A 54,162-nucleotide genomic window follows, 5' to 3' on the forward strand; every position below is an offset into this window, starting at 1 on the left:
CCCTACCTCGACGCCATCGCCGACGAACTCAACGACCGACCGAGAGCCACCCTGGGCTACCTCACACCCCGGGAAGTCTTCACCCGACTACTCACCGACAATGTTGCTTCCACCGGTTGACAACAAGGTCAGTTGCTCCGCGTTTACGGCGCTCTTCACGCAATCCGGGCAGATATTTCAGGTGACACCGGGTGCAAGGTCGGTGCGCCTCTTCACCACCGGCTTGCGGACACAGGGAGGGTTGCTGCCCTTCGGTCTTCTAGCTGCTGGTCAGTGTGCTGCTTGAAACCGTGTGTGGGGCTCATCTAGCGTTCAGGATTCACTCGCGTGCCTGATAGTTTCCGAGTGGTGTAGTTCCCCGTGTCTCATCTCTCGCTACCGCAGGGCTTCTTCTTGCATCGTTCTGGGATTTTTAGCCGGGTCCCCGTGATGCTGAGTTGAAGGAGTTGCCAGGGTTGTGCGCAACGAAGTGACCGCTGTTGTTGATGTCATCCGGCCTGATGCAGGAGCCTGGGCTGATGTGCCTCTTCGTGGACGGGCACGATGGGCAGGAGTCGTCCCGTGGCTCATTGTGGTCCTTACAGTCGCTGGCAGCTTCATTGCCGACCGGGCCTGGGAGACGCTCGATGATGACGCGTGGACTGGCGCCTACCGGGCGGTCGACTTGTTTGGTCTGCTGAGCCTGAGTGTCGCCGGGATCTTTGTCCTTATCGGATGGGCATTGCATCGACGTGCCATCATCGCCGCGCCGCTGGTGTTGTGCCTTGCTGCTGTCCCCCACACCATCGAGGGGTACGACTCCGCAGTCGTATTTTGGGCAGGGGTAGCACTGTTGGGAGTCTGGGCAGCTCGAGCGCTTCTTGCCTCAGCGCGGCATCTTCGACTGATCGGTGAGATTGCAGGGTTTGCGCGGACGAATCGTCCTCTCCTCCTAGGGGCACTTGCTCTCGAGTCGGTCCGCGGAGCACGCAAAAGTCGAGTCCGGCGGGCGGTGATCACCTCTGGTGGCGCCGTCCTGGCATGGCTGGCCACGACCATAGTCTTCTTCTTTGAGTTGGGTTACACCTATGCGGAACTGGACTACGTCTCAGTATCCGACGTCATTGGTACAGGCGCGGCCGCCCTCACCATCGCCGCCATCATTTTCTGGGGTGAGGTCCTTTGGGCGAATCACAGCAGCAGAGCTGTCGGCGGTGATCTCGTGTGGGACGTACCTGCCAACACAGGTCCCATCACAGCCTTTCCCGCTTCCTCCTGGTTCATCCACCCTGGAGGACTGGGCAAATCCGAAGACGTGGCCGGATGCATTTGCAGGGAAGAACACCTGCGCACTGAGCCGGAGGACGAAGACCTACCTCTTCAGGAGCAGGAAGTCCTGTACTCCAGCTACTGCCCCTTGCACGGAATCGATCGGGTCAACAATCTCTCTCCGGAGGAGTTCCGAACGCTCCTAGACCGGCGTTGGTTGTGGGACTTTAGATCCCCCAGGCCCACGAAGATCAGTGATGAACCTTCGCGTGCCCTCGTCTTAGGTTTCGCCGGGCGAGCGTTCCCTGGAATCCCACTTGTCACAGAAGGACGACTAGCCGACACCATCACGCCAAATGCCGAGGCTGCCGAAGAACGGTTCGACACCGGAGGTAAAAACCACTCTCACCCGGCCGAGGGGTATCTGCAATGGTGGTCCTTCGGTCTTCGCCCACACCATGGCGTACTCGATTACATCGATCTGGAGCCCGCCGGCTACAAAGGGTGCGCCATCAGATACCGCCACGACCGCGCGTGGTATTCAGAAGAAGCTTCACCGCCTGACTCATACGAGCCGCAAAAGCATTGATTGCGCGTGGGTTCGATTCAATGGCGGCCAGTGGAGGATCCTGCTGCGGGACGGACGTCCTTCTACTCGTTGTGGTTGGTGAGTAGGAGGATGAAGGGATGATGTTTTCTCCGTGCAGTGATCTTGCGGCCGCACAGTGGATCGTGGCGAGTGATGAGCGCTGGTGGGATCTGGTGACGTTAGGTCCGACGGGTTTCCCCGCGTACGCGAGACTACGGTTCATCCCCGATCCGGCTTATGCCGGTCAGTCTGAACGCGAGGGTGCATGCCAGAACGGCGCCCTGCCGGATGACGCCCTCTCCGAGTCCGAGCAAGTCCGCATCGCGGTGGAGGTGTTGCTGCAGTCCGCCAACTCACTTACGGAGGGGTACCTGCTGATGTGGGATGGATGGGGCGAGGATCAGTTTCCCACCCCCGTACCGCGTACACCCCGTGTGGTTACCCCAGGTCGTGAGTACTACCTCTGCAAGGTGTCGCTCCCAGACTTAGTCTCCGGAGCGGTCGAAGACTCGTGGTCAGCCGAAACTGGGCACCCTATGCCGAGCCCCGCCTTCATCTGGCCCTCGGACCGGGCTTGGTGCATCACCGCAGATGTTGACCCCCACTGGGCCGGCATCGGAGCTGACCATGCGGCAATCGATACGCTCCTGACCGAATCGCGTCTCGACGTCGTCCAGGTCGAGGCGAATGAAAAGCTGCCCTTCTACCAGTAGAGCTGACCGACAGGAGATCGCTGGCCGTCCCGCTCGACGATCGGCTACCGGGCGGGCTCCCAGGCAACGCGAAACGGCCTGGTCACAGCGATTCGGGCGATACTTGACTCTGACACTGTGGAAGGCGACAGAACTGAGACATGTTATCCATCGGAGCTTTCGCGCAGATCGGGCAGGTGACTCATCGGATGCTGCGGCATTGGGACACCGCAGGTCTACTCGTGCCAGCCCACGTGGACGAGTTCAGCGGCTACCGGTCCTACGATCCATCTCAACTCGAGCGCCTGCATCAAATCGTTGCCTTGCGCCAGCTCGGCTTCGGCCTTGGCGACATTTCGTCGATTCTTGACCAGGGCGCGGGGTCCGATCGCATAGCAGCTCTGTTGCAGGTTCGCCGCGCAGAGGTGGAGCAGGAACACCGGATCGCTGCTGGCCGACTCGTCGATGTGCAACGGCGGCTCCATCTCATCGAGAAAGAGAACCACATGTCCCAGATCGAGATCATTGAGAAGCCCCTGCCCGCTGTCCGCCTCGCCGCCCGCCAAGCGGTCGTAGCAAGCCAACCTGAGGTCGCACGTGTCGTGGGTCCTTCCTTCGACGCCGTTTCCCAGGTCATCGGCGATGAGCGTGGAACACTGGAGACGCCAGTCGCGCTGTACGAGATGGTTGAGGACGGCCTGCACATCATCGCCGGCTACGCCTACACAGAACCAGCCAGCGACGGCATCGAGATCATCGAACTGCCCGCTGTTGAAAAAGCCGTCTGCGGCGTCCATCTCGGTTCCATGGAGCACATTGCAGAAAGCTGGCAAGCGCTCCACGCCGAGATCTTCGCCCGAGGACTCGTCCCCTCAGGCCCCTGCCGGGAACTATACGTCCGAGCGGTTTCAGAGGATCAATCCGACTGGGTGACCGAGTTGCAACAGCCTGTTCGTCGCAGCTGAAACATCTAGATGGGCGACGCTACTGTCCGGTGCAGGATTCCCTACCGGTACGTCCGGCCAGCGCCGGAAACGCTGCATTCGGTACACCCGGCGCATCATCGATGCATGCGTGAGGGGTGTTCTGCTGCTCATGCCAGGGTGGTTTGAATGAGTCGATGATGGCTAACGAGTCTGAGTTTGTGGATGAGTTCGGTTTTGAGTTAGTTGCCGAGGATGCGGGTGCTTTGGAATCGGCGGGCGGTGGTGTGGGTGATGAGGATGCTTGCGGCGAGTGTTGCAAGGAGTGCGGCGCCGAGGACGGGGAGGACCCATTGGTCGAGGAATACGACTGAGGGAACGGCGAACAGTGTGGGGGCGATGGCGAGCAGGCGTATGGGTCCGCCGTTCATGCCTGCGCGGGACTCGAGGGCACGCGGGTATAGGAGTGCCCCGAAGAGGGTGATCGTTGCCGACCAGATGCCCATGGACAGCGGCAGGACGATAAGGGCCATGAGATACGGCATTGTCATGGTCACTGCTGTTTGGGTGAGCAGTGCGATGAGGGTGACCGCGGCTGCGAAGCTCAGGGTGGCTGCAGCCCAGGAGGCGCTCGTTAGGAGCAGTCCGGCGCCGAGGTAGGCCTGGAACAGGTTCCTGCGTGGGATGGGACTGGCAAGGAGTACTTCTATGCCACCGCCGCTCACGTCGTCTGCGACCACACCGGGAAGGGTGAGGGTCGCGACGATGCCGACTAAAGCGCCGAGCAGAGCGGGGGCCATGACGAGCATGTAGGAGCTCATCAGATGCGCCTTGCCGTCGGAACCCAGTACTGCGGCCAGATCAGTGGTGTGGGAGCCTATGATCGCGCTCATCTCGGGCATCGTTTCCGTGCCACTTGGTGCCAGGAGGACGAGGAGGCCGTAGCCGGCACCGATGAGGACGGAGATCCACAGGGCCATGGTTCCCTGCTGTATCCATGCTCGTTTGGCGAAGGCCCGTATCCGGCAGCCAGCCGGTGTGAGGGTGGCATTCATGCGGCTGGTTCCAGGTGGTTGAGGATGATCTGCTCGGTGACTTCGCTATCGTCATGGCTGAGGTCGATGAGGTCTGTGCCTTGCACCAGCAGGAACCTGTCGGCGAGTTTCAGTGCTTCGGGGACACTGTGGGTGGAATACAGGACCGTACGCGTCTTACCCCACTCGCGCAGGAGTTCTCGTGTTTGCGCCGCGTACACCGGGTCCAACCCGGTTAACGGTTCATCGAGGACGACGAAGTCGGGATCGGTCATGGCCAGGCGAGCCATTTCGACGCGTTGACGTTGACCGCGGCTCAGCGACCTGACCCGTTGACCGAGCAACGCGGTGAGATCGAATCGGTCGATGAGGTCGTTGTGATCGATCAAGGTGGCCTGGGGGATGCTTTCCCATACCTCACGCCAGAAGGCGAGGTTCTGCTTCACCGTAAGTGCACTGGCCAGCGCAAGCTCATGACCGAGGTAGCCGACCCGGGAGCGAACTGCCGCTCCATCGCTGACGTCCCTGTTGAACACAGAGCACCGTCCCGACACGGCAGGGATTACCCCGCACAGTGTCCGCATCAGTGTGGTCTTACCCGCCCCGTTTCGTCCGAGCAGCGCAGTAATTCCCGGACCAAGGCGTACGTTGATCGGACCCACCACTGCCCAGTCGTACCCGACCACCAGGTCCTTGGCTTCTGCGACGATTTCCGTCGACCTGCGGTTAGGCGTTGTCACTGGGCACCGCGTTTTCCGGTCGAGGAATCAATACGGTTGTCAGGACGCGCTGTGTTCGGCCCTGGCCCTGCTCATGAGTCATCAGCTCGCGTAACGCCACCATGACAGTGTCGAAGAACGCGTCGACCTCGGCCGTCGTCGCCCAGAAATCGGCCTGTGCGAAACTCACCCGGTCCTCGACAAGATCAAGCTCGCCCTGATCTACATAGGTACTGAAGTCTCGGATCATCCCGGAGGTGAACATCGTGAAGGTCGTGACAAGTTCCTCCGGTGACAACGCCCGCAGCTCCTCCGCCGAGGGGTTAGCCAGTCCTTCAACGACCCGGTAAGTCTTCTCGGTCACCCCCCGAATCTGCTGCTCATCACTGACTTCAATCACCCCGTGCGTGACCAAATGCCCCACATGTCGGTACAGGGTTGCAATCGGAACATCCGACAACCGCTCGTGAAGCTGTTGGGTCGTCAACCCATCACCCGTCAGAAGCGCCTGTACCACCCGGAGTCGAACCGGATGCAGAAGAGCAGCAGAAGTAACCATAACCGAACGGTATCAGTATCAATACTGATACGAACAACTAGACTGGTGATCGCTTACCCGGAAAACTCGGCACCGGCGCAGTCACCTGCGGGACCACCCTAACTATTCGTCAGCATGCTGTCTTTCGGATGGGTGCGGGTTGCACACCCGTGCAGCACATGGTGACGGCGCCGTCCATACTTGCCTCGTGACGGCCAACCTCGCTACGGCGCGGCAGCTACGTCCTCTCACGGGCATTGCCGCGCTTCGATCCGAATGGCACACTCGCGCACACGATCGCGCCGAAATCGTCAGTACCTGCTGCCCGAGAACAGTGCTTCTGATCCTTCACTGGCAACTCTCGAGGGGGCGCCCCTCGCCTAGGGTCGCTTCAGGTAGGCACGGCACCCTGACGCACCCGTGGTGAGTAGCCGTTATCGCAGCGGGATGGCACGGTCCTGGAACCACTGGATGAGTTCGCGCAGCGCCCGAATGGTCTCGGTAGGATCGTCGTCGTCATCGTCTTCGACTTCGGTGAAGGTGGTGCGGTAGCCGGGAATGCCATCGGACGTCGGTTCGGTGACCGTGTGGTAGGCCATGGTCCAGTCGGGAAACTGCCGATCGCTGATCGGTTCGTGCAACAGGACCCGTACATTGCTGTGGCGGGGATCCTGAGTGATGACGGACATCCGATCGAGGACAACACCCGTCGGACCTTCAAGGACCTGCAGGAAACGCCCGTCGCGATACAGCAACATGCCGGTCACCTTCAGGCGCGCATTATTCCGACGGCTGGCCGCCAACAACCCGGCCAGACCCGTGTCGTCGAAGGCCTGGGTCGACCTACTCGAATACACCAGCGACACCATCTCCGCCGACTCCACCGACTCCACCGACATCCGCTCCTTCTCAATGATCATTGCTCCCACGGCCGGCGATTCGCGCTGAACGACCAGGCAACCCCCGCAAACTGCTCCGACTGATCCGCTCCCGGACGTACCACGAACCATGGGTGCGTTGGGACATGAGCGCCATTTGGCCGGCGCTCATCGGATAGTTTGACCTGACCCCGACCGGCACTGTGCACTAGTAAGTGTACTTATCCTTATGGGTCAAGCAGCCGGCTCTGGATGAGTGCCCTGACGGTGTCCGGCCCTCCGCTCACCAAGGGGCCGGACACCATCACGGCCCGGACGGCGAGATCGACAGTTCCTTCACCCGGGCCGACAAAGCTCACGTCCTGCTCCCGGGCCCAAGCGAGCAGCCGTTCGGCAAGGCCTCTTCTAACCGGCGAGTTTCTCCGCCTTGAGACGAGTTTTCCCGCCTCAGGATCGGTCATTGCCGCTGCTGCTTCAATCGTGAAGTAGGGGGCGGCCAGCCCCTCCCGGAACAGGCCGGCCCTCACACCGTTCACCTTGTTGCTTTCCCGCAATCCCCTTGGGCCTACGATGTTGTGGTGAGGAGTTCCAGTAACCCGGAGGTCTTGATGTCCAGGCCGGGGTGTGTGCCGCGGTGGAGTTGCTGGGAGAGGTCGATGATGTCCTGGGCGATGATGACGACTTTGCGGTTGGCGTTCTGGCTGTAGGTGCTGATCCGATGGAACGCCTCTGTCGCGGTGACACCGTGTCGTCCCATGAGGATGCCCTTGGCCTGTTCGATGACCGCCCGGCCGACGGCGGACGCCGCGACGGCTTCGTTCGCGAGTTTGTGTCGATCCGCGTGGATGGAGCGTGTCAGGTCGACGACGAGACCCCACACCCCGATCGGGGTGTCCCCGTCAAGGATGAGGTCGGCGGTCATCAGGATCTTATGCTCCCGACCGTCGACGGAGCGCAACGACGCGTAGGCCGACGATGGACCCTTGGTCGTGGAGACACGGTCCCAGAACGCCTGGATCCTGTCTCTGTCCGCGGGATCGATGTGCGCCAGTCCGAGGTCGAGGGTCGGCACGACTTCTCCCCGCTCGTACCCGTGGATGCGGAAAAGCTCGTCGGACCAGTGGAAGGACGGGGAACCGAAATAGTACTCGACTGCGCCGGTAGGACAGTCGATGAAGTAGTCGACGCCAGCTGCGTCGCCGGCCTCGGGCGCGAGCGAGTCGTTGGACATGGTCATGGCAATGGAACCCATTCGACGTGATTGCCCGGCGCTAGTGTCTTAACCCGGACCTGAGGAACATAAGAATAACGATTGCCTCCGACGCCCCTCCCTCCGGCGCCTCTTCCGCCGGCACCACGGCTGGAGGGCTCCTGGATACCACCGTTGCGCGCACCCACGCCCCCACGCCCCTCCGGGAGGGAATCACACCTGCGCCGGCCGAGGAGCGTCTGTGGACACCACACAGAGGTGACCCGTGCGGCTCACGTTCTCACGAAGGTTGGCAGAGGGCGTCGAGGTTGTCCTGTGTGAGATGGCCGGCGTCGTTCTGCCGGCGCTGGGCCTCGATCCACCAGTACAGCACGTGGGCCTTCTCGCCGTGGTTTCCCGAGGCGCCTATGAGCTGTGCCGGGATGAGTCGACTATCAGTTGCCTGCCAGGTTCAGGTGGGCCCGCCAGGACGGTTTGAACTGGAGTCACCGCAGCGAGGAATATCGGCTCGTTGCTCGCTACGACCTGATGGGTTCAAGCCGGCGGTCGTTGGTTCTGACCAGAGCCCGATCCTCCGGACCAAGGACGGCGGCCTAATGGCCGCCCCCAAGCGCCTATTCGGCTTTCTTTCGTCGTCCCGTGAAGTGAGGATCGAAGTGTCGATAGGCTCGGCTCATGGTCCGCTCCACCAAGAATCTGTCTGTCCCCTCCCTCCGGCGTCTGGCGGTGCGTGGTGCAGCAGCGTTCCTGGCTGCTCAGGGAGCAGTCATCGCGGCCCTTGTCACAGCCGATGCTCTGAAGAAGAAGGACCGGTCCCAGCGCACCGGGTTCCCCCGCCCCGGTACGTTCCTTTCCGAGGTCGGCGACACGGCGACGACGACGTACACCTACGGTGAGGATCTCTTCCGGGACATGCTCGATGCCATCCGGAAGGCCGAGAATCGGATCTTCCTCGAGACGTACCTGTGGAAGGACGACGAGATAGGTTGTGCGTTCCGCGACGCGCTCAACGAAGCAGCCGGCCGAGGCGTGGATGTCTACGTTATTTACGATCACTTCGGGAACCTGGTGGTGCCCTCGTTCTTTTATACTTTCCACCCCGACGTCAACGTTTTCCGTTTCCCTGCCCTGGGCCCGAAACTCCAGTACGGTCCGGTCGCCGCGACGGGTCTGACGCACCGCAAGATCCTCCTGGTCGACAACGACACAGCGTTCATCGGCGGCTACAACATTGGGTCCCTGTATGCGACGCAGTGGCGGGACACGCATGTGCGGCTCGTCGGACCAGCCGCCTTCGAGCTCGGCCACGCATTCGGCCAGGTGTGGAACCACCTCGCCGTCAAACGCCCCGAACTATCTCCGCAGAACCCGGTCCATTGGAACTCGCGCATCGTCGCGATCAACAACATTCCCGCCGATCTGGTCTACCCGATCCGCAGCGTCTACCTCGATGCGATCAGCCGTGCCCGGCACCACATCTACCTGACGACCGCGTACTTCATCCCCGACCAGAGGATCCTTGCCGGCCTCGTCGAAGCAGCCCGACGCGGAGTCGACGTGCAGATCATCGTCCCGCAAGACTCCAACCACATCCTCGCGGACTGGCTTTCCAGAGGCTTCTACTCCTCGCTCCTTGATGCCGGCATCACCGTGCTGCAGTACCGCAACGCGATGATCCACGCCAAGACCGCCACGATCGACGGTCAATGGTCCATCGTCGGAACCGCGAACATCGACCGCCTCAGCCTGCGCTTCAACTACGAAACCAACCTCGAGATCCAGGACGAAGGCTTCGCCGTCAACATGGAAAAAATCTTCGCCATCGACCGGGACAACTCCACGAAGATCGAATCCGACCAGTGGAGCAAACGTCACCCCGCCGCCCGCTTCGCCGAAACCGTCCTCATACCCCTGCGACCCCTCCTCTAAGCCTTCCTAGCTCGTGAGTCTTCCTGACGTGCCCCCCTCGCAGGGCAGGTCGGAGCCGCGGCCGCCGGCGGAAAACCCTACCCACACCGACGGGTGACGGGTGACGGATAGCTTCGCTGGACCCTGGTAGAGGCGTCCGTGGTAAGCATGGCTTATGGCCACCACAACAAGGCGTTTCCTCTCTCCACCGGATGATTTGCCGATCGTCGATCTCCTCAGACGCGTATCCATCTTCCTGACGGCTCTGGAGAAAGACCACGCCGAACAGGTGGACCTGAATGTGACAGCCGCACGCGCTCTGGCCCTGATCGTCGAGGCCGACGCCGGCGTCGAGGCCTTCAGCCCACGAGTACTGGCCGATGTGCTGGAAATATCGACGGCCAGCATGACAGTCATCACCGACCGGCTGGAGGACGCCGGCCTGGTCGAGCGCCGCCCCAATGTCGCTGACCGCAGGAAGATCTGCCTGCACCCCACACATGCCGGCACTGCCCTGCACCACCGGCTCCGACAGGACCTCGAAGCATCCGTGGAGACGGGCCTGAACGCGCTGAGCACGGCCCAGCACCACGCCTTCCGCACAGGGCTCGCCACCCTCGCCCAGCTCTAACCCTCCCGACGCAGCCGCCCTGCCTCTGAACGCGGAAACCACGTTCCGGAAGGTCCAGCAACAATCGAGGACAAGCCAAACAAATATCTAGTTTTCCTAGCTTTACAGGAATCTAGCTAATCCGTATGCTGGCTTCAGGGTCAAGAAACGGCCCTGCAGGCTTGAGTAGGTTAGGTCCACGATGTCCCTGGCTCCCCTGATTCCCCCGGCTCCCCTGAACTTCACGGCTTCCCACGCCTCAACGGTTCCCCTGAGCCCTCCAGCTTCCGTAAGCCCTCTGAGTAAGTCCTCCCCTGCGGGCTCGGTCCCGGCGGTCCCCCTTCCGTCAGCTTCCCTCCCGGTGGAGTCTGTCCCCCAGGTCCCGGGTGCTTCTCTGGAGACCATGGATTCCGCTGATCTGGTCGGCTTGGCCTCGGGCGGATTGCACCACATCCGGGAACGGGCCATGAAGGCGGAGGATCTGCCGGGCGAGATCCCGTTCGATCTGCAAAGAGCGACCAGCCGCCAGCTGCGGCGCTGGAGTAACGCCCTGTACCGGGCCCTGGATAAGGACTTCCCCCCGTACGGGACCGCCGATGACTTCGATCGCGTCAACGCCGAGATTCAGCGACGTGAAACTCACGCCCAGAACACGCCCGGCCTGTCACTGTCTCGGGACAAGGTGCGCGACAACACGATGAACCGGCGGTTTGAATTCTTCAGGGACGGGATGCTCGCCGGATATGTGAGCTACACGATGCGAGGCGGCGCGTTGCGTCTGCATCGCACCGTCATCCACGAGTTTTTCGAAGGAGCCGGCATCGAGGGCCCCCTGGCACGTCAGGTCATCCTCGCCGCGCACAAGCGCCGTCTGGCCCCCATCCCCTACTGCCCTGTCCTGCAGGCCTTCCTGCAGGACAACCCGCAGTACCGCCAACTGGTCCACGCTCTCTGATCCCCCCAGCCGCGGCCGGGGGCGGGAGGTTCCCCCCGAACTGTTGGCGGACCTCGCCGACACGACCACCGAATAGACCGACGCATGACCACCAAAGAGAGAACGAGGAGAACATCATGGGACTCGATGACAAGATCAGCAACGCCGCGCAGAAGCTCGGTGGGCAGGGCAAGGAAGCCACGGGGCACGCAACCGGCGACGAAAGCCTGAAAGCCGAAGGCCAGTCCGATCAGACCGCGAGCGACCTCAAGCAGGCCGGCGAAAAACTCAAGGACGCCTTCAAGGGTCACTAGCACCTGGTACGTGAGGGAGGGGGTGCGCCCAAAATTGGGCGCACCCTCTCCCTTTGCTGTCTGCATCATGGCACCGACGTAGACAAGAGACAGACGAGCCACAGACAAGCTAGGAATACTCCTTGTGCTACGGACATTGGTCCGTGCGAATAGCGGTTATACTTACTCTCGGCAACTAACACATCGGGCCTTGCCTTGCTTGACCTTAAACGAGAAGAAAATAATCTGCGCGGCCAATGTAGTGCTGCCAGACTCGGTCGAGTGTGTGCCGCTGGGGGCACCACTTGGGTCAAGGACAACATGACAGATGATGGACCGTACATTTTGAAGGACCACCCACGTCAGGACGACGCCGGGACGTCACCTGGCGTGTCCGTAGAGGCGCCGGCACCGGATACCGGGGCCAGGCAGCGAGCGTCCGGAGCGGCAGCCGCGCACGAGCACTACCGTGCTCAGGCCGTTCACCGCCTGGCGCTGCTGGACTCCGGCGACGAAGAACGATTCGACCGACTGACCCGTACCGCTCGGAACTACTTCGGTGTTAGCTCGGCGTCCATATCGTTGATCGCCGACGACCAGCAGTACCTCAAGTCTTTCATCGGCCCACTGCACCGGCACCTGGACCGCAGTATCGCTTTGTGCAACGTGACCATCCAGCAGGATGAACCCCTGATCATCACCGACACACTGTCCGACCCTCGCTTCTCGACCAACCCACTGGTGGTGGCCGCACCCTTCATCCGGTTCTACGCCGGCATCCCCCTACGCGGCCCGGGCGGATGGTTCGTCGGCAGCTTCTGCATCATGGACCAAGCCGCCCGGGACTTCTCTCGCCACGACCAACACAAACTCCACGCACTGGCCAACCAAGCAGAAGCCGAACTCAACGCGGGACTGCTCCCCTGATTCCACGCATCACCGTAACCAGCAGACGACCGGGGACCTGGCCCAGGCCGCCCATGAGGAAAAAGGAATCACGGTCAATGCTTTGTCGCGAACAGGGAACATCGGCCTGCTCGTCGCCTCCCACGCCTCCGTCGCGTTCGCCGAGGCCGAGAAGAACCGCCAGCTACGGGAAGCGGTGAACTCCCGGGACGTCATCGGCCAGGCCAAGGGCATCCTCATGGAACGGCACAAGATCACCGGCGAACAGGCGTTCATCGTGCTGTCCATGGCCAGCCAGCGCAACCACCTGAAACTCCGGAACGTCGCCGACCACCTCATCAGCAGCGGCGAACTCCCTCAGTGGAAGAAGGCACGCTAGGGTCCGGTGTCTGCGCCGTCCATATCCGGTCCACGGCCATGAATGTCAGTGGTGATGATCTGCGCTTGTTGTGTGGTCTTGTCATCGATGAGCCACCACACATCATCCGGGGTATACCCGCGGTCCCCGTCCTGGCTGTCCCGGTGCGCCCGAAGGGTCCGGGTGATGATCGCGGCGCGAACCCATCCCTGCACCGTCCTGTCCCCCGCACTGGTGTGTTCAGCCCATAACGGATCCAGCGTGCTTGTCGGGAGCCGGACAATGATGCCGTAAGGGCCTCGGAAGTCACCCATCGGTCCTTCGAATTGTGCGGTCAGATAACCCTGGCCGGCGACGACGCTCGTCACCCGTAGACCACTCACGTTCGGACACTTCACAAATTCCTGCCGGGCAGCGACCACATATTCCGAGCGATCGTGCTGCTCTTGCTGCGCTTCATCTCCTTCCGATGACAACCCAACTGTCGCGCTTTCCATTCACTCAGTATGCGCCCCGTCACATAACCTGTGCCCGGGCAAACACCAGTTGACGGGCACCTCCCCTACCCCTATCTGACCTCCCTGACAGGCCCTTTCACCCCGTTACCTTCTTCATAGCCGCCACTGTCCGATAAACGGTGTGTGGCCCGGCGGCTGTACTGCCCGGGGAAGAGGAGGGCGCCGATGCGTGAACGAGCATCCAGTCCACGCATCGGTAGCCCCGTTCACGCCCTAGGGCGAAGACCTGGCCGGATTGTTGGACAGGGAAAGACGCGTGATCAGGGGCGCACTGGTCCCCTCGTGAGCGCGGATCCAGCGGATTCTGATTGAATCGTAATCAGCGACACGGGGCGTCTGGGGACTGCGCAGTTGGCCGCATTACTACGCTGTGGGTTTGACCGCAGGTGGCGCCGCATCAGGCGTGGACCTCTGCCGGTCGATTCTCGTTCCTGCCGCTGACCATCAGCGCCGCGGAACAATCACTCGTACGTCAACTGGGAGAACAACCATGACCACCGCACCTACGCCCCGCACGGGCGAACGCACCAATGTCCAGAAAGCAGCCGTCGCCGTCGGCGCGGTCTTCCTGCTCGTCGGGATCCTCGGCTTCATCCCCGGCATCACCTCCGACTACGACACCATGATGTTCGCCGGACACGAATCGGAAGCCAAACTCCTCGGCCTGTTCCAGGTGTCGATCCTGCACAACATCGTCCACCTGCTCTTCGGCGCAGCCGGGATCGGACTGGCCCGCACCATCAGCGGTGCCCGCTCCTACCTGCTCTACGGGGGTGTCATCTACCTCGTCCTGTGGGTCTACGGCCTGGCCATCGGTCACGACTCCCCCGCGAACTTCGTCCCCCTCAACAACGCCGACAACTGGCTCCACCTGCTCCTGGGCATCGGCATGATCGCCCTGGCGCTGCTACTCACCCGCGGCCGCAAGAACACCGCAACGAGCCGCGCCTAAGCGCAGCGGGCCAGCCCGCACCAATGACAGAGGCGGGGCCCGGACACAGAACTCGGGTCCCGCCTCTCGCTAACGTTCTACCGAAACCCGCCGTAATGGCAAGCCGCTCTGATCTTCCGCAGACGAACATGCTCGACCGCCGGTCCTGAATCACCCGTGAACCACTGTGCATCGCCGTCCTGATTTGGATCGAGCGGACCTGTCACCGCCGCCTGCAAACGGCTGGGACGTTGACGTCCATCGAGTTCGAGACGATCCGGAACACGCCGGCCGCGCTGGCGGCGTGACTACAATCTGCCACCTAGAAGTTTCGCAGACCGGAAAGCGAGCAGATACGTCTGAAGTGATGGCCAGCAGTCACGGAATCGACCATATCGAGCACTCATGCAACTGACTGACCACCCGCGTTCAACCAGCTGGTGGCGTGAGGTGAAGGAGCAACCTACGGACGCTGGACTTCATCCCTCAGGACGAATAGACCATAAACGTAACGTCTTCTCTACAGGCCTTTGGAAGGGACTCCGTCAGCTCAGACCTTTCGCTATACCCACCACCGAGCGATATGTCCTCCCCGAGCGGGATCGTATCGAACCCGATGTCCACTTCTCCGACGTCGTTCATGTGCGGGCCAGCAGGGAACTCGATGTTGTAAATGGTCCCGTCTCGTGCGTGACCTTGTAGGCATTCATCCTCGCTAACGAGCAAGACACCCTCAAAAAGCGCTTCGGGCCCCGATCGGCCGTCACGCTGCTCGTCGGACACAAGAAGCTCGAGTGCGGTCGACTCGTACGCGCCGCCTACGATCTCAGGGGTGCAAGCCGTCAGAGGCTGGCCGCCGATCAGGAGAACGGCTATCACCACATACCGACTCTTCATACCGGCACCTCCTCGACAGTTGCTCGATGTCCAGTGCATCACTCGGCAGGGAAGCAGCACCCATCGCCGACGTAACGATCTGGGGGCACCGCTGTCACCTATGACGGCGGCGCCCATCGACGTCGTCGCCGCAGCTCTGGGTTCGGGTTGCGGTGCGGCGCGCCCGTGGCGGACAGAGCCTGCCGCTGCGCGCTGCCCTGGGGGGTGGGAGTCAGATCTAGGAGGTGGCGCCGACCCGGTCAAGGCCGGGCGAGCCGGCGTTGACCGCTTGACCCTTCTGCGGTTAACCCACGAGACTCGTCAGTAGGCTTAGTATCTGGTCAAGGAGCGGCTGGGTAGTGAGCAAGGCCTATGCGGTGTACTGCCCCTGCGAGTCAGGGGCGGTATGTCGCGCAGGGTCGGCCGAGCACACCAGTATGGACCCGATGGCCCCGTCAGCGGGGCCCGCCCCTGATCCAGCAGCGGTAGGGGCCGATCTTCAGTAAGGGAGTTCTCCTATGAAGGCAGTAGTTTTCAAAGCACCGTACGAGCTGTCCGTCGAGACCGTCGATGACCCCACGATCCAGGGGCCCCTGGATGCGATTATCCGGATCACGACAGCGAACATCTGCGGGTCGGACCTGCACCCCTATGAGGGGCGCAGTGAACTCGACGCCGGCATGGTGCTCGGGCACGAGAACATGGGCGTCGTGGAAGCTGTCGGTGCGGGCGTCGAGCGGACCAGCGTCGGCGACCGCGTGTCCGTTCCCTTCAACCTCGCCTGCGGTACCTGCCGGAACTGCAACAACGGATACACCTCGGCCTGCCTGCGCGCGAACCCGTCCGGGCAGCCCGGCGCCGGGTACGGGTACCCGATGATGGGCCCGTACTGGGGCGGCCAGGCCGAACCGCTGCGGGTGCCCTGGGCCGACTTCAACCTCCTGAAACTCCCCGCGGGCCTCATCGCTACTACTTCTCCTGAAAGGAACACAGTCCCTCATGGCTGACCTGACCGCCCTTGCGCTGATCTGCACGCTGACCCCATCCCCTGATCCATCCAGTAGCGAGCTGATGGCTCAACACATCCTCGACGAGCTCAAGGGCCACGCCGTCGACACATCGTCACTGCGGGTCGTGGACTACGACGTCAAACGCGGTGTGCAGACCGACATGGGCAACGGGGACCAGTGGCCGACCATCCGGGAGCGGATCCTCGCCGCCGACATCCTGGTCCTGTCCACCCCGATCTGGATGGGCCACCCCTGCAGCGTCGCCCAACAGGTCATGGAACGCCTCGACGCCGAACTGTCCGAGACCGACGGCGCAGGCCGACCCATCATGTACGGGAAAGTCGCCGCCGTCGCCGTCGTCGGCAACGAGGACGGCGCCCACAAGACCATCGCGGACCTGATGCAGGGACTCAACGACGTCGGGTTCACCCTCCCCGCCCAGGGAGGAACGTACTGGGTCGGCGAAGCCATGCAGACCATCGATTTCAAAGACCTCGACCAGGTCCCCGACCCCGTCGCATCCACCAACGCCGGCCTCGCCCGCAACGCCGCCCACCTCGCCACCTACCTCAAAACCGCGAACTACCCCGCCGAGTAGTTGATGGTGATGAGCGATGCGGCATGACGCGTCGTCAGATGCACCATTGATCCTGATTCCTGTCCCGCAGATCCTCGTCCGGCTTGTCCGGCGGCGAGGTTCGAACTCACCGCATAAACCCGCCCACCCGACGAGGCCTGCCGGTCCGACGTTCCTGGCGTCGGTCGTACCGTATTCGTCCAACAGATTTTCGCTTAGAACACCTAGAAGGAGTACCCATCATGAAGGCACTTGTCTGGCACGGGGAAGGCGACATCCGCCTCGACACCGTCGATGATCCGACCATCCTCGACCCGAACGACGCCATCGTGCGTATCACGCGCAGCGCGATCTGCGGGACCGACCTCCACTTCATCCGGGGCACCATGTCCGGCATGAGGGAGGGCACCATCCTCGGCCATGAAGCCGTCGGTGAGGTGACCGCCGTCGGCGCGGCGGTACGCCGGTTCGCCCCAGGCGACCGCGTGGTCGTGTCCTCGACGATGTCCTGTGGCGTCTGCTGGCAGTGCCGGGCCGGGCACACCGCACAGTGCGACACCGCCAACCCGAACGGCCCCCAGGCCGGCACCTGCTTCTTCGGCGGCCCGGAGACCACCGGGCCGGTGAACGGCCTGCAGGCCGAGTACGCGCGTATCCCCTACGCCTCGAACACCCTGACCGCCCTGCCGGACACTGTCAGCGACGAGCAGGCCATCCTGCTCTCGGACATCTTCCCCACCGCGTGGTTCGGCGCGGAGCTCGCCGGCATCCGGCGCGGCGACACCGTGGCGGTGTACGGGGCGGGCGTCGTCGGCCAGTTCGCGATCGCCTCCGCCTTCCGCCAGGGCGCCTCGCGCGTGTTCGCCGTCGACGGCGTCCAGACCCGCCTCGTGCAGGCCCTCGACCAGAACGCCGACGTCATCGACTTCAACCGCGAGGACCCGGTGCAGGCCCTTTTGGACGCGACCCAGGGCATCGGCGTGGACGCCGTCATCGACGCCGTCGGGGTGGATGCCCAGCGGCCATCGTCCGGACCGGCCGCCGCCGAGGGCGAGCAGCAGGCCGGACAGTTCGCCCGGGAGGTCGCCGAGGTGGCCCCTGACACGAACGTCCAGGGCGAGAACTGGGTGCCGGGCAACGCTCCGTCGCAGGTCTCCCGGTGGAGCGTGGAAACGGTCCGAAAGTACGGGCGCATCGGCATCATCGGGGTCTACAGCCCGCAGATGATGTCCTACCCGATCGGTCAGGCCATGAACAAGAACCTGACGATCCGCATGGGTAACTGCGATCACCGCTCGGTCACGCCTCCCCTGCTGGACCTCGTGGCCTCCGGCGTCTTCGACCCCACCCGGTTCATCACCCAGCACGAGCCCATCACGGACGTCGTCGACGCCTACCTCTCCTTCGACCGGCGCGAGGAGGGCTGGCTCAAGACCGTCCTGACCACCAGCTAGCAGGGACGGATGAGGACCTTGGGCTGGCGCGCCACCCAAGGTCCTCATCCGACGTCGTCGTCCCGCGCCACCGATCATGATCGTCACACGACACAGGCACCACCGAACCTCGCAGAAAGGCCACGCCAGAAACATCCCCGCCGGAGAGCCTACGAGCCGTCCTCACGACCGGTGTTCCTCCACGATCCCATCACCGCCAATGCTCGAGTAGCGGTATACCGTGGCCCGGCTGGCTCCGAGGATCTTCCCGATGTCAGCAGGCGCGAGCCCTTGGGCTTTGAGGACACAAGCACGCCTGACCTTCGTATGGTCGGTCGTGACTTCCCGGCGTCCGGCCTTCCGCCCGTGTACGGCGGCCGCGGCCATACCCGCCCTGGTCCACTCAGCCGGCTGGTCGCGCTCGAGCTGAGCGAACGCCGACAGCCCTACTGCCGGACAGACGCCGACGACCGCTGAGCTGCTCTACTGCACAGCGTGCTTCGACATATCGGACGAAATCCTGGGCGTGCAGATCAGTCGAAGCCCAAGCACGGTGACATGGGAGCGGCTGGGATGGATCGAAGACCACCGTGGCTCGACCGCAGGGGAGATAGGTGTGCGCAGTCAAAGCCGACTTCAGACTGCTCTGACGACGCCGCACCATTATCTATTGACATTCGATCGATCGAATATCAATACTGAGACATGGAGACTTCGGGGAAATCTGTTGGACCTACGATGGTGCTCATGACGCGGGCAGTACTCGCCCTGCTCTTCATCGCCGTCGTCGCAGGCCAGATCGTCGTCGTGTTCACTGCCCGGTCTCTGGCGGCGGACTATCCTGAGTTCTCCGATCTTCAGGCTCCCCTGGTCAGTGCTGCGATCCTGTTCGGGATCTGTGTTCAAGTCGTTCTCGTGATCACCGGGATTCTCGTCGGCCGCATCCGGGACGGCCGCATCTTCGCCGCGGCAGCACTGAGGCTCGTTGACCTTATGGCAGTCACTCTCGCCATTGCGACGCTCATCGTGGTGGGGACACTGTTCTTCGTCCCCGGGCCGCCAGCACTCGGACTCCTCGTGATCGGCGGAGCACTCATCGGAACTGCGCTCACCATGGTTCTGCTTACCCTGCGCTCCCTATTGCGCAAGACGGCATCCATGCGAACCGAACTCGACGGGGTCATCTGATGCCGATCCGCGTCACGATCGACGCTCTCCTGATCGAGCGCGGACTGTCCGTGGGTGAATTCGCGGACAGGGTAGGGATCACCCCCGCGAACGTCGCCGTCCTGAAGAACGGACGAGCCAAAGCCGTCCGCTTCTCCACCCTCGAGGCGATCTGCCGCATCCTCGACTGCCAACCCGGCGACATCCTGACCTGGGACGACGAATAAGCCCCAGACCCGATCACCGCCTTCGCACGGCAGATTTCCCCCGACGGGGGTGCGATCGTCGCGTTCACGAGTGATCACGCAACGGGCAACCTCATCACCCTCTCGGGAGACTCGGCACCTCCGACGACATCGCCGCTGTCACCTCCTTCCTTCTCTCCAAGGAAGGACGCTGGGTCTCCGGCCAGCTACTGAACACCGACGGCGGCTTCTTCGCCAGGCACTAACGCCCGCACGCTGATCGATGTATGCCCGTTCCTTCTGTGGCTAAGTGATGCCCGGCCATCACATCGCTCTTGTACTTCACCATTGACACAAGGACCATGCTCCGCTTGTATTGCACTAACAGTACAAGTAGCGTCAGGAGAACATCGTGGGATTGATCTCGATAGTGATTGTGGTCGTGCTGGTGGGTTTCCTGGCGGTCGGGGTGTGGTGGGCTGTCCGGCGAGCAGTAGTCGGCACTCATGACAGCGACATCAGCGAACAGGAACTCTCTGCCACTACCAGAAACCAGGTGTCCTCGGTGTTCAGGGGGGAGGCTCGCGCGGCCGTCGCGGCTTTGATCCTTGGGGGTTCAGGCGCTGCTGTGATGTGCCTGATCGGGTCCTGGTGGGACCGGGGGTACGGGGTCACGTACGCTCTCGCTGGTGGGGTCGGAGCCTTGCTCGGCCTGCTGGTTTACTCGTTTTATCCCAGACCTGCATGGCTGTCAGGGAACGGCGATCGTATTGTCGCTGAGCTCTCTCCACGCGGCCCTACGTCCTTCGCCCGGCAATGGGTCTTCGGTCTACCGCTCAGCGCCGCGATCATGCTCATTTTCGGGCTGGCACTCACGGGCAGCTACTCCGCGACCGACGAGAACGGCCTGCACCGCGTCTTCGAGCGCCGCGCCCTTTCGGGCTGGGCACTGGAGAATGAACAGGTAGTGGATGTGCAGTACAACCTGTCAACCAACGGGCCGTTCCCCGGCTGGTACTACGCAATCCCCGTGATCATCTGCACGCTCTTCCTCATCGCTACTGTCTATTGGGCGTTGCATCGCGCCGCCGCTGAGCCGCGGCCAAGCTCAACTGACCTCTTCAGCGCAGACACGCTCCTCCGCTCGCACCGCACGATGTTCATCATGTCCGCCTCCAGCGCCGCCCTCGCATCCCAAATCGCCGGTCTTGCTGCGATTACTGGGACCGTCCTGGCCGCAGCACACCGCGATCCTGTCCCTACAGTGGATTTGAACACGGTCGCCGGTACGATCCCCGTGGAACCAGGACATACCCTCGGAGTGATCCTGCTTCTGCTCTCCCTGATTGTCGCTATTGCTGCAGTCGCTCTCCTGATCAGAGCCTGTTCGACCATCGCCTCCTTATGGTCGGCGGGAGGGCAGATGCGGACTGAGCAGTCTCAACCCGTGCGATGATCAGCATCGACCCCTCGTCACCGCTCTCACCGGTCGAGCAGATACGTTCACAGCTCGCGGCGCAGATACGCACAGGTCAGCTCCCCGCGGACACCCGGCTCCCTCCCGTACGGCAGCTCGCAACCGATCTGCGAGTCTCCGCCGGGTCCGTGGCGAAAGCGTACAAAGAACTCGAAGGCGCAGGACTGATCCGTACAGCACGAGCGGCAGGAACACGCGTGAATCCCGGCCATGCAACCACCAAGCCTCTCCTCCGCGCAGCAGAAACTCTCGCGCTTCAAGCAGCCGAAGAGGGTCTAGGCCTCACAGAAGCACAGGGGCTACTGGCACATGCATGGACGCAGATGCAGTCCGCATCCAGATAAGCGCCCCGGCCTTGATATAGCTCTGGTGGGAAGTGTTCAGCCGGAGAACCCGCTACCGAGTGCCGATCGATCCCAGCCCGCTGCCAGCCCTCCCGGCGATCCGGCCAAAGGCTCCTTGTGCGGCAGGATGTTTCTGCCCGTCAGGTGTTTTCGGTTCGTTGCCGTGGGGCGAAGAGGCCCAGGCTGTAGGTCAGCAAGATGAGCGCCATGATCAGACCTGATCCGACGGCCGCTCCAAGAGCGCTGGCTTGAGTGCCGATGAGTAGGCCCAGACCACCGATCAGGATGAGGACGCCGCCTAGTGTGTAGAACATGCGCTCCTTGAAGGCCCAGGCGAAGGGCAGGAAGTGCGAGCCTACGACGAAGGCGATCAGTGCCGGCCGCAGTTCGAGTCTGCCTATCGTTTCGAGCAACCGGCTGCCGGCCGCAATTAGCGCGAGCTCTCCAACGACGCACGCAACGTACACGCCGATGTGTGATCGTCGAGGAGGGACGAAGGGACCCAGGAAACGTGGGGCGGCGAACAGGAACCAGAGGGTCGCGCTGACGGCCGCGATGACCAGGAGGCGCGCCCCAACCGATCCTGGGTCGGAGAACCCGGGCGTGTAGGAGAAGACGAAGACACAGGCGCCGACCAGCCCGATAAGCGTGCCCATTCGCCGTGGGTCCGCGAACCTGGGGGGTGTGCCGGTCAGATCTTGATGACGCGTGCTGGTATCGCTCACTGATGGAGCCTCCCAGACCCCGACCCCGCTGGCTAGCCCCACCCTGAAACTCGCGAAGCGAAGTGCGCCGCAGTTGATCTTTGGGAAGCCGCGCCAGCTATCACCGCAACACACGACAGTGGGTTTTTTGCGCACTGCCATCGAGCACGGCAACCAGCCCGGCAAAAAGGAGCCGCCTTGTGTTGTGTCCGTCGTTTTGGGTGTCGTCAAACGGCGTCTACCCCGCAGTGAGGACACCACGGAGACCTCACCGGGCAGAAACCACATAGCTTTGGCGCGGCGAGTGACTATGGCGCGGGCTGTTGGCGGCTGCGTGACTACAGATTGTCACCCAACGGTGCAGCCGACCCGACCTTCAGCAACCCCCCAACCCTGTCACTGGACCCACAAAAACAGCGCCACAGGTCAGGCGTGATCTTTGCTGTCGTCCTTGCCGGTGGTTGGAGCGTTGCGTTGTTCGAGGATCAGTTCGGCTCCTCGACGGGCCTCGATGCTGATGATGTAGGTGTGTCCGAGGACTGCCGATGTCATCGCTGCATCGACCCAAAGCCCGCTTGGTGGAGTGACGTTCTTCGAAGAGAGGGCCCGAGCGAAGATCCGTCGTGCGTCCTGCACCGATAATCCGCGCGCTTGGGAGACAGTCTCGAAAATAGCTACCTGGAGGTCAACCGCCTCGGTGTGCTCCACCGAATCCTCGGACCGCTCATGATCGCCGCCCATCGGAAACCTCCCTCATGTGGTGATGCTGATTGCGGCATACGACCGATGTCGCCTGTCGTAATTCTCGAAGGCGGAGGCCGCGCCCCTCCCCTGACGCCTGTTCCTACCGGGCAGACGCTCGTTCCGCAGCGGTCGGCTCTCCCGGCAACTCGGTCCCCCGGATGGAAGCACCGGCTGTCTCGCGTGCGAAGGGCAGCGCGATCATTCCGATGAGGCAGGCGGCCATCATGTAGAACGCGGGGACGAGCAGGTTGCCGGTCGCGGCGATCAGCGCGTCATTCACCAGCGGCGCGGTCCCACCGAAGATCGCGGTCGCCAGGTTGTAGGTGATGGCGAATCCGGCGAAACGCACCTGGGTGGGGAACATCGCGGGGAACGTCGCGGAGATCGTCGCGAGTTGCAGGACGTACAGGGCGCCGAGGACGGCGAATCCGATCAGCGCGCCGACGAAACCGGTCCCCATCAGCAGATACATGGGGATTGCCGCGACGAAGAGGCCACCCATCGATGTGAACCACATGGGTTTGCGCCCCACGCGGTCGGAGAGACCCCCGGCGAAGGGAATCAGGCACATCATCACGAGCTGCCCCACCAGGATCAGGGTGAGTGAGCCGTCCGCCGTGAGGCCGATCCGGGTCTCGAGGTAGGTGGGCATGTAGCTGAGCAGGGTGTAGTTCGCGACGTTCAAAGCGATGACGAGCCCGGCCATCGCGAGCATCGGGCGCCAGTACAGGGTCGCCAGATCCTTGATCCGGGATCCTGCTCCGGATTGCGCCTCGGCGTCGTCCTCGAATTCACGGAAAACCGGGGTGTCCTCCAGTTTTGATCGCAGATACAGGCCGATGAGCCCCATCGGGCCGGCCACGAGGAAGGGCAGCCGCCAGCCCCATTCCGTCATCGCCTGGTCCCCGAGGATGAGCTGGAGGAACAGGGTGATCGCCGTGCCGAGGGCGAAGCCGAAGATGGTGCCGAACTCGAGGAAGCTCCCGAAGAAGCCGCGTTTGCGGTCCGGGGAGTACTCGGCCATGAACGTGGCCGCGCCTCCGTACTCGCCGCCGGTCGAGAACCCTTGGACCAGGCGCAGGAGCACCAGCAGGGCAGGAGCCAGGTAGCCGATCTGATCGAACGTGGGCAGGAGTCCGATGCAGAAGGTGGCACCCGCCATCAGGATGATGGTGAGGGCGAGGACCTTGCGGCGACCCAACCGGTCGCCGAGGGGACCCCACACGAAACCGCCGAGAGGCCGGACTAGGAAGGACACCGCGAAGGTCGCCAGTGCCCACAGGGTCCCGGATCCCTCGTCACCTCCCGGGAAGAAATTCGCGGTGATGTAGCCGACGACGACGGCATAGACGCCGTAATCGAACCACTCCGTCGCGTTACCTACGGCGGAAGCGCCGATCGCTCTCCGTATGGTTTTGCGCCCTTCGGCAGTTTCGGTGTGGGAGACAGCAGTACTGTCATGGTCCGTAGCTTTTCCTGCCGATGCCATGCGGGCGGCGACCTCCGTGCATTCGATGGTGTGGGAGGGCGCGGCAGAGAGGCCAGGCGCCCAAGAGCCATCCACGGTACACAGCATGCTGAGCAACTTCCAGCCGATCAGCTCTCGTAGGGGCCGGGCGGGTCACCGCCGCAGGGGATCTCGAGCGCGGACTCGCTGAGTACTACGTCGTTGTTGTCGCGGCTCTCGCAGAACCGTTCGGTGTTTCTGGGCAGTGGATGTTCGAGGTCCGCTTTTGCAGGGGTGAACAGACTAGGGGCTGGGCTGTATGGGCTGTTGTTCGATGTCGTTGAGCTGGGAGAGGAGACCGGCACGAATCACGGGGTCGAGCGTCGATGCCTCGACTGCTGTCCGGACGCGCGCCAGGTGCCCGCGGAGAGCGGGCGCGTGGGTAGGGAAACTCTTGGCCCGGGACGCGCTGATCGTGACCTCGGAGAGCATGGCGATGCTCCGGCCTGCTGTTCGAGGGTCGGTGAAGGCGTAGGTGATGAGTTGGTCCATGACGAGATCGAGGAGCTCCGCGAAGGAGGGAAGTGTCAGGTTCACCCTGGCTTGATCGTTCGTGTCGTAGAGCGTGATGGGTCCGGTCGTCCTGGCGGTGAGGGAGCAGAGCACCGCGGAGATATGGCTGAGGGCGTGGACGGCGGTCGTGGGGTCGTTGACGCCGGGCGAGAGAGCCTTGTCGGTGACATCGAGGAGTTGTTGCAGCCCGAACGAGGGGTCCTGCGTGGAGGTGCGCTCAAAACCTGTTCTCAGTGACGTGGACACCGCGTCGTCCAGCTCAGCGAGCCGGTCACCGTCGAGCGGGACCTCCCCTGCACTCCATACCCGGGCCACCGGGATGCCGGCCACGAGTGATGTCCCAGGCGCCACATCGAGGGACACGAAGCCATCAAGTCGCGCCGCAGCCGCCACGAGGGCCCTGGTGTCGATGCGGGTGAGGAAACCCGAGGACGGTGCGCGGATCGTGTCCGGCCGGCTTCCCGGCGCCGGGACGCTCGGCCTCCGCGCGTCGTGCTCGGGGAAGACACGCTCCAGCGTTTCGTCGGTCTCGCGATGGACATCACGCAACATGGTCTCCACGCGGATCTGCCGCGCTAAATGAGCCAGGAAGAGGACGAGGCCCACGACGCTGCCGACAGTCAGCGCGAAGGCTGTGGTCACGGCGATCTCGGGAACGAACCCAGACCCGGCACTGGTTTCCACCCGGATGCTCCGCAGCACCGTGAGAGCGAAGACGAACGTCGCAAGGAACAGGGCGAGCGTGTTGTGGACGAAGCGATCCCGCGTGAAGGTGCGCAGGAGACGCGGGGAGAACTGGCTGCTTGCGAGCTGCAACGTGACGACCGTCAGGGAGAAGGTCAGCGACGTCACGGTGATAGTCGAACCGGCGATCGTCTCCAGCAGTGACCGTGCCGCCTCGGGACCCCCGCCGAACAGGATCCCGGACACCACCGGCGGCATGCTGTCGTCAAGCTGCCGGTCGAGAGAGGGAAGGACCTGCCCGAGGATGAGCGCCAGGATGACGGCGAGGAGGGGAACAGGCCACAACTGGGCACGCAGGGACTCCCGCACGGACTCCTTATTCATATCCATGATGCTCAGTCTGAACCCTTCATGATCAAGGCCTGCATACGGTTCGGTGAAGCGTGGGGTACCAGTCTCTCGGCGGTCAGGGCCCTTGTAGGATGCTTATGCCTTGGTCCTGTGGCTGAGGGACGCCCCTATGACCGCCGTGGCCGGCATCATTCTTCGCTGTCCAGGCCTCGGTGTAGAAGTCCGCGGAGCGCGAATCCAGCAACTCTCCGTAGCGGCGGGGGTCCATGGCCTGTGCCGACCCGGCTGGGATCTCCGGGGCGAGGACGGACACCCCGAGCCCTGCCTGCCGGTCCTTCAGTGTCAGTCCGGCGGCTTCGAGGAGGGTCGGGTACAGGTTCAGCTGGTCCACCCCGGCGCGGAGCGCGCCGTTGCTGCCATCGACGGCGCCGCCGGGGATCCAGAGCCGGTTGAAGATGGTGCGGTCGGGGTGGTGGTCCAGTTGTTCGTGGAACTGGTCGTTCGCATTCATGTGCTTGAGGTGATCCCCCATGATCACCACGGCGGTGTCGTCCAGGTAACCCTTCTCCTCCATGTGGTCCACGAACCCGGCCACCTCGGTCATGGAGCAGGAGAACACGGAGGCGAGCTCGTTCGCCGTGTCCACCGGGCAGTAGTCGTGGACATGCGCGGGTTCGTGGGTGTCCAGCGTGAGGATGGACAGGTTGAACGGGGTGCCGGTCGCCTCCGCGTCAGCATGCAGGGCGTCGATCTCGTCCCGTGCGTGGGCCAGGAGTCGCTGGTCGCTCAGACCCCAATCGCTGCGGAAACTCGTCGAGGGTTCGCCGGTGGCGCGCCAATGGGCGAGATCCTTCACCACGGAGTAGCCATGGTTGCGCAGGAACGTCTCCTTGGCCGCGAAGGCGGCATTCGCACCGCCGAGGAACATGCTGGTGTAGCCGTGCTCCTCGAGGACATCGCCGAGGCAGGTGGTCCCGCCCAGGTAGGTGGCGACGTCGCCCTGCTCGTCGAATGCGCCGTTACTTGCTGCGGCGAGGACGCCTTTGAGGGGGATGCCGCACTGGGTCGAGACGAGTCCGGCCATGGTCCAGCCACCACCCCTGTACTGCTGGAGATCGTCGATGCTCTGCCAGCCGTCCGCCTCCTGGGTCGCGTCCTTCAACGAGGCGAAGGCATCCTTCTCGAAGAGCTGGTCGTCAGCAAGGGTGGCTTCGCCCGATTCCAGGTAGATCAACACCAGATTGCGCTTCTGCCCCTCACCGGTGATCACGGGATCCACGGTGTACTCGCCGAGGTCGTACCGCGAGTTTCCGCCCTCGATGTAGTCCCCCACGGCCACCACCTCGGAGAACGCGGTGGTGCCTCCGACGGCCATCGTGGCAACCAGGAGGGCGAAGGCGGTGCGCGCACGGTTACGACGGCGATAAGCAGTCAGGTCGCCGGCCGACGGGTACCGGCGACGTCGGCGGTGCCGCCACGCCGCGACGCTGCCGGTGATCACCAAGGGCAGGACCCCGACGCCCAGGACACCGATCCACACGAGCGCTCCGCCGCCACCGTCGGTCTCCACGGACACCAGGTTCAGGACCATCTGGTTCACCGAGATCGAGCCCCAGAATGAGCGAATGAGTGCGGCCGCGATGAGCAGCGCGATCCCCGCCCAGAGCAGGACGTAGAACACGACGCGACCGAGGACAAGACCGACCCGCCGCGTCATGTCACGGCTTCCGTCGGACACAGCGACAGCTTTGTACGGTGGATTCGAGCATGGTCGTAAGCCCCCTCTGGACACCCGCTGGCTTTGGCGCAGCAAGAATTCAGTCTCTGACGCTACCCCGCATATCTGAGAGGACGCTGTCACAAGAGTGAACCCTGTTCCGCTACGCCTGCGGACTTCCGTTCAGCGGATAAACAGTTGATGACGGAGAGGACACGGGGCGGAGACGATTCTGCATCGGCCGCGGGGGCGAGGTTGCAGGGCGATAACGGGGCAGCTGCCGAGTTTGAGATGGCCCTCCTGCCATGCCTACCGTGGCCGTTGGCTTGATGCCCACCCGAAGCAACCGAACGGCCGGATGGCCACCGATGCCTTCCTGGTCGCCCTTCCTGAAGGAGACGACGAGATCTACGAGACGACAGACCGAACCCGGGGTACGCGATGCGACGCCGCTTACCGCCACCCCGCCGCCCGATGAAGAGGACGCTCCCTTCCGCGTTCGGCTCGGGCTCTGTCCTCAGCACTGTCTTTGCGTTCCTGGGCATCAGTGCCCTGACGGGTGTGCTCGCCGCGGGCCTGTTGGTGCCGGTCGCCGCCGTCGCCGGGACGGGGGCTTCGGCCTCCATCGAGTTCTTCGAGGACCTCCCGGCCGAACTGGAGCGTGACGCCCTGGCGCAGCCGACCACGATCGTGGCCGCGGACGGGTCGCTCATCGCGACCCTGTACGAGGAGAACCGGCAACCGGTCCCCCTCGACCAGGTATCCCAGGACATGCAGGACGCCCTGGTCTCCATCGAGGACTACCGCTTCTACGAGCACGGCGGCGTGGCGCACCCGCGAGTTCCCCGGGCATCTCCGGCACGGGGACGGGCGCGTCGTCGGCCGCGCCCGAGGGGGCGGATGTGCGACGGTCCCCGTTGCCGGCGGCGTCGTCGACGGCGAAGATCGGCGTGCCGACCTCGATGGTCTCGCCCTCCGCGACGAGCAGCTCGGACACCGTCCCCGAGAAGGGGGAGGAGAGTTCCACGAGCGACTTCGCGGTCTCGATCTCGCAGATGATGTCATTGACCTCGACCGGCGCCCCGGGAGCCACCTTCCATTGCACGATCTCCGCCTCGGTGAGGCCTTCACCGACGTCGGGCAGGTTGAACGTCTTGCGCGTCATGATGGTCCTTCAGTATGCGAAGGCACGGTCGAGTGCCTCGAGGATGCGGTCGATGTCCGGCAGGTAGTGCTCCTCCACGCGGGCCACGGGATAGGGCATGTGGAACCCGCCGACCCGGATGACGGGGGCCTCGAGCGAGTGGAACGCGCGCTCGGAGACCCGTGCGGCGATCTCCCCGCCGATCCCGCCGAACGTCGGCGCCTCGTGGGCGACGATCAGGCGGCCGGTGCGCGTCACCGATTCCGTGACGGTGTCGAAGTCGATCGGCGAGATGGAGCGCAGGTCGATCACCTCGACGCTGCGCCCGTCCTCCTCCGCCGCCGCGGCCGCGGCGAGGGCGACGGGCACGAGCGGGCCGTAGGCGACGACGGTCGCGTCCGTGCCGGCGCGCAGGACGTGGGCGGAGAACGGGTCCCCAGCGGGCGCCGAGGTGTCCACGTCGCCCTTGAGCCAGTAGCGGCGCTTCGGCTCGAACACGATGACGGGATCCTCGCAGCTGACGGCCTGCTGGATCATCCAGTAGGCGTCCTGCGGGTTGGACGGCGTGATGATCCGGAGCCCCGCGGTGTGCGCGAAGAGCGCCTCGGGGGACTCCGAATGGTGCTCGACGCTGCCGATGCCGCCGCCGTAGGGGATGCGGATGACCACGGGCGTGCTCAGCATGCCGTCGCTGCGCGTACGCATCTTGGCCAGCTGGGTGGTGATCTGGTTGAACCCGGGGAAGACGAAGCCGTCGAACTGGATCTCGCAGATGGGCCGGTAGCCGCGGAGCGCGAGGCCGATCGCCGTGCCGATGATGCCGGATTCGGCGAGCGGGGAGTCGACGACGCGCATCGCCCCGAAGTCCCTCTTCAGCCCGTCCGTCACCCGGTAGACACCCCCGAGCTCACCGATGTCCTCGCCCATCAGCAGCGTCTTCGGATCCTGCTCGAGGGAGGCGCGCAGACCCTCGTTGATCGCCTTCGCGATGGTCATGGTCGCCATCAGGCGTGCTTCCCTTCGTCGGCGAATCCGGCTTCGTACTGCTGGAAGAAACGGAGTTCCTCCTGGACCAGCGGGTGTGGTTCCGCGTACACGGCCGCGAAGCGGCTTTCCAGATCGGGCACCGTCATGGACAGCACGGCGTCGCGGAGGGCGGTGGCCATGGTCCGGGCCTCGACGGCGAGCTCGTCGAAGAACGCGTCGTCGGCCAGACCCTGCGACCGCAGGTGGGCCTCCAGCCGGACCAGCGGGTCGCGGGGCTGCCACTCCTGCTCGTCACCGGACAGCCGGTACTTGGTGGGGTCGTCGGCCGTCGTGTGGGCGCTCATCCGGTAGGTGTAGGCCTCGATGAGGACGGGCCCCTTCCCGGACCGGGCATGGTCGAGGGCCCAGCGCGTGACCGCTTCCACGGCGACGACGTCGTTGCCGTCCACCCGGACGCCCGGGAACCCGTACCCCTCGGCCCGCCGCGCGAGCGGGACCCTCGTCTGGACGGCCGCCGGGACGGAGATGGCCCACTGGTTGTTCTGGCAGAAGAACACCACGGGGGCGTCGAACGAGGCCGCGAAGACCATGGACTCGTGGACGTCTCCCTCGGAGCTCGCGCCGTCGCCGAAGTAGGCGACGGAGGCGGCGTGCGGCAGCGAGGGGTCGGCGAGCTGGTCCCGCTGGATGCCCATCGCGTAGCCGACGGCGTGCAGGGACTGCGCGGCGAGAACGAGCGTGTAGAGGTGGAAGTTCCGCTCGCGGGGATCCCACCCGCCGTTCGTCACTCCCCGGAAGAGGCGCAGGATCTCCGCCGGCTGGACGCCACGGGTGAGCGCGACGCCGTGCTCCCGATAGGTGGGGAAGGCGTAGTCCTGGGGCTGCAGGGCGCGTCCGGACCCGATCTGCGCGGCCTCCTGGCCTGTCAGGGGCACCCAGAGCGCCAGCTGGCCCTGACGCTGCAGGGCCGTGGACTCCTGGTCGAAGCGCCGGATCAGGAACATGTCCCGGTAGAGGGAACGCAGGTGGTCGGGCTCCGCGGCGAGGTAGGGCGAGAAGTCGACGATCTCGCCGGCGATCTCTGCGGTCAGCCCGCCGGCCATCGTCCCGTCGGGGGCGAGGACCTGCAGCATGTCCACCCCGGTCTCCTGCGGGGCGCCGGTCGCGGAGTGGGCGGCACGCAGGACCTCCTCGACCTCGAACTCCGCTGCAGGCACACCGCTCATTCTCGCTCCTCACATGACGCATAACATTCCCTCAGGGGCATGTATGTCGTAAGTCATACACGGGAAAACATATGTTCCCGGCACATACGGGATCAAGACTAGTCACGCCGGACCCGAGGGCCTATTTTGTGTCTGCCCGACCCGCTCAGGGGCGGTGTGCGTACTCCCGGCACAGGTCGAGGAAGCGGGTGTTGGCGGCCTCCTCGCCGATCGACACGCGCACGCCTTCCGCACCGAAGGCCCGCACGGACAGGGCGCGTTCCCCGGCCTTCGCCGCGAAGTCCTGGGTGTGCTCGCCCAGCGCCAGCCAGACGAAGTTGCCCTCAGCGTCCGGGATGCGCCAGCCCAGGTCGCGCAGCCCCTCGACGACGCGCATGCGCTCGTCGACGATCGACTGGACGCGGGCCTCGACCTCCTCGATGTGGCGGAGCGATGTCACGGCGGCGTGCTCGGCGATCTGCGAGACGGCGAACGGGACGGCGCCGACGCGCAGGTGCTCGGTGAGGGTCTGCTGGGACACCGAGTAGCCGACGCGGAGGCCTGCGAGCCCGTGGGCCTTGGAGAAGGTTCGCAGCACGATCACGTTCGCGTGCTCGCGGTACAGCTCGATGCCGTCGACGGCGTCCGGACGCCGCACGAACTCCTGGTACGCCTCGTCGATCACCACCACGACGTGCGGCGGCACCGTCGCCAGGAAGCCTGTCACCTCATCCCGGGTGAGGACAGGCCCGGTTGGGTTGTTGGGGGTGCACAGCAGGATGACGCGCGTGCGGTCGGTGATGGCCGCCGCCATGGCGTCGAGGTCGTGGGTGCCGTCCTCCCGCACCGGTACCTGCACGCCGGCAGCTCCCGCGAGGCCCACGCTGATCGGATAGGCCTCGAAGGAGCGCCACGCGTAGACCACCTCGTCGGGTGCGTCGAAGTCGTTCTGTCCCGCGAAGGTCGCCAGGATCTGATTCAGGGCGCCGAGGCTGCCCGCACCCGTGACGATGTCCGTCGCGGGAACCCCGAGATAGCCCGCGAGTTCGGTCCGCAGCGCCGTCGTCATGGGATCGGGGTACCGGTTGATCGAGGTCTCGGAGGCGATCGCGGCGAGGACGGCGGGCAGGGGAGGCAGGGGATTCTCGTTCGAGGACAGCTTGAAGCTCTCGAGCCCCTCGACCACCACGGGCGGCTTCCCGGCCGCGTAGCGCGGAAGCCTGCCGAGGACTCCGCGCGGGCGGATCCCGGGTGCCTCGGCCGCCGGGCCTGTCGATGGTGCAGGACGGTCCTCGATCGATGTCATGGCCATAGCCTAGACCGCCCATCCGTCGCGCGGCGTCCGGCCCCGGGCGGTGGAGCGCCGCCGGCCGGGGGCCGACGCGTGGCCGCGAAGGAGTAGCGGCGCGCCACGCCACCGGCTCCGGCGGTGGCCAGCAGCGCGGCTGCGGGCCCGAGCGACGGTGCGTCTCCCGCGTCGACGAGGCGCGCGCCCTGCGCATAGCTCCCGAGCTTGTGAGCCGGGCCGAGGCCCCAGGGCTCGGCGGATCCGTCGGGCCGCTCCCCCAGTTCCGGGACCGGAGTGGCGAGGGTGACGGTGGTCCGGTGGCGGTCGTCGGCGTTCCAGGTGGAGTCGAGGTCGGGGACCATGTCCGCCTCGTGTTCGAGGTGCAGGTACTCCGTGGCGCCGGTTCCGGACCAGCCGGTGGGCGAACCCACGGTCAGGACCAGGCGGACGTCGTAGCGGCCGCGCAGCCCGTCCGACTCCGCGAGGTTGACCGCGTGCAGGCCCCCCTGGCTGTACCCCGCGACCAGGAGCGCGTCCCCTTCCCGTGCGCCGGCCCGCCCGAGCGCCTGCAGGACGGCCTCCTCCGTGAAGCGGCTGTCCTCCGCCAGGGCCTCGGCGATGCCCGCCACGTCGAAGGGATTGCTTCCCGCCGGCCCTCCGGGGCCCGCCGATTGCGTACCGGGCAGGACGACGACGTAGACCGGATCCTCGTCGGACCCTGCCCGCAGCACCTCGAAGGTCCCGGGGTCGTCGCCCTCGACGGCGGCCAGCCGTTCCAGCACGCCGCTGACCGTGCCGTCGAACGGCACGGCGGTTCCCGCGTCGACGGCGTCCAGGTCGATGGGACCGACGGTCAGGGCGGCGTGGTCGAGAGCCGCCCGTGCGAGGTTGTGGGCCGCACCCTCGGACGCCCGGCGCGCGGCCTCGGTCGCGGCGAGTGCGACGTCGTCCGCCAGACGGTAGGCGAACAGGCCGGCGCGGAGCCGCGTCTCGGCGGTAGCGAGCGTGCGGGCGTTGTCCAGGCAGGCGCTCCAGGCCCCGCCGAGCTGCGTCAGGGCCGCCTGGTACGGCGGACCGGCCACGCCTCCCGGGAGGTCGAGGTGCAGGATCCGCCACGGGAGCTCGCTGACGTCGCGGTCCAGGAACCCGACGCCGACGGCGACATCCCCCGTGTCCGCTGCGAGGAGCGCCAGGACGCGGACGGCTTCCTCCAGTTCCTCCCACTGGAACCGGATCCCGCCGATCCCGCCGCGGACGGCCATGTCTCCGTCGTCGCCCACGACGGGGCGCAGCCCGTCCGTCACAGCCCCGCCCCGCGCTGCCGCGCCTCGGCGTCCCGCACCAGGCGGGCGAAGGCCCCCAGGTCCCGCGCGGCATCCTCGAGCAGGTCCACGGTGCGCCCCAGTTCCCCGCACCGCTCCCCGAGGTAGGCACGGAAGTTCGCGCCGGCGGGAGATTCCCAGGAGAGCAGGCCCACCGCCAGGGCGTGCCTGCGGATGTCCTCCAGCTGCCCTGCATGAAGGCGCAGCCGGGCGGCCATCGCCGCCACCTCGGAACTCACGACCGCCCACGCCTCACATGACGCTTCACGGTGCACCCCGCCATCCATTCCGGCTCCCCTCTCGTGCTCGCCCCTCAACGCTAGGAGCGGAAGAAGGACGCCCCCGCCGCGGGGTCGATATGTGGACAGGAATTGAAGGTGACACCCGCCGTCGACACCGTGAAAGGATGGAGGAATGGCTGACTCCGCGCTCTCCCGGACCGAATTCGCTGCTCTGTCCAGAGGGGAGGGGACGTCACTGACGCTCGGCCCGCTCGACGGCCGGTATCGCGGGGCCGTCGCCCCGCTCGTCGACTTCCTGTCGGAGGCGGCGCTCAACCGGGACCGCGTCCACGTCGAGGTCGAATGGCTGATCCACCTGACACGGCATGCCGTCCTCCCCGGGACCGGCCCCCTGGACGCCGGCCAGGAGGCTCGGCTGCGCGCGATCGTCACGTCCTTCGATGCGGAAGCCGTGGCGGAACTCGGCGAGATCGAGGCCGTCACCGTGCATGACGTCAAGGCGGTGGAGTACTTCATCGGACGGCGGCTGGACGGTATCGGGATCGGCCACCTGAAGCCCCTCGTCCACTTCGGCTGCACGTCCGAGGACATCAACAACCTCTCCTACGCCCTCGGCGTGAAGGGCGCCGTCCTGGACGTCTGGCTGCCCGCCGCCCGGGCGCTCGTCGCGTCGATCGCGGACCTGGCGCGCACGGCGCGGGACACCCCCATGCTCTCGCGCACGCACGGCCAGCCCGCCACGCCCACCACGCTGGGCAAGGAGATGGCCGTCGTCGCGCACCGCCTGACGCGACAGCTCGACCGCATCGCGGCCACCGAGTTCCTCGGGAAGATCAACGGCGCCACGGGCACGTACGCCGCCCACTACGCGTCCGTCCCGCAGGCGGACTGGCAGGACGTCGCGCGGTCCTTCGTGGAGGGCCTCGGCCTGACCTGGAACCCGCTCACCACACAGATCGAGTCGCACGACTGGCAGGCGGAGCTGTACTCCGACGTCGCCCGCTTCAACCGGATCCTGCACAACTTCTGCACCGATGTGTGGAGCTACATCTCCATCGGCTACTTCGCGCAGATCCCGGTGGCGGGCGCCACCGGGTCCTCGACGATGCCGCACAAGGTCAACCCGATCCGCTTCGAGAACGCGGAAGCCAACCTGGAGATCTCCTCCGGCCTGCTCGACGTCCTGGCGTCGACGCTCGTGACCTCCCGCTGGCAGCGCGACCTCACGGACTCGTCGAGCCAGCGCAACATCGGGGTGGCCCTCGGGCACTCCCTGCTGGCCGTCTCGAACGTCGCGAAGGGTCTCGCGCGGCTCGACGTCGCCGAGGAGGTCCTCGCGGCGGACCTCGACGGCAACTGGGAGGTCCTCGGCGAAGCCGTGCAGATGGTCATGCGCGCCGAGGCCATCGCCGGCGTTCCCGGCCTCGACGACCCGTACGAGCGCCTGAAGGATCTCACCCGCGGGCACCGCGTGGACGCCGGCCGCATGCGCGAGTTCGTCAGCGGCCTCGGCCTCAGCGCGGACGCGGAGCAGCGGCTCCTCGCCCTGACCCCCGCCGGCTACACCGGGATCGCCGCGAATCTCGTCGACCACCTGCGCTGACCGGACGCCGGCCGGGCGCCGGGCAGCAGCCACCATTCACATGTCGCCCCGGAAGGGCCCCATGCCACGAACCCCCGCACCATCGGGATCACCCGCACTCATCGGGGCGAGCCGCTCCTCGCTCCACGTCATGAGCTTCAACATCCGGTACGACCGCCCGGCGGCCCGTCCCGACGACGTGGACTACTGGCCGGACCGCATCGCACCCCTGCAGGACCTGCTGCGCCGGGAGGTCCCGGCCGTCCTCGGCGTCCAAGAGGCCCTGCACCACCAGCTGCGGGTGATCGAGGCGGCACTGCCGCCGAGGTACCGCATGATCGGGGCCGGCCGGGACGGCGGGAGCCGCGGCGAGTACTCGCCCATCTTCTACGACGCCCGGCGGCTGCGGCTCATCGAATGGGACCAGTTCTGGCTGTCGGACAGCCCGAAACTCATCGGCTCGTCCACATGGGGCAACGGCGTGACGCGCATCGTGACGTGGGGCCGCTTCCACGACACCGGATCCGACCGCGAGATCCTGCTCGTGAACACGCACTTCGACCACGAGTCCGAGAACGCGCGGATCCGCAGCGCCGACGCAGTGCTCGACCTCGTGCGCTTCTTCCGCCCGGCGCTGCCCACCATCGTCATGGGCGACTTCAACTCCGACACCGGGTCCTCGTCCGCGTACCGGACCTTCCTCGACTCGGACGTCCTCCTCGACTCCTGGACCCGGGCGGACGAGCGCCTCACGCCCGCCTACGGCACCTTCCCCCGCTACGACAGCCCCGTGGACGGCGGAGCGCGGATCGACTGGATCCTCACCACCCCCGACGTGCTGGTGCGGCAGGCGGCGGTCAACACCTCCACCCTGGACGGCAGGTACGCCAGCGACCACGCGGCCGTCCAGGCGCTCGTCGAGATCCCGCGCCTCCGGCACGAGCCCGGCGACACCGAGCCGCGCCGCTAGGCACCCCGGGCCCCCGGGCCTCCGGGCCGGAACGCCCTTGACGTCCCCTGCACGGCGCCGGACGCTGTGGGGATGGAGTGGATCGCCGGCGTCCTCACCGCCGAGGACTACGAGGTGGGACGGCAGATCGCGCAGCGCGGCGTCGCCGCCGTGTACCTTCTCGCGTTCCTGTCCGCCGTCGCCCAATTCCCGGCGCTGCTCGGCGAGAGGGGCCTCCTGCCGGTCCCGGTGTTCCTCGAACGGGCGGGCCGTCGCGCCGGCCCGTCGCTCTTCCGCCGCGGCTACACGGACCGCAGGCTGCGGGTCGTCGCGTGGACCGGGGCGGCCCTGGCCGCAGTGCTCGTCCTCGGCGTCCCGCAGGCCGGACCCCCATGGGTGCCCCTGATCACCTTCCTCCTCGTGTGGTGGCTGTACCTGTCCATCGTGAACGTGGGCCAGGCCTTCTACGGGTTCGGCTGGGAGAGCCTGCTGCTGGAGGCCGGGTTCATCGTCGCGTTCCTGGGGTCCACGGAGATCGCGCCGCCGTTCCTGGTGCTCCTGATGATCCGCTGGCTCGTCTTCCGGCTCGAATTCGGGGCCGGAATGATCAAGATGCGCGGCGACCGCTCCTGGCGCGATCTCACCGCCCTGTACTACCACCATGAGACCCAGCCCATGCCGAACCCGGCCAGCCGGTTCTTCCACCTGCTCCCGAAGCCGCTGCATCGCATCGAGGTCGCGGGCAACCATGTCACGCAGCTCGCCGTCCCGTTCCTGCTGTTCACACCGCAGCCGGTGGCGGGATTCGCCGCCCTGGTGATCATCCTCACCCAGGGCTGGCTCGTGCTCTCCGGGAACTTCGCCTGGCTCAACACCCTGACGATCATCCTGACCTTCGCCGCCGTGCCCGATTCCTTCTACGAGGCGGTGTTCCCGGCCCTGGACCTGTCCGGCGACTACCGGCCGACACCGCTGTACGTGACGGTCGTGGTCGTCCTCGCGATGCTGGTCCTCGCCTACCTGAGCCGGCCGGCGCTGCTGAACCTGTTCGCCCGCCGGCAGCTCATGAACGCGAGTTTCAACCGGTGGCACCTCGGCAACGCCTACGGGGCGTTCGGGAGCGTGACGAAGGTCCGGTACGAGGTGGTCGTGGAGGGAACGCTCGACGCCGTGGGCCCGGGCGCCCGATGGCACGCCTACGAGTTCAAGGGCAAGCCCGGCGACCCCGCGAGGATGCCGCGCCAGTTCGCCCCCTACCACCTGCGGCTGGACTGGATGATGTGGTTCCTCGCCCTGGGGTCGGAGCGGGGCTGGTTCACGCCGTTCCTGGTCAAGCTCCTCCAAGCGGACCCGCTGATCCTGAAGCTGCTCCGCACCGACCCCTTCGACGGCGAACCGCCCCGCTACGTCCGGGCCCGCATCTTCCGCTACCGCTTCTCCACCCGGGAGGAGAAGCGCGCCACCGGCCTGTGGTGGATCCGCGAACCGCAGGGCGTCCTGGTGCACCCGGCCTCACTGCGCGCCGACGTCCCCTGACGCTGCGGCCGGTACCTCCTCGTCCCCGCCGAGCAGGATCAGCCGCTTCTCGTGCGCGTCCCACCGGCGGACGGCGCCCGCGCCGAGCCGCTCGGCAGCGCGGTCCCGCAGGAGGCCGATGGCCGTGGCCAGCTGGTCGGCGGTCAGCCCGTGACCCAGCGTGATGTGCGGGGTCCAGGCGCCGGGGACGGTCGTGGGCGCCGGGTCGTCAACGCCCTCCAGGGCGGCCCAGATCCGGCGGTGCAGACCGGTCAGGGCGTCACTGCCGATGACCTGCCGGGCGAGCACGTACCTGCGCCGGGTCGGGAAGACGAGGAACCCGGCGGCGGCCAGCTCCGTGGGACCGCCCCGCGCCGCGTCCGCGAGGCGGGCGTCGTAGCGGTCGTCGATGCGCCCGGCAGCCGCGAGCGTGACGTGCGGACTGTTGCTGAAGGACAAATGGCGCGACTGGTTCGGCAGGCCCGCGGCCTCGAGCACGGCCCAGTCCTCGAGCAGGACGAGTTCGGAGGGCGGGTCCAGCAGCAGTTCGACGCTATCGGCCATGCCGCACCCGTCCTCCGGCCGGTCCCGCCCTGCGGACCCCGCACTGCACCGGGATCAGCGGCGCCGTCGTCGGAAGTCCCCGACGCCGGCCGAGCCGTCCACCTCGGTGGCACCCGTCCGCGGATTGCGCTGCGGACGCTGGTAGGCCAGTTCGCCACCGCTGCGTCCGCCGAACGGCCGTCCGTGGTCCGCGTACTCCTCGCGGAAGAACGCGAGCGCCCACCCCCCGAACTGGACGCGGGCGCCCGTCCGCAGGACGGTCGGTTCCCTGGCATTGACGCTGCCGGTGGTGGCGCCGTGCGGCACCAGCACGTACTCGTCGTCCTCCGTGTGGAGGACCTCGGCGTGCAGTTCGTCGAGGCCGCTGAGCCGGAGCGTCGCGTCCTCCCCGCTGCCGATCGTGGTCCTCTCGGCGACCAGCTCGAACTCACGCGGCACCTGGCCGGACCACGTCGCGGAGTCCTGCACGAAGATGAGACGTGGCCGCCCCGAGCCCCGCACGTAGTGCGTCGTCGTGATGGAGCGCCGGATCCGGCGGTTGACCGTCGGCACGAGCGGGAACGGCGTGGACGGCGGGATGAGCGACGGAGCATCACCCTTCTCCAGGACACGACGACCTACCCCGAGCAGGGGCGCGAGCGTGCCGGGTGAGCCGAGGCGGATGTGGGGGGACCGCGTGACGAGCCGCTGCGCCAGGGAGGTCTCCACGGCGCCGAGGCCGACGATCAGCCCCTTCGGCCCGGAGACCGAGACCGCCACGCCGCGCTGCGCGAGCCGCCGTGCGACGTCCCGCACCAGCCCGAGGCCGGGGAGGTTGTTGCCCCGGAAGGACCCGGGGTTGTCGACGAAGATCTCGATGGTGGAGCCGGCAGCCTTCACGGTGCCGGAGAGCCCGGCTTCCGGCTTGCCATCGATGGCGGGCTCCCCCAGCGAGAAATCGATGTCGATGTCGAACCTGAGTGCTGAGGCCATGATCTGCGCGGCGATCAGCTCGCGTGCGGGTCGGAGCCGCTGGATGCGTTGTCGCTGGTCGTGATCCGCAGGGTTCCGTTGAACTTCCAGGTGGCGCGGGGCGCGTCGGGGCCGATGTCGCGCGGGACCTCGACCGTCATGTCCTCCAGCGTGTAGTTGATCGCGGCGCCGCGACCGGTGAGGTAGGCCCACATTTCTTCCGCGAGGTCCGTCCAGTCGCGGATGGTGTGGGACTCGCCCGTGCTGACGCCTGAGGTGTTTTCGGTCATGTCGATTCCTTCGTCGGTGATTCAACAATGACAGACGTCCTCTAACTCCGTCTGACGTGATGAAGCCCACGATAGCCGAGCCTCAGGCCGCGCGGAACCCGCCCGCCGTGCGGGGCGGGTCCCGGGTCGCCGGATCACCAGCGGGGGTGCACGGCGGCCCTGAAATGGCGGTCGTAGATGTCGGTCACGGCGGCGTCCATCCGCGCACCGAGGTCCCCGTGCTTGGCCGCGGCCGCGTTGGCCCGGGCCTGCTCCGGGTTGCGCGCGCCGGGGATGACGGTGCTCACGCCCTCCTGCGCGATGATCCAGGCGAGGGCCGCCTGGGCGGTCGTGATGCCGTCGGGCACGAGGTCCGCGAACTGGCGGGCGGCCTCGACGCCGGTGCCGTAGTCGACGCCCGAGAAGGTCTCCCCGACGTCGAACGCGGCGCCCGCGCGGTTGTAGTTGCGGTGGTCGTCCTCGGCGAAGGCGGTGTCCGCCGTGTACTTGCCGGACAGGAGGCCGGAGGCCAGCGGGACGCGCGCGATGATGCCGACGCCGGCGGCCTGCGCCGTGGGCAGGACCTCGTCGAGCGGCTTGAGGCGGAACGCGTTCAGGATGATCTGCACGCTCGCCGTGGTGCCGCGGGCGATGGCGGCGAGCGCCTCGTCGGTGCGCTCCACGCTGACGCCGTAGTTCCTGATGGCGCCCTCCTCCACGAGGGTGTCGAGGGCGTCGTAGACCTCGTCGGAGCTGTAGACGGCGGTCGGCGGGCAGTGGAGCTGGACGAGGTCCAGCGCGTCGACGCCGAGGTTGGTCCGCGACCGGTCGATCCACTGGCGGAAGTTGTCCAGCGTGTAGTTCTCGGGGGCCTGCTCGACGCGGCGGCCCATCTTCGTGCCGACGAGGATGTCGAGCTCGGGGTTGTCCCTGAGGAAGGCCCCGATGGTCGATTCGCTGCGTCCGTCCCCGTAGACGTCCGCGGTGTCGAAGAAGGTCACCCCGGCCTCGACGGCCGCCTCGAGGACGGCGACGGCGTCCTTGTCCTCCACCGCACCCCAGTCCGCGCCGAGCTGCCAGGTGCCGAGGCCCACGACGGAGACGGGGCGGCCGGTTCTTCCAAGGGTTCTCTGTTCCATGCCTCCGACTATAGGCCGGGGAGCGTGGCCTCCCCTGCCTCCACGGGCCGGCTTGCTTTCCCGGCTGGAGGGCCCCCTGTTCGTGCCGCTCGGCCGGTGCCGTCCGTCACCGCGCCCGTCACCGCGTCCGCACCGGGAAGCCAACGGGCCGCTTCGAGGTGGAGGGCCGCCCGGCGCTCGGGGTCCATGCGGTCGAGGAGCACCACGCTCATGCGGGATCGGGGGTTGCGGGCGAACAGGTCGCGGTGGTCGTCCACGAACTCCCAGTAGAGCGCGTCCCAGCTGACCCGCCACGGGCCGTCCTTGAAGTCGCTCATCTTCCTGATGTAGTTGCTGCCGCTGACGTACGGCTTCGTGGTGATCATGGTCCCCGCCGCGAACTGGCTCATGGCGTACACGTTGGGCACCATCACCCAGTCGTAGGCGTCGATGAACATCTCCATGAACCACGCGTAGACGGCGTCCGGCTTCGCCCGCATGAGCAGCGTCGCGTTGCCCAGCACCATCAGCCGCTCGATGTGGTGGGCGTAGGCGGTGTCGAGCACGCGGGTGATGACGGTGTCCACGGGGGCGAGGCCCGTCGCGCCGGTCCACCAGCCCTGCTCCAGTTCCGCCGTGAACCCGAGGGTGTTGCCGGTCCGCATCTCCCGCCCGCGGATCACGTAGGACGCCCGGATGTACTCCCGCCAGCCGATGATCTGGCGGAGGAACCCCTCGACGCTGGCGATCGGGGTGGCGTGGCGGTCGGCGAAGTCCAGGGCGAGGTCCACCACGTCGGCCGGGCTGAGGAGCCCGGTGTTCATGCTGGAGCTCAGGGCCGAGTGGAAGAGGTAGGTCTGTCCCTCCGCGATCGCGTCCTCGTACGGTCCGAACAGCTCGAAGCGCTCGGTGAGGAACGCCTCGAGGGCGTCGGAGGCCTGCCGGTGCGTGACGGGCCAGTTGAAGGACTCCGCGGCGCCGGGGTTGTCCGGGAACGCACCCTGCACCCACTCGATGGCGGCGGCGACCTCCGGGGGCCGCTCGAACCGCGGCAGGCCCGGCAGGTCGAGCTTCTTCGGGAGCTTCTTGCGGTTGTCGGCGTCGAAGCTCCACTTCCCGCCCGTCGGGGAGCCGTCGGCCTCCACCATGATCCCGAGCCGTTTGCGCTGCCACTCGTAGAAGGTCTGCATGCGCCAGGTGTGGGAGGAGAAGTAGGTGCCGAGGACGTCGCGCGGCGTGAGGAACTGCGGGGTCTCGAGGACCCTTCCCCTCACGCCGGCGTCGGCGAGGGTCCGCGTGAGCCGCCGGTCGAGCCAGTCGTCGACGACGTCGTAGTAGCTCACATGCGTGGCCCCCCGGTCCGCGAGCACGGCCGCCAGCCTCTGCTGGCTGGTGTCCTCCGCGGAGGTCTCCACGTGGTCGACGGTGTAGCCGGCGGCCCTGAGCCGTTGCGCGAAAAGGGTCATGGAGGCGCGGTGCAGGACGAGCTTCTGTTGGTGGAACCGCAGGCTGCGGAACATGAGGTCATCCTCGAGGAGGACGAAGATGGTGTCCGGGGACGCCTCGAGATGCTCCTCGAACAGCTGATGCGGGAGGACGAGCTGGACGTGCACGGCGGTGCCTTCCTGCAGGGGGATGGGCGTCGGGGCCACCCTAGCGCCCGCCGCCGACAGGCCCGGGTGCTTGACGGTGAGCGGGCTCGGTGGTTCGGTGGGGACCACCGACCGGCTCCGGAAGGACCCCATGAGATCGCTCTGGCTCGACACCGCCCCGCCCATCCCGGCCGATACCCTGCCGGCCGGCGCCGCCTTCGACGTCGTCGTCGTCGGGGCCGGGCTGACCGGCCTGACGACGGCGCTGCTGCTGGCCCGCTCCGGCCGGCGGGTGGCCGTCCTCGAGGCCCGGACCGTCGGAGCGGTGACCACGGGCAACACCACCGCGAAGCTCTCGCTCCTGCAGGGCACGGGCATCTCGGCGATCCTGAAGCACCACGACGTCGGACTCGCCCGCGCCTACGTGCTCGGGAACCGCGAGGGGCAGAGCTGGCTGCTGCGCTTCTGCGACGAGAACGGCATCGGGTACCAGACCCGGGACGCCGTCGAGTACGCGACCACCGACACCGGGGCGCGCGCGCTCACGACCGAGCACGAGGCGTGCGTCGCGGCAGGGCTCAACACCGAGCTCGGCAGTGCGGCCACCCTCCCCTTCCCGGTCCGGAAGACGCTGCGCCTGAAGGACCAGGCGCAGTTCCACCCTCTGGAGGTGCTGGCCGGACTGGCTTCCGAGTTCAGGCGCCACGGCGGAACTCTGGTCGAGGGCGTGCGGGTGGAGGGCGTCGCGGCGGCTCGCGCGGACGGCATGGACGGCGTGGAACTGAAGACCACCGCGGGCGCGGTGACGGCGTCGGACGTCGTCCTCGCCACCGGCATCCCCATCCTCGACCGCGGCGGCTACTTCGCCGTGCTGGAGCCCATGCGCTCGTACTGCGTGGCCCTGACCGTGGAGGACGACGTCCCGCAGGACATGTACCTCAGTGCGGACTCCCCCACGCGGTCGCTGCGCACCGCCGTGGTCGGCGGCACCCGGTACCTGATCGTCGGGGGCAACGGCCACAAGGTGGGCCACAGCTCCAACACGCAGGCCCGTGTGGACGGCCTCACCCGGTGGGCGCAGGAGTACTTCCCGACGGCGCGCCCCGCCTACGCCTGGTCCGCCCAGGACTACACGCCCGCGGCGGCCGTCCCCTACGTGGGCAAGGTGCCCGCCGGCGGCGGCCACATCTACGCCGCCACCGGCTACAACAAGTGGGGCATGACGAACGCGGCCGCGGCCGCGCTGGCCCTCTCGGGCAAGATCCTCGGCGGCAACATGCCGTGGGCCGACACCCTGTACCGGACCAGGGTCAGCCCCGCGGACGCGCTCCAGACGGCGCGGGAGAACGCCGCCGTCGGCCTGGACATGGTCACCGGCTGGCTGGGCGGCCTCGGCCGGACCTCGTCCTCCACCCCCGGTGAGGGCGAGGGCCGCGTGGTCCGTGAGGGGGCGCGCCCGATCGGGGTGTGCACGGTGGACGGCGTGCAGCACCGGGTGTCGGCCGTCTGCCCCCACTTGAAGGGGATTCTCACCTGGAACGACGCCGAGCGGTCCTGGGACTGCCCGCTCCACGGATCGCGCTTCACCGCCGACGGGACGCTGCTCGAGGGCCCGGCGACGTCGGACCTCGCCGACACCCGGCGCTAGCGCGGCGAGGTCCGCGGCCGGTCAGATCACGGCAGTACCCTCGATGGCCAGGATCGAGACGTCGACCCGCCCGACGGCAATGCCCTCCGCGCGGATGAGCCGCGCGGCGACCTCCTGTGCCTCGCGGGCCAGATCGAGGGCGGACCGGGAGATGTCGGTGGCGACGTCGATCTTCAGGTCGAGCACTCCGTCCGCGAGCGTGAGGATCAGCCCGTCACGGGCGACGACGGGAGGGGAACCCGCAGGCCTCAGGCTCCGGTGGATCTGGTCGAAGGCCTCCGGCGTCCATCGGTCGATCAGACTGCGCACCGTCGGTTCGAGGCGCACCACCCCCGGGTGGTCCACGAGCGCGGCGCTGATCGCGTCCGCCAGCGAGTCGAGGTCCGCGACCTGCGCCGGCCGGTGCTGCTCAGAGGTCATACAGGTCCTCCACGAAGATGTCGATCTGCTGCATGGTGATGGATGTCTGGGCCTGCACCACGGTGGCGACCCGTTCACGGAGCAGGTCCATGGTGGCGGGGACTTCCACCCGGGAGGAGATGGCGACGGTGAGGGTGATCCGCACGTCCCCGGCATCGACCACCGCGTCGGCCGGACGGTCGGCCGGACGGAGGCCGGCGATGGCGCACCGGCGGGCGCGCACCCCGGTCAGGGTGGAGGCCGCGAACCTGATCAGCCCGCTCAGGGCCTGCTCGCTGATGTCGATGGTGCCGAGGGCGTTGGTCACCAGTGGCGTCCGACGGCTCCGCCGGACCTCGGCGCGGGCGACCATCATGATCGCCTCCTTCACCCTGGTGCCGGGGCGCAGGGCGGGGTCGTCGCGATCGCGGTCGCGCAGCGACCCCGTGACCGATTCCAGATGGTGAAGCCCCAGACGCGCGCTCCGGCAGTCCGGGCACTCCAGGTCATGAGCGGTGGGGGGCTGATCGATGGAGGCCCAGACGTCGTCGATGATCCGCCCGCACCCCAGTCGTGGCTGATCCTCATTCAACGCCATGGTTGCATCCCTTCTGCGAGGAACCGTCTGGCACGCGCGATACGTCCGCGGACAGTACTCTCCGGCAGTTGCACGATCTCTGCAATCTCAGCGTAGGAGAATTCGTGCACATCCCGCAGCAACCAGCAGGCACGCGGCCCGGCCGGGACGGTCTGCAGCAGATCGGCCAGTGCCTGCATCTGGGCCTCGGTCTCGTGGCGGAGGGCCGGGTCCTGGGCCGTCCGCGAACCCGGCGTCCTCAGCCTCCCGGTCCGGGGCTCATCCTCCCAACGGGGCTGGGCGGCGGGGCCGCCCGGTCCTCCGTCGTCGTCGAAGGAGACGGCATCCACCGGCCGGCGCTGGCGTCCACGCAGCAGGTCGAAGCACTTGTTCGTCGCCGACCGGTACAGCCACGGGATGAACGCCTGGGGGGCGGAGAGTGTCGGCAGGTTGCGCCAGGCCGCGATGAAGGTCTCCTGGACGACGTCCTCGGCCTCGGCATGATCGCCCAGCATGCGGAACGCCAACCGGAAGACCCCTCCCTGGTAGGCCGATACGAGCCATTCGAAGGCGTCGAGGTCGCCGTCCTGCGCCCGGGCGACGATCGTCGCTTCGTCGAGGTCGTCCAGCGACACCCAGACCGAGCCGGGAGCGTCGCCCCCGCGCGTCGTCTCCTCCGTGCGGTCGGGCACAGTGGCCGGCGAGGGGATCCGGGTCTCATCGTCCTGGGCGGGGCCCATCGATCACGCCTCCTTTCCCTGCGACGTCGGGATGTTCGGCAGGACCTGCCGCGTGGGACCCACGTCGACATCGAAATCATAAGCGACCACCACGCACATTCCTCCACCGGTGTCGGCCGCCCGGGAGAGGCCGCGGGCCGGAGCGCGGAGCCGACGGGGTGGTCGGGGCAGCGGTGGAGAAAAAGTTCTGAAACAAGTCGTGCCATCGGCGTGACGAATGTGGATCGGCGTCGTCCTTATCCGTGTACGAAACCATCCCCCACACACAGGAGACCGATTCAGATGGCAGAAGACCAGAGCACCGCAGCACGCCGGGTCGCGGCGGTTCCCGCCCCGGGAGCGGACCGGACGCGCCAGGCCGAGCAGTCCGGCGGCGCCGAGACGTCCCGGCCCACGAGCCCCTTGCAGACGGACCTGGGCAACACGTCGATCGCGGACACCGTGGTGCAGAAGATCGCGGGTATCGCAGCCCGTGAGGTGCCGGGCGTGTACGCCATGGGCAACGCCGCCCGCCGCGCCTTCGACCAGCTCACCGAGCGGATCCCCGGGTCCCAGACCAACGCCTCCGGCGGGGTCAGCATCGAGAAGGGCGAGAAGCAGACCGCGATCGATGTCACGGTCGTCGTCGAGTACGGCGCATCGATCGTGGAGGTCAGCAACACCATCCGCAGGAACATCATCAGCGCGGTGGAGCGTGCCACCGGCCTCGAGGTCATCGAGGTCAACGTGACCGTCTCGGACGTGCACCTGCCCACCGACGATGACTCCAGTGATTCCTCGAACGGCGCGAAGACGTCCTCGACCGGCACGGAACTCGAGTAGTCACTCCCTCGATACCCGGCACCGGTCCAGGGTCCGCCCTGGACCGGTGCCCCCTCCCCCATCCGCACCACTTCCTAGGACACTGTCATGTCACGTAGCACCATCGGCCTCTTCGTCGGGCTCCTCCTCGGCTTCGCCGCGATCTTCGGGGGATTCCTCGAGTTCCTGGCGGTCATCCTCTTCGCAGCGGTCGGCCTGCTGGTAGGACGCCTCCTCGACGGCAAGCTCACCCTGCAGGACCTCACAGACTCCCGCGGCCGGCGGAGCTAGCACCATGGCCACCATCACACCCACCAGCGGCGTCATGCCGGCGCCGCACCGCCGGGGAACTCTCACGATGAGCGAGAAGGTCGTGCAGAAACTCGCCGCGCAGGGCGCCTCCGAGCTTCCCTTCGTCGGCGGTCTCCGCGGAGGGGTACTGGGGGTCGGACGCCACGCTGATGCCGAGCAGCGGCCTCAGGCCTCGGTCGAGATCAGCGGTACGACCGTCGCCGTGTTCCTCGACGTCGCCTTCGACTTCCCGACCGACCTCGCCGCGCGGTCGGCGGACATCCGCCGGCATGTGACCGCCACCCTCGAACGCGCCACCGGCCTGCAGGTGCGCCGGATCGACATCACGGTCAAGCCCCTCACTCCGACGACCGACCGACGAGACAGGAGCCTTCGATGAGCAGCACCCCGATCCGCCGGCGACCGGCCCGCAGCACACCGGCGGTCCTGTGCGCAGCTATGCTGCTGGGCGCGGCATCGGCAGCCGTCTGGGCCGGTGTCACGGCCCTCTCCGGGGACACGCGCCTCCTCGGCGCAGCCTCCGGCGCAGTCGCGGTGCCCTGGTCCAGCCAGGCTGCGATCGCCGCAGCCGTCCTCACAGCGCTCGCCGGTCTGCTCCTGGTCGTCACAGCCCTGGTACCCGGCCGCTACAACGCCTACCTGATCGACCACGAAGGTACCGCGCAGGCCGCGCTGAGGAACGGGGGGCTCGAGACCCTCCTGACCCACAGTGCGGGCACGGTCGACGGCGTCGATTCGGCCCGGACGACGCTCGCGGGCCGGAAGGTGGACGTCCACATCACGACCTACATGCTGGAGCGCGGCGAACTGAGGGCGACCGTGACCGACGCCCTGCGACGTCGGCTGGACCAGCTCGAACTGAGCCGCGCACCACGGGTATCCGTGAGCGTCAGCACCCACAAGAGATAGGACGCCGACCCATCATGCGACACACAGCAGGACGCCTGAATCGCGTCTGGCTCATCATCACCGGCAGCATCCTCCTCGCCGGCGGCGCGCTGGCAACGGCCATCGGGCTCGGCCTGCTCGAGGGCCTCACCCTCGCCGGCGCCCGGGCGCCGGAACGCGACCAGCCGGTCCTCGTGGCCTCCGCCGGGGACCCGATACTCGCCGGCGTCCTCACCGGTGCCGGTGCCATCCTCGGGATCCTCGCCGTCCTGTGGCTCCTGGCGCAGGTGCCCCGCAAGCACGGCGCCTCCACCCTCAAGCTCGAGGACCCGGACAGGAGAGGCCTGACCGTCCTGGAACCGGCGCTCCTCGAGGACGCCATCAGCGGCCGGGTGGGAGAGCTGCACGACGTGACCGGCGCGAGGACGGTGGTCCGCGGATCGACGCGGACACCGGACATCACCGTCCGCGCCACCACCACCTGCCAGGCGGACATCCCGTCCGTCGTCGGCGACATCGAGCAGCGCATCCGGCAGGACCTCCGCGCGAGCCTCGGCCGGGAGCCGGCCTCCCTCGCCATCGAGATCGATGTCAGGGCGGCCCCGAAGAAGCAGAGCTCCGTGACCGTCGATGCGATGACGGTCGACGCCTGACGGGACGGTCCGTCCGTCGGACACCAGGAACCCCGGCCGCACCCCGCGCGCCGGTCATCGAGAAGACACCACTACCAGAGGAGAACACCGTGGGACTGGACGACAAGATCAGGAACGCAGCAGAGAAAGTAGGCGGCAAGGTCAAGGAAGGCGTCGGCGAAGCCACCGACAACGAACGCCTCCAGGCCGAAGGCCGCGCTGACCAGGCGAAGGCCGAGGTCAAGGGCGCCGGCGAGAACGTGAAGGACGCCTTCAAGAAATAGTCCGCCCTGCATGGGAGGCCACCCGCCGGGACACGGCGGGTGGCCTTCGGCGTTCCCGGAGGCCCGTCAGCCGGACCGTCGCTCAGTCCGCAGTCAGCCCGCATGGTCAGCGGGTCGGGTTATCGCCGCGCCTCCCGGGACGCCAGGTCCTTCAGCAGGTCCCGCATCTCGGTGAGAAGGGCGGTGTCCACCGGGATCGGCGCCTCGTCGGGGGCGTCCGGACCGGAGAGCGCACGCAGCCGCGCCCGTGCCCGGTTCATGGGCACGACGAACACGAAGTAGACCACGGCCGCCGTGATGAGGAAGGTGATCGCGGCCGTGATCACGGCACCCACGTCGACGAAGGTGGCATCGTTGCCGGGCCGGATCCAAAAACCGAACCCGGCCGCGTCGATCCCGCCGGCGGACGCGATGACCGGATTGATGATGTTCGCCGTGAACGCACTGACCAGGGCCGTGAACGCACTGCCGATGACGACGGCGATCGCCAGTTCGATCACGTTGCCGCGCAGTACGAAATCCCTGAAACCCTTGATCATCGGTTGTCCCCTCGGTGAGTGCCACTGTGGATGCTTCGGCTGACGATGAGGTCCACGACGTCGAGCAGGTCGTCGATCTCCGCGCCACTGGTGCGTCCGGTCCCGGCCGAGGCGAAGAAGGCGGCGTCGTAGTAGAGGCCGTCGCCGAGGAGCTTGACGGCGTGCGCCGTCGTGCGGTCGCCGAGCTGCGCGTCGAGCGCGTCGAGCCACCGTTCCTGGATGTCCGCGAGGGAGGCCTTCGCCGTCGGATGCCCCTGCTGGGCCAGGCGCGCCATCGACACCAGCGCGCGATCGAGCGGGCTGTCCTCGAAGACGGACGTCCGGACGTAGTAGCGGGCAGCACCGTCCGGTGCCGCCGCCATCACCTCGCGGTCCTTCTCGGCGAGGCCGCGGAGCCGGTCGGCCAGGCCGTCGACGAGCGCCTCCTTGGACGGGAAGTGATAGAGCAGCCCGCCCTTTGAGACGTCGGCGGCGGCGGCCACCGCCTCCATGGTGGCGGCCCTCTCGCCGTCGCGGATCAAAGCCTTCTCGAAGCTGTCGAGGATGCGCTCGCGGGAACTGGACACTCCCTGATGATACCGGTCACCATTGTTGTACTGTACCGGCTGGACGGTATAGCTTAGGGGGATGACCACGACACCTTCCTCCTTCGCACGTGTGCCCGGGGTGAACCCGCGTGCCGTTCAGTCCCCCGTGCCCCAGGCCGGTCGCCGCGAATGGTTCGCCCTCGCCGTGCTGATGCTGCCGGTGCTGCTGGTCTCGGTGGACAACACGGTGCTGAGCTTCGCCCTGCCCGAGATCTCCCGCCACTTCGCCACGAGCGGGACCACCCTGCTCTGGATCGTCGACAGCTATCCCCTCGTACTGGCCGGTCTGCTGGTGGCGATGGGCAGCTTCGGCGATCACTTCGGCCGCCGCCGCCTGCTCATGATCGGCGCGGTGGGGTTCGCCGTCTTCTCGGTGGTCGCCGCCTTCGCCCCGACGGCGGCGTTCCTGGTCGCCGCCCGCGTGGGCCTCGGCGTGTTCGGTGCCATGCTCATGCCCTCGACGCTCTCGCTCATCCGCAACATCTTCCTGGACCGGAACCAGCGCCGGATCGCCATCGCGGTCTGGGCCGCGGGCTTCTCCGCCGGCGCGGCGCTCGGACCCCTGCTCGGCGGCGCCCTGCTCGAGCACTTCTGGTGGGGCTCCGTGTTCCTCCTCGCGGTGCCCGTGCTGGTGCTCATGCTCGCGCTAACCCCCGTCCTGGTGCCCGAGTCGAAGGATTCCCATCCGGGCCGCGTGGACTACGCCAGCATCGTCCTGTCCATCGGGACCATGCTGCCGGTGGTCTACGCCATCAAGAACCTGGCGAAGGGAGGGCCGCTGCTCATCACCGTGACGGCCGCCTTCATCGGGATCGCGGCGGGCATCGCCTTCGTCGCCCGCCAGTTGCAGCGCCGCAATCCCATGCTCGACGTCCGCCTGTTTACGGTGCGCGCGTTCAGCGGCGCCGTCCTGGTGAACCTCTTCGCGATCTTCTCGCTCGTGGGCTTCCTGTTCTTCGTCTCGCAGCACCTCCAGCTGGTGCTCGGGCTCAGCCCGCTCGACGCCGGGCTGGTCCTGCTGCCGGGCCTCGTCATGACCATCGTCGCCGGCCTCGCCGTCGTGCCGCTGGCCCGCCGCGGTGCGCCGCATGTGGTCGTCTCGATCGCCCTGATGTTCTCCGCCGTCGCGTACGCGATGATCGCCCTCCTCGGCGAGGGCGGTACCGCGGGCTTCCTCATGACGGCTTTCGTGATCCTCGGGATCGGGGTGGGCGCCTCCGAGACCGTCTCCAACGACCTCATCCTGTCCTCCGTCCCGGCCGCCAAGGCGGGCGCGGCATCCGCGGTGTCCGAGACCGCCTACGAGGTGGGCTCCGTCCTCGGGACCGCCGTGCTCGGCAGCATCCTGCTGGCGTCCTACCAGCGGAACCTCCTGCTCCCGCCAGGGCTCGACGGCGGCCAGGCGGAGACCTCCACCGAGACCCTCGGCGGCGCGGTCGAGGTCGCCACCCAGGTCGGTCCTGCCAGTGCGGCCCTGCTCCGGGACTCCGCGTTCCACGCCTTCGACAGCGGCGTCACCCTGACGTCCGGCATCGCGGCGCTGCTCATGGTCGGTGCGTCCGTCCTCGCCGCGTGGAGCCTCCGGAGTACGACGGCGGAGCGCGTCGACCACTAGTCGCCGGAGCGTTGTCCGACGGGACGGCGGGTGGAACAGTGTGGGCATGAGGATCGAGGTGCGCCCGGCAACGGTGTTCGAGGATGTAGCGACGATGGTGGGGCCCAGGCGCGCCGATGCGAACGCCTGCTGGTGCCTCAGCTACCGCCTCCCGGCCAAGCAGAACGCCGCGCTGGTCCGGCAGGATCGGGGCGCCTTCGTGGAACGCCTGTGCCGTCAGGATCCACCCCCCGGGGTCCTCGCCTACGACGGCGACGTCGTCGTCGGGTGGGCCGCCGTCCATCCGCGCGCCGACACGGCCTTCGCCCGCAGCCGCACGATCCCCAGGATCGACGACGCCGACGCGTGGTCGGTCTGGTGCATCCGGGTGCGGCCGGGGCACCGCGGCAAGGGCATCTCGCACCGGCTGCTCGCGGGCGCGGTGGACTTCGCGGTGAGTTCCGGTGCTCCGGTCATCGAGGGGTACCCGGTCGACAACGCGGGCGCGAAGGTGGACACCACGATGGCCTATGTGGGCACGCGCCGGCTCTTCGAGGCAGCAGGATTCACGAAGGCGTCCGACACGGCGTCGGTGGTGAACGGATTCCCGCGGGTCCTCATGCGGCTTGAGCTGCCCTGACGCCGACACCGCTGCGTCCGGTTGCCGCTGCGGGCCCCCGCCCGGGCCACCTGCAACCGGGTGCGCAGCGGGCAGGGAATCGGCCGACGGGCGTCCCGCCCGCATCGGGGACAATGGGAGGGTGGCCCTGCTAACCGAAACCCCCGTCCTCGACGCCGACGCCGTCCGCCGCGAAGCCGGACGCCGTCGTACCTTCGCCGTCATCTCGCACCCCGACGCCGGGAAGTCCACCCTCACGGAGGCGCTGGCACTCCTCGCCCGGGCCATCCAGGACGCCGGCGTGACGCACGGCAAGTCCAGCCGTCACGCAACGGTGTCCGACTGGATGGGCATCGAGCAGGAACGCGGCATCTCCATCAGTTCCGCCGCCCTCCAGCTGACCTACCGCGACACCATCCTCAACGTCGTGGACACCCCCGGCCACGCGGACTTCTCCGAGGACACCTACCGCGTCCTCGCCGCCGTCGACTCCGCGGTGATGCTGATCGACGCCGCCAAGGGCTTCGAGCCGCAGACCGTCAAGCTGCTCGCCGTGTGCAAGGCCCGGAACATCCCGATCATCACGGTCATCAACAAGTGGGACCGGCCGGGCCTGGACGCCCTCGGCCTGATCGACGACGTCGGGGAGCGCACCGGGATGACCCCCGTCCCGCTCACCTGGCCGGCGGGGATCGCCGGGGAGTTCGAGGGACTCATCGACCTCCGGGCTGAGCGCGCGATCGCGCTGACGGCCGTCGAGGCCGGCGCCCAGGCCGCCACGGAGACGGAGGTGGACATCGACGCCCTCGACCCGCGGGACGCCGGCGCCTGGCTCGATGCCCGCGAGGAGTCGGGGCTCGTCGAGTCCTCGAACGGCTCCTTCGACCGCGCGGAGTTCGAGGCGGCCCGCCAGACGCCCGTCCTCTTCGCGGCCGCGGCGAAGAACTTCGGCGTCTCCCAGCTCCTCGACATCCTGGTCGACGTGGCGCCCTCCCCCACCCCGCGCCCCTCCAAGGACGACGAACCACGCCCGATCGACGCGCCGATGTCGGGCTTCGTGTTCAAGGTGCAGGCCGGCCAGGACAGCGCCCACCGCGACCACATCGCGTACCTGCGCATCTGCTCCGGCACCTTCGAGCGCGGCATGGTCATCACCAACCAGCGCACGGGGAAGCCCTTCGCCACCAAGTACGCGCACCGCGTCCTCGGGCGTAGCCGCGAGGTGGTGGACACCGCGTGGCCGGGCGACGTCGTCGGGCTCGTGAACGCGACGAGCCTCCGCGTGGGCGACAGCCTGTTCGCCGAGGAGCCGGTGCAGTTCCCCGACATCCCGCGCTTTTCCCCCGAACTGTTCGCCGTCGCCCGCGCCAAGGATCCGGGGCGGTACAAGCAGTTCCGCCGTGGCATCGAGCAGCTCGAACACGAGGGCGTGGTGCAGGTTCTGCGCTCGGACCTCCGCGGGGACCAGGCGCCCGTGCTCGCCGCCGTCGGAGCCCTGCAGTTCGAGGTCGCCGCGCAGCGGCTCGGCACCGAGTTCAACGCGCCGACGTCGCTGGACAATCTCTCCTACACGCTGGCCATGCGCGTGGCGCCGGAGAGCGAGGGCGTCCCCGCGACGTTCCGCGGCGGCGAGATCCTCTTCCGCTCCGACGGCGAGATCGTGGCCGTGTTCGGGGACAAGTGGAAGGTGGGGCACTTCAGGAAGGACTTCCCCGACGTCGTGCTCGAGCCGATCGGCGCCGCCGTCGACCAGTAGCACGGCGACCGCATTCGAGGTGTCTCTGTTCCGCCGACCCAGCACGTGCCGCGCGGCTGGTCGAGCCCCCGCGTCGGCGTGCACGATGCTTGCCCAGGCGCACTCCGGGCCCTTAGGTTCGATGAGGCGAAGCATCGGTCGATACGAAGGAGTACCACCTCGTGAAATTCCGCATCCCGTCCCTGATCGCTGCCGCGGCTGTGGCGGCGGGCGCCCTCACCGCCATCCCCTCCGCGTCCGCGGATGTCACTGATCTCGGTGCAGTTGTGAGCGTCTCGCCTCCAGGAGCCAACGACTGGTCCTGCACTCCCACCGCCGAGCACCCCGAGCCCGTGATCCTGGTGCCTGGCACCTTCGAGAGCATGGCGAAGAACTGGTCCACTCTCTCACCCGTGCTCAAGAACGCGGGGTACTGCGTGTTCGCCCTCGACTACGGCACCACCAATGGCGTTCCCGCCACCGGACCAGTGCGCCAGTCCG

The 54,162-nt window shown here is 66.8% G+C and carries 61 protein-coding genes and 2 pseudogenes (1 of these 63 only partly in view); 34 read left to right on the forward strand and 29 right to left on the reverse strand.

Annotation, left to right across the window (positions count from 1 at the left end):
* From ACSGDB_RS12550 to ACSGDB_RS12565, 4 genes and pseudogenes are all read left to right on the forward strand, one after another.
* A pseudogene (locus ACSGDB_RS12550) lies at positions 1-120 on the forward strand (IS30 family transposase); the annotation flags it as partial.
* Positions 121-457: 337 nt separating this feature from the next.
* A complete protein-coding gene (locus ACSGDB_RS12555; protein ID WP_434995130.1) occupies positions 458-1,837 on the forward strand; it encodes a hypothetical protein in 1,380 nt (459 codons plus the stop codon).
* A gap of 98 nt (positions 1,838-1,935) precedes the next feature.
* Positions 1,936-2,550: a hypothetical protein gene (locus ACSGDB_RS12560; RefSeq protein WP_104120372.1), complete on the forward strand. Its 615-nt coding sequence runs from the start codon at positions 1,936-1,938 to the stop codon at positions 2,548-2,550.
* Between the two features lie 140 nt (positions 2,551-2,690).
* Entirely contained in the window at positions 2,691-3,494 is an 804-nt protein-coding gene (locus tag ACSGDB_RS12565; protein ID WP_434995132.1) for a MerR family transcriptional regulator, read from the forward strand.
* 200 nt (positions 3,495-3,694) lie between these two features.
* Here ACSGDB_RS12565 and ACSGDB_RS12570 read toward each other — a convergent pair whose 3' ends face one another.
* The 6 genes from ACSGDB_RS12570 to ACSGDB_RS12595 all read right to left on the reverse strand — a co-directional run bounded on the left by ACSGDB_RS12570 (position 3,695) and on the right by ACSGDB_RS12595 (position 7,873).
* Positions 3,695-4,432, reverse strand: coding sequence for a hypothetical protein (locus ACSGDB_RS12570; RefSeq protein WP_434995133.1), 738 nt, complete (start codon positions 4,430-4,432; stop codon positions 3,695-3,697).
* Between the two features lie 71 nt (positions 4,433-4,503).
* Positions 4,504-5,226 (reverse strand): ABC transporter ATP-binding protein, encoded by a 723-nt coding sequence (locus ACSGDB_RS12575; RefSeq protein ID WP_434995134.1) that lies wholly within the window; start codon positions 5,224-5,226, stop codon positions 4,504-4,506.
* The gene (locus ACSGDB_RS12580) at positions 5,213-5,764 is read right to left on the reverse strand and encodes a helix-turn-helix domain-containing protein (protein WP_434995135.1); all 552 of its coding nucleotides are present in this window, start codon (positions 5,762-5,764) and stop codon (positions 5,213-5,215) included. The genes ACSGDB_RS12575 and ACSGDB_RS12580 overlap by 14 nt, the downstream gene beginning before the upstream one ends.
* 413 nt (positions 5,765-6,177) lie before the next feature.
* A complete protein-coding gene (locus ACSGDB_RS12585; RefSeq protein ID WP_434995137.1) occupies positions 6,178-6,663 on the reverse strand; it encodes a BLUF domain-containing protein in 486 nt (161 codons plus the stop codon).
* Positions 6,664-6,848: 185 nt separating this feature from the next.
* Positions 6,849-7,148, reverse strand: a complete 300-nt coding sequence (locus ACSGDB_RS12590) for a hypothetical protein (RefSeq protein ID WP_434995138.1) — start codon at positions 7,146-7,148, stop codon at positions 6,849-6,851.
* Between the two features lie 38 nt (positions 7,149-7,186).
* On the reverse strand, positions 7,187-7,873 hold the full coding sequence (locus ACSGDB_RS12595) for an ANTAR domain-containing protein (protein WP_434995140.1): 687 nt from the start codon (positions 7,871-7,873) through the stop codon (positions 7,187-7,189).
* Between the two features lie 633 nt (positions 7,874-8,506).
* Here ACSGDB_RS12595 and ACSGDB_RS12600 point away from each other — a divergent pair.
* From ACSGDB_RS12600 to ACSGDB_RS12625, 6 genes are all read left to right on the forward strand, one after another.
* Positions 8,507-9,760, forward strand: a complete 1,254-nt coding sequence (locus ACSGDB_RS12600; RefSeq protein WP_434995142.1) for a phospholipase D-like domain-containing protein — start codon at positions 8,507-8,509, stop codon at positions 9,758-9,760.
* A 280-nt stretch (positions 9,761-10,040) separates the two neighbouring features.
* Positions 10,041-10,370 carry a MarR family winged helix-turn-helix transcriptional regulator gene (locus tag ACSGDB_RS12605; RefSeq protein WP_434995143.1) on the forward strand — a complete coding sequence of 110 codons (330 nt, stop codon included), beginning with the start codon at positions 10,041-10,043 and terminating at the stop codon, positions 10,368-10,370.
* Between the two features lie 382 nt (positions 10,371-10,752).
* Positions 10,753-11,304, forward strand: coding sequence for a GNAT family N-acetyltransferase (locus ACSGDB_RS12610; RefSeq protein ID WP_434995144.1), 552 nt, complete (start codon positions 10,753-10,755; stop codon positions 11,302-11,304).
* A gap of 116 nt (positions 11,305-11,420) precedes the next feature.
* Positions 11,421-11,597 (forward strand): CsbD family protein, encoded by a 177-nt coding sequence (locus ACSGDB_RS12615; RefSeq protein ID WP_434995145.1) that lies wholly within the window; start codon positions 11,421-11,423, stop codon positions 11,595-11,597.
* 300 nt (positions 11,598-11,897) lie between these two features.
* Entirely contained in the window at positions 11,898-12,503 is a 606-nt protein-coding gene (locus ACSGDB_RS12620; protein WP_434995147.1) for a GAF domain-containing protein, read from the forward strand.
* Between the two features lie 82 nt (positions 12,504-12,585).
* Positions 12,586-12,861 carry an ANTAR domain-containing protein gene (locus ACSGDB_RS12625; RefSeq protein ID WP_434995148.1) on the forward strand — a complete coding sequence of 92 codons (276 nt, stop codon included), beginning with the start codon at positions 12,586-12,588 and terminating at the stop codon, positions 12,859-12,861.
* Here ACSGDB_RS12625 and ACSGDB_RS12630 read toward each other — a convergent pair.
* Positions 12,858-13,337, reverse strand: coding sequence for a hypothetical protein (locus ACSGDB_RS12630; protein WP_434995150.1), 480 nt, complete (start codon positions 13,335-13,337; stop codon positions 12,858-12,860). The two genes, ACSGDB_RS12625 and ACSGDB_RS12630, sit on opposite strands and share 4 nt — an antisense overlap.
* Positions 13,338-13,848: 511 nt before the next feature.
* Here ACSGDB_RS12630 and ACSGDB_RS12635 point away from each other — a divergent pair.
* Positions 13,849-14,310 carry a DUF4383 domain-containing protein gene (locus ACSGDB_RS12635; protein ID WP_434995151.1) on the forward strand — a complete coding sequence of 154 codons (462 nt, stop codon included), beginning with the start codon at positions 13,849-13,851 and terminating at the stop codon, positions 14,308-14,310.
* A 465-nt stretch (positions 14,311-14,775) separates the two neighbouring features.
* Here the strand turns inward: ACSGDB_RS12635 and ACSGDB_RS12640 are convergent, their stop codons facing one another.
* Positions 14,776-15,186, reverse strand: a complete 411-nt coding sequence (locus ACSGDB_RS12640; RefSeq protein WP_434995152.1) for a hypothetical protein — start codon at positions 15,184-15,186, stop codon at positions 14,776-14,778.
* A 497-nt stretch (positions 15,187-15,683) separates the two neighbouring features.
* Here ACSGDB_RS12640 and ACSGDB_RS12645 point away from each other — a divergent pair, with 497 nt between their 5' ends.
* From ACSGDB_RS12645 to ACSGDB_RS12680, 8 genes are all read left to right on the forward strand, one after another.
* Positions 15,684-16,172: an alcohol dehydrogenase catalytic domain-containing protein gene (locus ACSGDB_RS12645; protein WP_434995153.1), complete on the forward strand. Its 489-nt coding sequence runs from the start codon at positions 15,684-15,686 to the stop codon at positions 16,170-16,172.
* Positions 16,165-16,773 carry a flavodoxin family protein gene (locus ACSGDB_RS12650; RefSeq protein ID WP_434995155.1) on the forward strand — a complete coding sequence of 203 codons (609 nt, stop codon included), beginning with the start codon at positions 16,165-16,167 and terminating at the stop codon, positions 16,771-16,773. The genes ACSGDB_RS12645 and ACSGDB_RS12650 overlap by 8 nt, the downstream gene beginning before the upstream one ends.
* A 221-nt stretch (positions 16,774-16,994) precedes the next feature.
* Entirely contained in the window at positions 16,995-18,206 is a 1,212-nt protein-coding gene (locus ACSGDB_RS12655; RefSeq protein ID WP_434995156.1) for an alcohol dehydrogenase catalytic domain-containing protein, read from the forward strand.
* A gap of 726 nt (positions 18,207-18,932) precedes the next feature.
* Positions 18,933-19,373, forward strand: a complete 441-nt coding sequence (locus ACSGDB_RS12660; protein WP_434995157.1) for a DUF2975 domain-containing protein — start codon at positions 18,933-18,935, stop codon at positions 19,371-19,373.
* On the forward strand, positions 19,373-19,579 hold the full coding sequence (locus ACSGDB_RS12665) for a helix-turn-helix domain-containing protein (protein ID WP_434995158.1): 207 nt from the start codon (positions 19,373-19,375) through the stop codon (positions 19,577-19,579). The genes ACSGDB_RS12660 and ACSGDB_RS12665 overlap by 1 nt, the downstream gene beginning before the upstream one ends.
* Positions 19,580-19,707: 128 nt before the next feature.
* Entirely contained in the window at positions 19,708-19,803 is a 96-nt protein-coding gene (locus ACSGDB_RS12670; RefSeq protein WP_434995204.1) for a hypothetical protein, read from the forward strand.
* A 146-nt stretch (positions 19,804-19,949) separates the two neighbouring features.
* Positions 19,950-20,993 (forward strand): hypothetical protein, encoded by a 1,044-nt coding sequence (locus ACSGDB_RS12675; RefSeq protein ID WP_434995159.1) that lies wholly within the window; start codon positions 19,950-19,952, stop codon positions 20,991-20,993.
* Positions 20,990-21,358, forward strand: coding sequence for a GntR family transcriptional regulator (locus ACSGDB_RS12680; protein ID WP_434995161.1), 369 nt, complete (start codon positions 20,990-20,992; stop codon positions 21,356-21,358). The genes ACSGDB_RS12675 and ACSGDB_RS12680 overlap by 4 nt, the downstream gene beginning before the upstream one ends.
* Positions 21,359-21,498: 140 nt before the next feature.
* Here the strand turns inward: ACSGDB_RS12680 and ACSGDB_RS12685 are convergent, their stop codons facing one another.
* The 5 genes from ACSGDB_RS12685 to ACSGDB_RS12705 form a co-directional block, all read right to left on the reverse strand.
* Positions 21,499-22,083: a DUF7010 family protein gene (locus tag ACSGDB_RS12685; RefSeq protein WP_434995162.1), complete on the reverse strand. Its 585-nt coding sequence runs from the start codon at positions 22,081-22,083 to the stop codon at positions 21,499-21,501.
* 405 nt (positions 22,084-22,488) lie between these two features.
* On the reverse strand, positions 22,489-22,803 hold the full coding sequence (locus ACSGDB_RS12690) for a hypothetical protein (protein WP_434995164.1): 315 nt from the start codon (positions 22,801-22,803) through the stop codon (positions 22,489-22,491).
* Between the two features lie 103 nt (positions 22,804-22,906).
* The gene (locus ACSGDB_RS12695; RefSeq protein WP_434995165.1) at positions 22,907-24,295 is read right to left on the reverse strand and encodes an MFS transporter; all 1,389 of its coding nucleotides are present in this window, start codon (positions 24,293-24,295) and stop codon (positions 22,907-22,909) included.
* 261 nt (positions 24,296-24,556) lie between these two features.
* Positions 24,557-25,900 (reverse strand): DUF2254 domain-containing protein, encoded by a 1,344-nt coding sequence (locus tag ACSGDB_RS12700; RefSeq protein ID WP_434995166.1) that lies wholly within the window; start codon positions 25,898-25,900, stop codon positions 24,557-24,559.
* Between the two features lie 76 nt (positions 25,901-25,976).
* On the reverse strand, positions 25,977-27,578 hold the full coding sequence (locus ACSGDB_RS12705) for a sulfatase-like hydrolase/transferase (protein WP_434995167.1): 1,602 nt from the start codon (positions 27,576-27,578) through the stop codon (positions 25,977-25,979).
* A 474-nt stretch (positions 27,579-28,052) separates the two neighbouring features.
* Between ACSGDB_RS12705 and ACSGDB_RS12710 the strand changes: the two genes are divergently transcribed.
* A complete protein-coding gene (locus ACSGDB_RS12710; protein WP_434995205.1) occupies positions 28,053-28,637 on the forward strand; it encodes a transglycosylase domain-containing protein in 585 nt (194 codons plus the stop codon).
* On the opposite strand, the pseudogene ACSGDB_RS12715 reads toward ACSGDB_RS12710, so the two are convergent.
* From ACSGDB_RS12715 to ACSGDB_RS12740, 6 genes and pseudogenes are all read right to left on the reverse strand, one after another.
* Positions 28,552-28,743 (reverse strand): annotated as a pseudogene (locus tag ACSGDB_RS12715) (biotin/lipoyl-containing protein); the annotation flags it as partial. The gene ACSGDB_RS12710 and the pseudogene ACSGDB_RS12715 overlap by 86 nt on opposite strands.
* Before the next feature lie 9 nt (positions 28,744-28,752).
* The gene (locus ACSGDB_RS12720) at positions 28,753-29,727 is read right to left on the reverse strand and encodes an alpha-ketoacid dehydrogenase subunit beta (protein WP_434995169.1); all 975 of its coding nucleotides are present in this window, start codon (positions 29,725-29,727) and stop codon (positions 28,753-28,755) included.
* Positions 29,727-30,935, reverse strand: a complete 1,209-nt coding sequence (gene pdhA, locus ACSGDB_RS12725) for a pyruvate dehydrogenase (acetyl-transferring) E1 component subunit alpha (RefSeq protein ID WP_434995170.1) — start codon at positions 30,933-30,935, stop codon at positions 29,727-29,729. Before pdhA ends, ACSGDB_RS12720 begins: the two co-directional genes overlap by 1 nt.
* 145 nt (positions 30,936-31,080) lie before the next feature.
* Entirely contained in the window at positions 31,081-32,220 is a 1,140-nt protein-coding gene (locus tag ACSGDB_RS12730) for a histidinol-phosphate transaminase (RefSeq protein ID WP_434995171.1), read from the reverse strand.
* Complete coding sequence (locus tag ACSGDB_RS12735; protein ID WP_434995172.1) at positions 32,217-33,506, reverse strand: hypothetical protein; 1,290 nt, start codon at positions 33,504-33,506, stop codon at positions 32,217-32,219. Before ACSGDB_RS12735 ends, ACSGDB_RS12730 begins: the two co-directional genes overlap by 4 nt.
* Complete coding sequence (locus ACSGDB_RS12740; protein WP_434995173.1) at positions 33,503-33,763, reverse strand: hypothetical protein; 261 nt, start codon at positions 33,761-33,763, stop codon at positions 33,503-33,505. Before ACSGDB_RS12740 ends, ACSGDB_RS12735 begins: the two co-directional genes overlap by 4 nt.
* A gap of 175 nt (positions 33,764-33,938) precedes the next feature.
* On the opposite strand from ACSGDB_RS12740, the gene purB reads away from it, so the two are divergent.
* The 3 genes from purB to ACSGDB_RS12755 all read left to right on the forward strand — a co-directional run bounded on the left by purB (position 33,939) and on the right by ACSGDB_RS12755 (position 37,833).
* A complete protein-coding gene (gene purB, locus ACSGDB_RS12745) occupies positions 33,939-35,369 on the forward strand; it encodes an adenylosuccinate lyase (RefSeq protein ID WP_434995174.1) in 1,431 nt (476 codons plus the stop codon).
* 61 nt (positions 35,370-35,430) lie between these two features.
* The gene (locus tag ACSGDB_RS12750) at positions 35,431-36,318 is read left to right on the forward strand and encodes an endonuclease/exonuclease/phosphatase family protein (protein WP_434995175.1); all 888 of its coding nucleotides are present in this window, start codon (positions 35,431-35,433) and stop codon (positions 36,316-36,318) included.
* A 72-nt stretch (positions 36,319-36,390) separates the two neighbouring features.
* On the forward strand, positions 36,391-37,833 hold the full coding sequence (locus tag ACSGDB_RS12755) for a lipase maturation factor family protein (RefSeq protein WP_434995176.1): 1,443 nt from the start codon (positions 36,391-36,393) through the stop codon (positions 37,831-37,833).
* Here the strand turns inward: ACSGDB_RS12755 and ACSGDB_RS12760 are convergent.
* From ACSGDB_RS12760 to ACSGDB_RS12780, 5 genes are all read right to left on the reverse strand, one after another.
* The gene (locus tag ACSGDB_RS12760) at positions 37,810-38,376 is read right to left on the reverse strand and encodes a 2'-5' RNA ligase family protein (RefSeq protein WP_434995177.1); all 567 of its coding nucleotides are present in this window, start codon (positions 38,374-38,376) and stop codon (positions 37,810-37,812) included. The two genes, ACSGDB_RS12755 and ACSGDB_RS12760, sit on opposite strands and share 24 nt — an antisense overlap.
* Before the next feature lie 54 nt (positions 38,377-38,430).
* Positions 38,431-39,348, reverse strand: coding sequence for an FHA domain-containing protein (locus ACSGDB_RS12765; protein ID WP_434995178.1), 918 nt, complete (start codon positions 39,346-39,348; stop codon positions 38,431-38,433).
* A 14-nt stretch (positions 39,349-39,362) separates the two neighbouring features.
* Positions 39,363-39,617 carry a hypothetical protein gene (locus ACSGDB_RS12770; protein WP_434995180.1) on the reverse strand — a complete coding sequence of 85 codons (255 nt, stop codon included), beginning with the start codon at positions 39,615-39,617 and terminating at the stop codon, positions 39,363-39,365.
* Positions 39,618-39,751: 134 nt separating this feature from the next.
* On the reverse strand, positions 39,752-40,735 hold the full coding sequence (locus ACSGDB_RS12775; RefSeq protein WP_434995181.1) for an aldo/keto reductase: 984 nt from the start codon (positions 40,733-40,735) through the stop codon (positions 39,752-39,754).
* A gap of 8 nt (positions 40,736-40,743) precedes the next feature.
* Positions 40,744-42,480 (reverse strand): cryptochrome/photolyase family protein, encoded by a 1,737-nt coding sequence (locus ACSGDB_RS12780; RefSeq protein WP_434995182.1) that lies wholly within the window; start codon positions 42,478-42,480, stop codon positions 40,744-40,746.
* Between ACSGDB_RS12780 and ACSGDB_RS12785 the strand changes: the two genes are divergently transcribed.
* On the forward strand, positions 42,458-43,954 hold the full coding sequence (locus tag ACSGDB_RS12785) for an FAD-dependent oxidoreductase (RefSeq protein ID WP_434995184.1): 1,497 nt from the start codon (positions 42,458-42,460) through the stop codon (positions 43,952-43,954). The two genes, ACSGDB_RS12780 and ACSGDB_RS12785, sit on opposite strands and share 23 nt — an antisense overlap.
* Positions 43,955-43,975: 21 nt before the next feature.
* On the opposite strand, the gene ACSGDB_RS12790 is transcribed toward ACSGDB_RS12785, so the two are convergent.
* The 3 genes from ACSGDB_RS12790 to ACSGDB_RS12800 are packed head-to-tail and all read right to left on the reverse strand — an operon-like array spanning position 43,976 to position 45,670.
* Complete coding sequence (locus ACSGDB_RS12790; RefSeq protein WP_434995185.1) at positions 43,976-44,374, reverse strand: hypothetical protein; 399 nt, start codon at positions 44,372-44,374, stop codon at positions 43,976-43,978.
* Positions 44,364-44,951 carry a hypothetical protein gene (locus ACSGDB_RS12795; RefSeq protein ID WP_434995186.1) on the reverse strand — a complete coding sequence of 196 codons (588 nt, stop codon included), beginning with the start codon at positions 44,949-44,951 and terminating at the stop codon, positions 44,364-44,366. The genes ACSGDB_RS12790 and ACSGDB_RS12795 overlap by 11 nt, the downstream gene beginning before the upstream one ends.
* Positions 44,942-45,670 carry an RNA polymerase sigma factor gene (locus tag ACSGDB_RS12800; protein WP_434995187.1) on the reverse strand — a complete coding sequence of 243 codons (729 nt, stop codon included), beginning with the start codon at positions 45,668-45,670 and terminating at the stop codon, positions 44,942-44,944. The genes ACSGDB_RS12795 and ACSGDB_RS12800 overlap by 10 nt, the downstream gene beginning before the upstream one ends.
* A 282-nt stretch (positions 45,671-45,952) precedes the next feature.
* Here ACSGDB_RS12800 and ACSGDB_RS12805 point away from each other — a divergent pair, with 282 nt between their 5' ends.
* The 6 genes from ACSGDB_RS12805 (at position 45,953) to ACSGDB_RS12830 (ending at position 48,587) form a co-directional block, all read left to right on the forward strand.
* Positions 45,953-46,492, forward strand: a complete 540-nt coding sequence (locus ACSGDB_RS12805) for an Asp23/Gls24 family envelope stress response protein (RefSeq protein WP_434995188.1) — start codon at positions 45,953-45,955, stop codon at positions 46,490-46,492.
* An 87-nt stretch (positions 46,493-46,579) separates the two neighbouring features.
* A complete protein-coding gene (locus ACSGDB_RS12810; protein ID WP_434995189.1) occupies positions 46,580-46,762 on the forward strand; it encodes a DUF2273 domain-containing protein in 183 nt (60 codons plus the stop codon).
* A 4-nt stretch (positions 46,763-46,766) separates the two neighbouring features.
* Entirely contained in the window at positions 46,767-47,162 is a 396-nt protein-coding gene (locus tag ACSGDB_RS12815; RefSeq protein ID WP_434995190.1) for an Asp23/Gls24 family envelope stress response protein, read from the forward strand.
* Entirely contained in the window at positions 47,159-47,692 is a 534-nt protein-coding gene (locus ACSGDB_RS12820) for a DUF6286 domain-containing protein (RefSeq protein WP_434995191.1), read from the forward strand. Before ACSGDB_RS12815 ends, ACSGDB_RS12820 begins: the two co-directional genes overlap by 4 nt.
* 14 nt (positions 47,693-47,706) lie before the next feature.
* Positions 47,707-48,324, forward strand: a complete 618-nt coding sequence (locus tag ACSGDB_RS12825; RefSeq protein WP_434995193.1) for a hypothetical protein — start codon at positions 47,707-47,709, stop codon at positions 48,322-48,324.
* A gap of 89 nt (positions 48,325-48,413) precedes the next feature.
* Positions 48,414-48,587 (forward strand): CsbD family protein, encoded by a 174-nt coding sequence (locus ACSGDB_RS12830; RefSeq protein ID WP_434995194.1) that lies wholly within the window; start codon positions 48,414-48,416, stop codon positions 48,585-48,587.
* Positions 48,588-48,706: 119 nt separating this feature from the next.
* On the opposite strand, the gene mscL is transcribed toward ACSGDB_RS12830, so the two are convergent.
* Complete coding sequence (mscL, locus tag ACSGDB_RS12835) at positions 48,707-49,126, reverse strand: large conductance mechanosensitive channel protein MscL (protein WP_434995195.1); 420 nt, start codon at positions 49,124-49,126, stop codon at positions 48,707-48,709.
* Positions 49,123-49,692, reverse strand: a complete 570-nt coding sequence (locus ACSGDB_RS12840) for a TetR/AcrR family transcriptional regulator (protein WP_434995196.1) — start codon at positions 49,690-49,692, stop codon at positions 49,123-49,125. Before ACSGDB_RS12840 ends, mscL begins: the two co-directional genes overlap by 4 nt.
* 61 nt (positions 49,693-49,753) lie before the next feature.
* On the opposite strand from ACSGDB_RS12840, the gene ACSGDB_RS12845 reads away from it, so the two are divergent.
* The 4 genes from ACSGDB_RS12845 to ACSGDB_RS12860 all read left to right on the forward strand — a co-directional run.
* Positions 49,754-51,328 carry an MFS transporter gene (locus ACSGDB_RS12845; RefSeq protein ID WP_434995197.1) on the forward strand — a complete coding sequence of 525 codons (1,575 nt, stop codon included), beginning with the start codon at positions 49,754-49,756 and terminating at the stop codon, positions 51,326-51,328.
* Positions 51,329-51,374: 46 nt separating this feature from the next.
* Positions 51,375-51,947: a GNAT family N-acetyltransferase gene (locus ACSGDB_RS12850; RefSeq protein ID WP_434995198.1), complete on the forward strand. Its 573-nt coding sequence runs from the start codon at positions 51,375-51,377 to the stop codon at positions 51,945-51,947.
* A 121-nt stretch (positions 51,948-52,068) separates the two neighbouring features.
* Positions 52,069-53,682 carry a peptide chain release factor 3 gene (locus ACSGDB_RS12855; protein ID WP_434995200.1) on the forward strand — a complete coding sequence of 538 codons (1,614 nt, stop codon included), beginning with the start codon at positions 52,069-52,071 and terminating at the stop codon, positions 53,680-53,682.
* Between the two features lie 161 nt (positions 53,683-53,843).
* Positions 53,844-54,162, forward strand: partial view of an esterase/lipase family protein gene (locus ACSGDB_RS12860; protein ID WP_434995201.1) — the beginning only. It continues 548 nt past the right edge of the window; the window shows 319 of its 867 coding nt (coding positions 1-319); it begins with the start codon at positions 53,844-53,846; its stop codon lies beyond the right edge, outside the window.

This window comes from Arthrobacter sp. Ld5, assembly GCF_051172775.1.
In the GTDB taxonomy this organism is placed as follows: domain Bacteria; phylum Actinomycetota; class Actinomycetes; order Actinomycetales; family Micrococcaceae; genus Arthrobacter_D.

What these genes read in the sequence shown, in the direction of transcription:
- ACSGDB_RS12705 (WP_434995167.1), bottom strand. Translation starts at nt 27,578, where the DNA reads ATGACGCGGCGGGTCGGTCTTGTCCTCGGTCGCGTCGTGTTCTACGTC.
- ACSGDB_RS12640 (WP_434995152.1), bottom strand. Translation starts at nt 15,186, where the DNA reads ATGAAGAGTCGGTATGTGGTGATAGCCGTTCTCCTGATCGGCGGCCAG.
- ACSGDB_RS12645 (WP_434995153.1), top strand. Translation starts at nt 15,684, where the DNA reads ATGAAGGCAGTAGTTTTCAAAGCACCGTACGAGCTGTCCGTCGAGACC.
- ACSGDB_RS12695 (WP_434995165.1), bottom strand. Translation starts at nt 24,295, where the DNA reads ATGGCATCGGCAGGAAAAGCTACGGACCATGACAGTACTGCTGTCTCC.
- ACSGDB_RS12690 (WP_434995164.1), bottom strand. Translation starts at nt 22,803, where the DNA reads ATGGGCGGCGATCATGAGCGGTCCGAGGATTCGGTGGAGCACACCGAG.
- ACSGDB_RS12660 (WP_434995157.1), top strand. Translation starts at nt 18,933, where the DNA reads ATGACGCGGGCAGTACTCGCCCTGCTCTTCATCGCCGTCGTCGCAGGC.
- ACSGDB_RS12775 (WP_434995181.1), bottom strand. Translation starts at nt 40,735, where the DNA reads ATGGAACAGAGAACCCTTGGAAGAACCGGCCGCCCCGTCTCCGTCGTG.
- ACSGDB_RS12805 (WP_434995188.1), top strand. Translation starts at nt 45,953, where the DNA reads ATGGCAGAAGACCAGAGCACCGCAGCACGCCGGGTCGCGGCGGTTCCC.
- ACSGDB_RS12815 (WP_434995190.1), top strand. Translation starts at nt 46,767, where the DNA reads ATGGCCACCATCACACCCACCAGCGGCGTCATGCCGGCGCCGCACCGC.
- ACSGDB_RS12565 (WP_434995132.1), top strand. Translation starts at nt 2,691, where the DNA reads ATGTTATCCATCGGAGCTTTCGCGCAGATCGGGCAGGTGACTCATCGG.
- ACSGDB_RS12665 (WP_434995158.1), top strand. Translation starts at nt 19,373, where the DNA reads ATGCCGATCCGCGTCACGATCGACGCTCTCCTGATCGAGCGCGGACTG.
- ACSGDB_RS12810 (WP_434995189.1), top strand. Translation starts at nt 46,580, where the DNA reads ATGTCACGTAGCACCATCGGCCTCTTCGTCGGGCTCCTCCTCGGCTTC.
- ACSGDB_RS12795 (WP_434995186.1), bottom strand. Translation starts at nt 44,951, where the DNA reads ATGGCGTTGAATGAGGATCAGCCACGACTGGGGTGCGGGCGGATCATC.
- ACSGDB_RS12790 (WP_434995185.1), bottom strand. Translation starts at nt 44,374, where the DNA reads ATGACCTCTGAGCAGCACCGGCCGGCGCAGGTCGCGGACCTCGACTCG.
- ACSGDB_RS12820 (WP_434995191.1), top strand. Translation starts at nt 47,159, where the DNA reads ATGAGCAGCACCCCGATCCGCCGGCGACCGGCCCGCAGCACACCGGCG.
- ACSGDB_RS12760 (WP_434995177.1), bottom strand. Translation starts at nt 38,376, where the DNA reads ATGGCCGATAGCGTCGAACTGCTGCTGGACCCGCCCTCCGAACTCGTC.
- ACSGDB_RS12610 (WP_434995144.1), top strand. Translation starts at nt 10,753, where the DNA reads ATGGATTCCGCTGATCTGGTCGGCTTGGCCTCGGGCGGATTGCACCAC.
- ACSGDB_RS12785 (WP_434995184.1), top strand. Translation starts at nt 42,458, where the DNA reads ATGAGATCGCTCTGGCTCGACACCGCCCCGCCCATCCCGGCCGATACC.
- ACSGDB_RS12560 (WP_104120372.1), top strand. Translation starts at nt 1,936, where the DNA reads ATGATGTTTTCTCCGTGCAGTGATCTTGCGGCCGCACAGTGGATCGTG.
- ACSGDB_RS12680 (WP_434995161.1), top strand. Translation starts at nt 20,990, where the DNA reads ATGATCAGCATCGACCCCTCGTCACCGCTCTCACCGGTCGAGCAGATA.
- ACSGDB_RS12720 (WP_434995169.1), bottom strand. Translation starts at nt 29,727, where the DNA reads ATGGCGACCATGACCATCGCGAAGGCGATCAACGAGGGTCTGCGCGCC.
- ACSGDB_RS12615 (WP_434995145.1), top strand. Translation starts at nt 11,421, where the DNA reads ATGGGACTCGATGACAAGATCAGCAACGCCGCGCAGAAGCTCGGTGGG.
- ACSGDB_RS12650 (WP_434995155.1), top strand. Translation starts at nt 16,165, where the DNA reads ATGGCTGACCTGACCGCCCTTGCGCTGATCTGCACGCTGACCCCATCC.
- ACSGDB_RS12585 (WP_434995137.1), bottom strand. Translation starts at nt 6,663, where the DNA reads ATGATCATTGAGAAGGAGCGGATGTCGGTGGAGTCGGTGGAGTCGGCG.
- purB (WP_434995174.1), top strand. Translation starts at nt 33,939, where the DNA reads ATGGCTGACTCCGCGCTCTCCCGGACCGAATTCGCTGCTCTGTCCAGA.
- ACSGDB_RS12770 (WP_434995180.1), bottom strand. Translation starts at nt 39,617, where the DNA reads ATGACCGAAAACACCTCAGGCGTCAGCACGGGCGAGTCCCACACCATC.
- ACSGDB_RS12755 (WP_434995176.1), top strand. Translation starts at nt 36,391, where the DNA reads ATGGAGTGGATCGCCGGCGTCCTCACCGCCGAGGACTACGAGGTGGGA.
- ACSGDB_RS12825 (WP_434995193.1), top strand. Translation starts at nt 47,707, where the DNA reads ATGCGACACACAGCAGGACGCCTGAATCGCGTCTGGCTCATCATCACC.
- ACSGDB_RS12800 (WP_434995187.1), bottom strand. Translation starts at nt 45,670, where the DNA reads ATGGGCCCCGCCCAGGACGATGAGACCCGGATCCCCTCGCCGGCCACT.
- ACSGDB_RS12710 (WP_434995205.1), top strand. Translation starts at nt 28,053, where the DNA reads ATGAAGAGGACGCTCCCTTCCGCGTTCGGCTCGGGCTCTGTCCTCAGC.
- ACSGDB_RS12765 (WP_434995178.1), bottom strand. Translation starts at nt 39,348, where the DNA reads ATGGCCTCAGCACTCAGGTTCGACATCGACATCGATTTCTCGCTGGGG.
- ACSGDB_RS12595 (WP_434995140.1), bottom strand. Translation starts at nt 7,873, where the DNA reads ATGGGTTCCATTGCCATGACCATGTCCAACGACTCGCTCGCGCCCGAG.
- mscL (WP_434995195.1), bottom strand. Translation starts at nt 49,126, where the DNA reads ATGATCAAGGGTTTCAGGGATTTCGTACTGCGCGGCAACGTGATCGAA.
- ACSGDB_RS12750 (WP_434995175.1), top strand. Translation starts at nt 35,431, where the DNA reads ATGCCACGAACCCCCGCACCATCGGGATCACCCGCACTCATCGGGGCG.
- ACSGDB_RS12580 (WP_434995135.1), bottom strand. Translation starts at nt 5,764, where the DNA reads ATGGTTACTTCTGCTGCTCTTCTGCATCCGGTTCGACTCCGGGTGGTA.
- ACSGDB_RS12845 (WP_434995197.1), top strand. Translation starts at nt 49,754, where the DNA reads ATGACCACGACACCTTCCTCCTTCGCACGTGTGCCCGGGGTGAACCCG.
- ACSGDB_RS12635 (WP_434995151.1), top strand. Translation starts at nt 13,849, where the DNA reads ATGACCACCGCACCTACGCCCCGCACGGGCGAACGCACCAATGTCCAG.
- ACSGDB_RS12655 (WP_434995156.1), top strand. Translation starts at nt 16,995, where the DNA reads ATGAAGGCACTTGTCTGGCACGGGGAAGGCGACATCCGCCTCGACACC.
- pdhA (WP_434995170.1), bottom strand. Translation starts at nt 30,935, where the DNA reads ATGAGCGGTGTGCCTGCAGCGGAGTTCGAGGTCGAGGAGGTCCTGCGT.
- ACSGDB_RS12570 (WP_434995133.1), bottom strand. Translation starts at nt 4,432, where the DNA reads ATGGCCCTGTGGATCTCCGTCCTCATCGGTGCCGGCTACGGCCTCCTC.
- ACSGDB_RS12700 (WP_434995166.1), bottom strand. Translation starts at nt 25,900, where the DNA reads ATGGATATGAATAAGGAGTCCGTGCGGGAGTCCCTGCGTGCCCAGTTG.
- ACSGDB_RS12620 (WP_434995147.1), top strand. Translation starts at nt 11,898, where the DNA reads ATGACAGATGATGGACCGTACATTTTGAAGGACCACCCACGTCAGGAC.
- ACSGDB_RS12600 (WP_434995142.1), top strand. Translation starts at nt 8,507, where the DNA reads ATGGTCCGCTCCACCAAGAATCTGTCTGTCCCCTCCCTCCGGCGTCTG.
- ACSGDB_RS12850 (WP_434995198.1), top strand. Translation starts at nt 51,375, where the DNA reads ATGAGGATCGAGGTGCGCCCGGCAACGGTGTTCGAGGATGTAGCGACG.
- ACSGDB_RS12630 (WP_434995150.1), bottom strand. Translation starts at nt 13,337, where the DNA reads ATGGAAAGCGCGACAGTTGGGTTGTCATCGGAAGGAGATGAAGCGCAG.
- ACSGDB_RS12730 (WP_434995171.1), bottom strand. Translation starts at nt 32,220, where the DNA reads ATGACATCGATCGAGGACCGTCCTGCACCATCGACAGGCCCGGCGGCC.